General features: G+C 61.4%; 51 protein-coding genes and 1 pseudogene (2 of these 52 only partly in view). 25 read left to right on the forward strand and 27 right to left on the reverse strand.

What is annotated here, in order from left to right:
- From CAF80_RS12775 to fdhA, 3 genes are all read left to right on the forward strand, one after another.
- Positions 1 to 206, forward strand: partial view of a sarcosine oxidase subunit gamma gene (locus CAF80_RS12775; protein WP_039768018.1) — the 3' end only. It extends 427 nt beyond the left edge of the window; the window shows 206 of its 633 coding nt (coding positions 428–633); its start codon lies beyond the left edge, outside the window; its stop codon occupies positions 204 to 206.
- A gap of 13 nt (positions 207 to 219) precedes the next feature.
- Positions 220 to 1077, forward strand: a complete 858-nt coding sequence (gene purU / locus CAF80_RS12780; protein ID WP_007959808.1) for a formyltetrahydrofolate deformylase — start codon at positions 220 to 222, stop codon at positions 1075 to 1077.
- 130 nt (positions 1078 to 1207) lie between these two features.
- Entirely contained in the window at positions 1208 to 2407 is a 1200-nt protein-coding gene (fdhA, locus tag CAF80_RS12785; RefSeq protein WP_011336270.1) for a formaldehyde dehydrogenase, glutathione-independent, read from the forward strand.
- A gap of 54 nt (positions 2408 to 2461) precedes the next feature.
- Here the strand turns inward: fdhA and CAF80_RS12790 are convergent, their stop codons facing one another.
- Complete coding sequence (locus CAF80_RS12790; protein ID WP_074692150.1) at positions 2462 to 2764, reverse strand: hypothetical protein; 303 nt, start codon at positions 2762 to 2764, stop codon at positions 2462 to 2464.
- Positions 2765 to 3031: 267 nt separating this feature from the next.
- Here CAF80_RS12790 and CAF80_RS12795 point away from each other — a divergent pair, with 267 nt between their 5' ends.
- Positions 3032 to 3589, forward strand: a complete 558-nt coding sequence (locus tag CAF80_RS12795) for a DUF2780 domain-containing protein (protein WP_039768021.1) — start codon at positions 3032 to 3034, stop codon at positions 3587 to 3589.
- 1 nt (position 3590) lies between these two features.
- Here the strand turns inward: CAF80_RS12795 and CAF80_RS12800 are convergent, their stop codons facing one another.
- Positions 3591 to 4478 (reverse strand): acyltransferase, encoded by an 888-nt coding sequence (locus CAF80_RS12800; RefSeq protein WP_085667419.1) that lies wholly within the window; start codon positions 4476 to 4478, stop codon positions 3591 to 3593.
- Between the two features lie 265 nt (positions 4479 to 4743).
- On the opposite strand from CAF80_RS12800, the gene CAF80_RS12805 reads away from it, so the two are divergent.
- The 4 genes from CAF80_RS12805 to creD all read left to right on the forward strand — a co-directional run bounded on the left by CAF80_RS12805 (position 4744) and on the right by creD (position 9028).
- Complete coding sequence (locus CAF80_RS12805; protein ID WP_064599935.1) at positions 4744 to 5247, forward strand: ATP-dependent zinc protease; 504 nt, start codon at positions 4744 to 4746, stop codon at positions 5245 to 5247.
- Positions 5248 to 5479: 232 nt separating this feature from the next.
- The gene (creB, locus tag CAF80_RS12810) at positions 5480 to 6160 is read left to right on the forward strand and encodes a two-component system response regulator CreB (protein ID WP_085667420.1); all 681 of its coding nucleotides are present in this window, start codon (positions 5480 to 5482) and stop codon (positions 6158 to 6160) included.
- On the forward strand, positions 6160 to 7575 hold the full coding sequence (gene creC / locus CAF80_RS12815) for a two-component system sensor histidine kinase CreC (protein ID WP_039768024.1): 1416 nt from the start codon (positions 6160 to 6162) through the stop codon (positions 7573 to 7575). The genes creB and creC overlap by 1 nt, the downstream gene beginning before the upstream one ends.
- An 82-nt stretch (positions 7576 to 7657) precedes the next feature.
- Positions 7658 to 9028: a cell envelope integrity protein CreD gene (gene creD, locus CAF80_RS12820; protein ID WP_074692155.1), complete on the forward strand. Its 1371-nt coding sequence runs from the start codon at positions 7658 to 7660 to the stop codon at positions 9026 to 9028.
- A gap of 87 nt (positions 9029 to 9115) precedes the next feature.
- Here creD and CAF80_RS12825 read toward each other — a convergent pair whose 3' ends face one another.
- The 8 genes from CAF80_RS12825 to CAF80_RS12860 all read right to left on the reverse strand — a co-directional run bounded on the left by CAF80_RS12825 (position 9116) and on the right by CAF80_RS12860 (position 18037).
- On the reverse strand, positions 9116 to 9745 hold the full coding sequence (locus tag CAF80_RS12825; RefSeq protein WP_039768114.1) for a glutathione S-transferase: 630 nt from the start codon (positions 9743 to 9745) through the stop codon (positions 9116 to 9118).
- A 65-nt stretch (positions 9746 to 9810) separates the two neighbouring features.
- On the reverse strand, positions 9811 to 9990 hold the full coding sequence (locus tag CAF80_RS12830; RefSeq protein ID WP_039768028.1) for a hypothetical protein: 180 nt from the start codon (positions 9988 to 9990) through the stop codon (positions 9811 to 9813).
- On the reverse strand, positions 9987 to 11117 hold the full coding sequence (locus CAF80_RS12835; RefSeq protein WP_039768029.1) for a PepSY domain-containing protein: 1131 nt from the start codon (positions 11115 to 11117) through the stop codon (positions 9987 to 9989). The genes CAF80_RS12830 and CAF80_RS12835 overlap by 4 nt, the downstream gene beginning before the upstream one ends.
- Before the next feature lie 73 nt (positions 11118 to 11190).
- Positions 11191 to 13617: a TonB-dependent siderophore receptor gene (locus CAF80_RS12840; protein ID WP_039768030.1), complete on the reverse strand. Its 2427-nt coding sequence runs from the start codon at positions 13615 to 13617 to the stop codon at positions 11191 to 11193.
- 178 nt (positions 13618 to 13795) lie between these two features.
- Positions 13796 to 14767, reverse strand: a complete 972-nt coding sequence (locus tag CAF80_RS12845; RefSeq protein ID WP_074692158.1) for a FecR domain-containing protein — start codon at positions 14765 to 14767, stop codon at positions 13796 to 13798.
- Positions 14764 to 15282: an RNA polymerase sigma factor gene (locus CAF80_RS12850; RefSeq protein ID WP_039768032.1), complete on the reverse strand. Its 519-nt coding sequence runs from the start codon at positions 15280 to 15282 to the stop codon at positions 14764 to 14766. Before CAF80_RS12850 ends, CAF80_RS12845 begins: the two co-directional genes overlap by 4 nt.
- Before the next feature lie 110 nt (positions 15283 to 15392).
- A complete protein-coding gene (locus CAF80_RS12855) occupies positions 15393 to 16100 on the reverse strand; it encodes a PolC-type DNA polymerase III (protein ID WP_039768033.1) in 708 nt (235 codons plus the stop codon).
- A complete protein-coding gene (locus CAF80_RS12860) occupies positions 16097 to 18037 on the reverse strand; it encodes a putative nucleotidyltransferase substrate binding domain-containing protein (protein ID WP_074692160.1) in 1941 nt (646 codons plus the stop codon). Before CAF80_RS12860 ends, CAF80_RS12855 begins: the two co-directional genes overlap by 4 nt.
- A 253-nt stretch (positions 18038 to 18290) precedes the next feature.
- Between CAF80_RS12860 and CAF80_RS12865 the strand changes: the two genes are divergently transcribed.
- A complete protein-coding gene (locus CAF80_RS12865) occupies positions 18291 to 18737 on the forward strand; it encodes a response regulator (protein ID WP_074692163.1) in 447 nt (148 codons plus the stop codon).
- A 262-nt stretch (positions 18738 to 18999) separates the two neighbouring features.
- Here the strand turns inward: CAF80_RS12865 and CAF80_RS12870 are convergent, their stop codons facing one another.
- On the reverse strand, positions 19000 to 21177 hold the full coding sequence (locus CAF80_RS12870; protein ID WP_074692165.1) for a malate synthase G: 2178 nt from the start codon (positions 21175 to 21177) through the stop codon (positions 19000 to 19002).
- A 454-nt stretch (positions 21178 to 21631) separates the two neighbouring features.
- Here CAF80_RS12870 and CAF80_RS12875 point away from each other — a divergent pair, with 454 nt between their 5' ends.
- The gene (locus CAF80_RS12875; protein ID WP_007959830.1) at positions 21632 to 22150 is read left to right on the forward strand and encodes a glycine cleavage system protein R; all 519 of its coding nucleotides are present in this window, start codon (positions 21632 to 21634) and stop codon (positions 22148 to 22150) included.
- A 223-nt stretch (positions 22151 to 22373) separates the two neighbouring features.
- Here CAF80_RS12875 and rarD read toward each other — a convergent pair whose 3' ends face one another.
- The 5 genes from rarD to CAF80_RS12900 all read right to left on the reverse strand — a co-directional run bounded on the left by rarD (position 22374) and on the right by CAF80_RS12900 (position 27949).
- Positions 22374 to 23261: an EamA family transporter RarD gene (gene rarD / locus CAF80_RS12880; protein ID WP_039768038.1), complete on the reverse strand. Its 888-nt coding sequence runs from the start codon at positions 23259 to 23261 to the stop codon at positions 22374 to 22376.
- A gap of 66 nt (positions 23262 to 23327) precedes the next feature.
- Positions 23328 to 24302 carry a serine/threonine protein kinase gene (locus tag CAF80_RS12885; RefSeq protein WP_007959832.1) on the reverse strand — a complete coding sequence of 325 codons (975 nt, stop codon included), beginning with the start codon at positions 24300 to 24302 and terminating at the stop codon, positions 23328 to 23330.
- A gap of 116 nt (positions 24303 to 24418) precedes the next feature.
- On the reverse strand, positions 24419 to 26320 hold the full coding sequence (locus tag CAF80_RS12890; RefSeq protein WP_085667421.1) for a PhoX family phosphatase: 1902 nt from the start codon (positions 26318 to 26320) through the stop codon (positions 24419 to 24421).
- Between the two features lie 68 nt (positions 26321 to 26388).
- Positions 26389 to 27153 (reverse strand): TOBE domain-containing protein, encoded by a 765-nt coding sequence (locus CAF80_RS12895; protein ID WP_085667422.1) that lies wholly within the window; start codon positions 27151 to 27153, stop codon positions 26389 to 26391.
- Positions 27154 to 27211: 58 nt separating this feature from the next.
- Positions 27212 to 27949 carry a ComF family protein gene (locus CAF80_RS12900; protein WP_039768042.1) on the reverse strand — a complete coding sequence of 246 codons (738 nt, stop codon included), beginning with the start codon at positions 27947 to 27949 and terminating at the stop codon, positions 27212 to 27214.
- Positions 27950 to 28040: 91 nt separating this feature from the next.
- Between CAF80_RS12900 and bioB the strand changes: the two genes are divergently transcribed.
- The 6 genes from bioB to CAF80_RS12930 all read left to right on the forward strand — a co-directional run bounded on the left by bioB (position 28041) and on the right by CAF80_RS12930 (position 32946).
- Positions 28041 to 29096, forward strand: coding sequence for a biotin synthase BioB (gene bioB / locus CAF80_RS12905; protein WP_011336244.1), 1056 nt, complete (start codon positions 28041 to 28043; stop codon positions 29094 to 29096).
- A gap of 68 nt (positions 29097 to 29164) precedes the next feature.
- The gene (gene bioF, locus CAF80_RS12910) at positions 29165 to 30343 is read left to right on the forward strand and encodes an 8-amino-7-oxononanoate synthase (RefSeq protein WP_074692174.1); all 1179 of its coding nucleotides are present in this window, start codon (positions 29165 to 29167) and stop codon (positions 30341 to 30343) included.
- Positions 30336 to 31067 (forward strand): alpha/beta fold hydrolase, encoded by a 732-nt coding sequence (locus tag CAF80_RS12915; RefSeq protein ID WP_074692176.1) that lies wholly within the window; start codon positions 30336 to 30338, stop codon positions 31065 to 31067. Before bioF ends, CAF80_RS12915 begins: the two co-directional genes overlap by 8 nt.
- Positions 31060 to 31866: a malonyl-ACP O-methyltransferase BioC gene (gene bioC / locus CAF80_RS12920; RefSeq protein WP_039768045.1), complete on the forward strand. Its 807-nt coding sequence runs from the start codon at positions 31060 to 31062 to the stop codon at positions 31864 to 31866. The genes CAF80_RS12915 and bioC overlap by 8 nt, the downstream gene beginning before the upstream one ends.
- Entirely contained in the window at positions 31863 to 32543 is a 681-nt protein-coding gene (bioD, locus tag CAF80_RS12925; RefSeq protein WP_074692179.1) for a dethiobiotin synthase, read from the forward strand. Before bioC ends, bioD begins: the two co-directional genes overlap by 4 nt.
- A gap of 106 nt (positions 32544 to 32649) precedes the next feature.
- Complete coding sequence (locus CAF80_RS12930; RefSeq protein ID WP_074692182.1) at positions 32650 to 32946, forward strand: pyrroloquinoline quinone biosynthesis protein PqqE; 297 nt, start codon at positions 32650 to 32652, stop codon at positions 32944 to 32946.
- Between the two features lie 89 nt (positions 32947 to 33035).
- Here CAF80_RS12930 and CAF80_RS12935 read toward each other — a convergent pair whose 3' ends face one another.
- Positions 33036 to 34286, reverse strand: a complete 1251-nt coding sequence (locus tag CAF80_RS12935; RefSeq protein WP_085667423.1) for a hypothetical protein — start codon at positions 34284 to 34286, stop codon at positions 33036 to 33038.
- Positions 34287 to 34601: 315 nt separating this feature from the next.
- On the opposite strand from CAF80_RS12935, the gene CAF80_RS12945 reads away from it, so the two are divergent.
- From CAF80_RS12945 to CAF80_RS12965, 5 genes are all read left to right on the forward strand, one after another.
- Entirely contained in the window at positions 34602 to 36407 is a 1806-nt protein-coding gene (locus tag CAF80_RS12945) for a phenylacyl-CoA dehydrogenase (RefSeq protein ID WP_074692190.1), read from the forward strand.
- Positions 36408 to 36667: 260 nt separating this feature from the next.
- On the forward strand, positions 36668 to 38782 hold the full coding sequence (locus CAF80_RS12950; RefSeq protein ID WP_074692193.1) for a cytochrome-c peroxidase: 2115 nt from the start codon (positions 36668 to 36670) through the stop codon (positions 38780 to 38782).
- Positions 38783 to 38992: 210 nt separating this feature from the next.
- Entirely contained in the window at positions 38993 to 40282 is a 1290-nt protein-coding gene (locus CAF80_RS12955) for a GGDEF domain-containing protein (protein WP_007959861.1), read from the forward strand.
- Between the two features lie 90 nt (positions 40283 to 40372).
- A complete protein-coding gene (locus tag CAF80_RS12960) occupies positions 40373 to 42169 on the forward strand; it encodes an acyl-CoA dehydrogenase C-terminal domain-containing protein (RefSeq protein ID WP_074692195.1) in 1797 nt (598 codons plus the stop codon).
- A gap of 184 nt (positions 42170 to 42353) precedes the next feature.
- Positions 42354 to 44132 (forward strand): acyl-CoA dehydrogenase C-terminal domain-containing protein, encoded by a 1779-nt coding sequence (locus CAF80_RS12965; protein ID WP_074692198.1) that lies wholly within the window; start codon positions 42354 to 42356, stop codon positions 44130 to 44132.
- A gap of 227 nt (positions 44133 to 44359) precedes the next feature.
- Here CAF80_RS12965 and CAF80_RS12970 read toward each other — a convergent pair whose 3' ends face one another.
- Positions 44360 to 45289 carry a LysR family transcriptional regulator gene (locus CAF80_RS12970; protein ID WP_085667424.1) on the reverse strand — a complete coding sequence of 310 codons (930 nt, stop codon included), beginning with the start codon at positions 45287 to 45289 and terminating at the stop codon, positions 44360 to 44362.
- Positions 45290 to 45458: 169 nt separating this feature from the next.
- Here CAF80_RS12970 and CAF80_RS12975 point away from each other — a divergent pair, with 169 nt between their 5' ends.
- The 4 genes and pseudogenes from CAF80_RS12975 to CAF80_RS12990 all read left to right on the forward strand — a co-directional run bounded on the left by CAF80_RS12975 (position 45459) and on the right by CAF80_RS12990 (position 47788).
- Positions 45459 to 46742: an aspartate aminotransferase family protein gene (locus CAF80_RS12975; protein ID WP_085667425.1), complete on the forward strand. Its 1284-nt coding sequence runs from the start codon at positions 45459 to 45461 to the stop codon at positions 46740 to 46742.
- A 252-nt stretch (positions 46743 to 46994) separates the two neighbouring features.
- Positions 46995 to 47192 (forward strand): annotated as a pseudogene (locus CAF80_RS12980) (type II toxin-antitoxin system RelE/ParE family toxin); the annotation flags it as partial.
- A gap of 9 nt (positions 47193 to 47201) precedes the next feature.
- Entirely contained in the window at positions 47202 to 47522 is a 321-nt protein-coding gene (locus tag CAF80_RS12985) for a DNA-binding transcriptional regulator (RefSeq protein WP_085667426.1), read from the forward strand.
- Between the two features lie 107 nt (positions 47523 to 47629).
- The gene (locus tag CAF80_RS12990) at positions 47630 to 47788 is read left to right on the forward strand and encodes a YqaE/Pmp3 family membrane protein (RefSeq protein ID WP_003228885.1); all 159 of its coding nucleotides are present in this window, start codon (positions 47630 to 47632) and stop codon (positions 47786 to 47788) included.
- Positions 47789 to 47791: 3 nt separating this feature from the next.
- On the opposite strand, the gene CAF80_RS12995 is transcribed toward CAF80_RS12990, so the two are convergent.
- From CAF80_RS12995 to CAF80_RS13035, 9 genes are all read right to left on the reverse strand, one after another.
- The gene (locus CAF80_RS12995; protein ID WP_085667427.1) at positions 47792 to 49600 is read right to left on the reverse strand and encodes a S9 family peptidase; all 1809 of its coding nucleotides are present in this window, start codon (positions 49598 to 49600) and stop codon (positions 47792 to 47794) included.
- Entirely contained in the window at positions 49566 to 50738 is a 1173-nt protein-coding gene (gene pqqE, locus CAF80_RS13000) for a pyrroloquinoline quinone biosynthesis protein PqqE (RefSeq protein ID WP_074692205.1), read from the reverse strand. Before pqqE ends, CAF80_RS12995 begins: the two co-directional genes overlap by 35 nt.
- Entirely contained in the window at positions 50710 to 50985 is a 276-nt protein-coding gene (pqqD, locus tag CAF80_RS13005; RefSeq protein ID WP_007959876.1) for a pyrroloquinoline quinone biosynthesis peptide chaperone PqqD, read from the reverse strand. The genes pqqE and pqqD overlap by 29 nt, the downstream gene beginning before the upstream one ends.
- Positions 50982 to 51734, reverse strand: a complete 753-nt coding sequence (gene pqqC, locus CAF80_RS13010; protein ID WP_011336228.1) for a pyrroloquinoline-quinone synthase PqqC — start codon at positions 51732 to 51734, stop codon at positions 50982 to 50984. The genes pqqD and pqqC overlap by 4 nt, the downstream gene beginning before the upstream one ends.
- 21 nt (positions 51735 to 51755) lie before the next feature.
- Positions 51756 to 52667, reverse strand: coding sequence for a pyrroloquinoline quinone biosynthesis protein PqqB (pqqB, locus tag CAF80_RS13015; RefSeq protein ID WP_039768057.1), 912 nt, complete (start codon positions 52665 to 52667; stop codon positions 51756 to 51758).
- Between the two features lie 84 nt (positions 52668 to 52751).
- Positions 52752 to 52826 (reverse strand): pyrroloquinoline quinone precursor peptide PqqA, encoded by a 75-nt coding sequence (pqqA, locus tag CAF80_RS13020; RefSeq protein WP_003444522.1) that lies wholly within the window; start codon positions 52824 to 52826, stop codon positions 52752 to 52754.
- 159 nt (positions 52827 to 52985) lie between these two features.
- Entirely contained in the window at positions 52986 to 55412 is a 2427-nt protein-coding gene (gene pqqF, locus CAF80_RS13025) for a pyrroloquinoline quinone biosynthesis protein PqqF (protein WP_085667428.1), read from the reverse strand.
- Positions 55413 to 55450: 38 nt separating this feature from the next.
- Positions 55451 to 56245 (reverse strand): carbon-nitrogen hydrolase family protein, encoded by a 795-nt coding sequence (locus tag CAF80_RS13030; RefSeq protein ID WP_085667429.1) that lies wholly within the window; start codon positions 56243 to 56245, stop codon positions 55451 to 55453.
- A 12-nt stretch (positions 56246 to 56257) separates the two neighbouring features.
- Positions 56258 to 57202, reverse strand: the 3' portion of a protein-coding gene (locus CAF80_RS13035) for an NAD(P)/FAD-dependent oxidoreductase (protein ID WP_085667430.1). It continues 738 nt past the right edge of the window; 945 of the gene's 1683 nt are visible here — the last part of the coding sequence; the start codon falls outside the window, past its right edge; it ends in the stop codon at positions 56258 to 56260.

Genomic DNA, 57202 nt, shown 5'->3' on the forward strand with positions numbered 1-57202 from the left:
TGATGAAATCCACCAGCTACGACGTGCACCCGAACAACTTCCCGGTCGGCAAGGCTGTCGGCACGGTGTTCGCCAAGTCGCAGTTGATGATTCGCCATACCGCCGAAGACACCTGGGAACTGCTGATCCGTCGCAGCTTCTCGGATTACTGGTGGTTGTGGTTGCAGGATGCGTCCGCCGAATACGGCCTCAGCGTTCAGGCCTGATCAGGAGAAAACGATGAGCCGCGCCCCGGATACATGGATTCTGACCGCCGACTGCCCCAGCGTTCTCGGCACCGTGGACGCGGTGACGCGTTTTCTGTTCGAGCAGGGTTGCTACGTGACCGAGCACCATTCGTTCGATGACCGGCTCTCGGGCCGTTTCTTCATTCGGGTGGAGTTCCGTCAGCCCGACGGTTTTGACGAGCAATCCTTCCGCGCCGGCCTCGCCGAACGCGGTCAGGCGTTCGGCATGATCTTCGAGCTGACCGCGCCGAACTACCGGCCAAAAGTGGTGATCATGGTCTCCAAGGCCGATCACTGCCTTAACGATTTGCTCTACCGCCAGCGCATCGGCCAGTTGTCGATGGACGTGGCGGCGGTGGTGTCGAATCACCCGGACCTCAAGCCGTTGGCCGACTGGCACCAGATTCCCTACTACCATTTCCCCCTCGACCCCAACGACAAACCGGCCCAGGAGCGGCAGGTGTGGCAGGTGATCGAAGAGGCCGGCGCTGAACTGGTGATCCTCGCCCGCTACATGCAGGTGCTGTCGCCGGAGCTGTGCCGCAAGCTCGATGGCAAGGCGATCAACATTCACCACTCGCTGCTGCCGGGCTTCAAGGGCGCCAAGCCGTATCACCAGGCCTACAACAAGGGCGTGAAACTGGTGGGCGCCACCGCGCACTACATCAACAACGACCTGGACGAGGGGCCGATCATCGCCCAGGGCGTCGAGGCGGTGGATCACAGTCATTACCCCGAAGACCTTATCGCCAAGGGCCGCGACATCGAAGGCCTGACCCTGGCCCGGGCTGTTGGGTATCACATTGAAAGAAGGGTTTTTTTGAACGCCAATCGCACGGTCGTTCTCTAGGCCGCTATCGCGGGCTTGCCAGCGATGAGGCCATAACAGGCAACACAAGAATCAGCATCTGTACCCGAGCACTTAACGCGCTGCCTGCCTGGGCGGCGCGGTTCCATAAAAACAACAGCGAGGTGAAAGCATGTCTGGCAATCGTGGTGTGGTGTATCTCGGCGCTGGCAAGGTCGAAGTACAGAAAATCGACTATCCGAAAATGCAGGATCCGCGCGGCAGGAAGATCGAGCACGGTGTCATCCTGCGTGTGGTTTCAACCAACATCTGCGGCTCCGACCAGCACATGGTGCGCGGCCGTACCACCGCTCAGGTCGGTCTGGTGCTGGGACACGAGATCACCGGTGAAGTGATCGAGAAGGGCAGCGACGTCGAAAGCCTGAAAATCGGCGATCTGGTCTCCGTTCCGTTCAACGTGGCTTGCGGGCGCTGCCGTTCCTGCAAGGAGCAGCACACCGGCGTCTGCCTGACCGTCAACCCGGCCCGTGCCGGGGGTGCCTACGGTTACGTCGACATGGGCGACTGGACCGGCGGCCAGGCCGAGTATGTGCTGGTGCCGTACGCCGACTTCAACCTGCTGAAACTGCCGGACCGCGACAAGGCCATGGAGAAAATCCGTGACCTGACCTGCCTCTCCGACATTTTGCCGACCGGTTACCACGGCGCCGTTACCGCTGGCGTCGGTCCGGGCAGCACCGTTTACATTGCCGGCGCTGGCCCGGTCGGTCTGGCCGCTGCCGCCTCCGCCCGTTTGCTCGGCGCTGCGGTGGTGATCGTCGGCGACGTCAACACCATCCGCCTGGCCCACGCCAAGGCTCAGGGTTTCGAAATCGTCGACCTGTCGAAAGACACCCCGCTGCACGAACAGATCGCCGCGCTGCTGGGCGAGCCTGAAGTGGATTGCGCAGTGGACTGCGTCGGTTTCGAAGCCCGTGGTCATGGTCACGACGGCGTCAAATCCGAAGCCCCGGCCACCGTGCTCAACTCGCTGATGGGCGTGGTGCGCGTAGCTGGCAAGATCGGCATTCCGGGCCTGTACGTGACCGAAGATCCGGGTGCCGTGGACGCTGCCGCGAAAATGGGCAGCCTGAGCATTCGCTTCGGCCTCGGCTGGGCCAAATCCCACAGCTTCCACACCGGCCAGACCCCGGTGATGAAGTACAACCGCCAGCTGATGCAGGCGATCATGTGGGACCGCATCAACATCGCCGAAGTGGTGGGCGTGCAAGTCATCAGCCTCGACCAGGCGCCGGAAGGTTACGGCGAGTTCGATGCCGGCGTGCCGAAGAAGTTTGTGATTGATCCGCATAAGTTGTTCAGTGCGGCGTAAGTCGTAGCCAAAAAAAGAGCAACCGGTTCGGTTGCTCTTTTTTAAACATCTAACTCACAATTTAACCGAGCATTTGCTGGCATCACCATCGGTGACTGCACACTCAAGGTTTTTATCCCAACCCGATCCAGTAGGCGTAATTGGAGTGCTTGACTCTAAAACAGTCGTGACGCCCAGACTGCCTTTACCATCATTCTGACAAATGAGCTTGTTTCCGCTTTTAATGCGTGCAGCTGTAAATACCGGATCTTCCGCGCCTCCGGAATCGGTCACGGATACCTTTGGGCATTCCAGTGCATGAGCAGTGCTCAGCATTGCCAGGCAAGCCAGCGCACCCGCGAGAACTTTCAGTTTCATTGTTCGTACTCCGTTACGTAATTGGAGTTCATATATTCCATTTCCCCTTCCAAATTTCCAACTGTCATAAATGACAGGTTTTTAGTTCTATTTGTAATGGTAGCTGCAGAACTTAGAAGTAAGTGGACTCAGGACGAAATGTTTTCCTGTGGTTGATGCAAGAAAACACAGCTTCTGTCTGGGGGAACATGCTGCCGCCAACCCGGTCAAACCGGCAGTTTGATCGCCTGTATCCGGGCGGTCTTCACGCCACAAGAGGATGTCTGAATGAAGATTTCACGCGGTTTTGCCCTGGCATCGCTCCTGACCCTGGCGGCAGGGCCGGTGTTTGCCGGTTTCAGTTTGAATGATGTGGCCGGCGTGGTATCGGGCATGCAGGGCGGTGACAAGGCTGCGACGGCCGCGCCGACCTCGGAAACCGCTGGCTTGTTGAGTGCGCTGAGCGCACTGGACCTCACGCCACAACAAGCGGTGGGTGGCACCAGTGCCATGTTGGGCCTGGCGAAGAACCAATTGAGCAGCACCGATTATTCCGAACTGGCCAAGGAAGTACCGGGTATCGACCAGTTGTCGGGTGGCGCTGGCAGTCTGGCGGCGTTGAGCGGTCTGCTCGGCTCGTCGGGCAAGTCCGCCGGGCTGGAAAATGCGCTGGGCAACGTCAAGGACACCAATGACCTGAACAACGCCTTCGGTGCGTTGGGCATGGACAGCGGGATGGTCGGCCAGTTTGCCCCGATCCTCCTGCAATATCTCGGTCAACAGGGTGTCGGCGGTTCGCTGCTGCAAAGCCTGGGCAGCATCTGGGGCACCGGCACCAACGGTTGATTCAGCGGCGCTCGACCTTGAGTTCGGCGATGCGCTGATCCTTGAGGGTCCAGAGCTGGTTGACCCAGTTCTGGACCTTCTCGCGAAACACCGGATCATTTTCGTAATCGCCCTGCCACAGGGCCGGATCCAGCTCGCGGGTCTGGATGTCGACGATCACGCGTGGCACGTTGCCGCTGATCAGGTCCCAGAACCCCGGAATCTTCTGCTGTGGATAAACCACGGTCACATCGAGAATCGCGTCCAGCTGTTCGCCCATCGCCGCCAGCACGAACGCCACGCCGCCTGCCTTGGGCTTGAGCAGGTGGCTGAACGGTGACTGCTGCTGAGTGCTTTTGGCAGCGGTGTAACGCGTGCCTTCCAGATAATTCACCACCGTCACCGGCTGACGCTTGAACAGTTCGCACGCCGCTTTGGTGATTTCCAGATCCTTGCCGGCCAGCTCGGGGTTCTTCGCCAGGAACGCCTTGGTGTAGCGCTTCATGAACGGGTAATCCAGCGCCCACCAGGCCAGGCCCAGGAAGGGCACCCAGATCAGCTCTTTCTTGAGGAAGAACTTGAAGAACGGCGTGCGTCGGTTGAGGGTCTGGATCAGCGCCGGGATATCGACCCAGGACTGATGGTTGCTGATCACCAGGTAGGAAGTGTCGCTGCGCAGGTCTTCGCCGCCGCGAATGTCCCATTGCGTGGGGATGCACAGGCGGAAGATCAGCTTGTCGATTTCCGCCCAGGTTTCGGCGATCCACATCACCGCCCACGAGGCGTAGTCGCGAAAGCGCCCCGGCAGGATCAGCTTGAGCACGGCGAACACCATCAGCGGGCCAAACAGCACCAGGGTGTTGGACAACAGCAGCAGGGTGACGAAACAGCCGGTGAGCAGGCGGCGCATAAGCAACTCTTGGAAAACAGATGGGCGCGCCATGATAAGTGGCTTCGGCCGACAGGCCAAATCCACCGGTGACGAATGTTTCACCTGTGGCGCGTTAGTCTGATCGTTCCCACGCTCTGCGTGGGAACGCCGCCGGGGACGCTCTGCGTCCCTGTGACGCGGAGCGTCACCTGATGCATTCCCACGTGGAGCGTGGGAACGATCAAGTAAACAACGGTCTAAAATCTCGCGTCTGACGCCCCCATTTCCCAAGGAAGCCCCTTACGTGAAATCCCTCCTTGCACTGCTTTCCCTCGTCGCCCTGCCGGTGCTCGCCGCCGAACCGACCCTGTACGGTCGTTACGAATACATCGCACTGCCGGAGATCGGCGGCGAAGTGCTCAAGGCCAAGATGGACACCGGCGCGCTGACCGCCTCGCTGTCGGCCAAGGACATCGAGACCTTCACCCGTGACGGTGAAGACTGGGTGCGTTTCCGTCTGGCCACCAAGGACGCCAGCAACAAGGTGTACGAGCACAAGGTCGCGCGGATCAGCAAGATCAAGAGTCGCTCGGATGAAGAAGACGAGGGCGAAAGCACCGAAGTGGCCAAGCGCCCGGTAGTCGATCTGGAGCTGTGCCTGGGCGACGTCAAGCGTACCGTGGAAGTCAACCTGACCGACCGCAGCAACTTCAACTACCCGTTGCTGATCGGCGCCAAGGCCCTGCGCGAATTCGGCGCGGCGGTGAACCCGGCGCGACGCTTCACCGCTGACAAACCTGATTGCTGATCGAGCGTCGTGTCTCGCAAATGCTGTTCCTTTTTGACGGTGTCTGTTGCCGTCATGCTGCGTTGCCGCTCCTCGCCATAGCGGGCTATGACTCGTCGCGGCGCCTTGCCTGACGACAACAGCCACTCGTCAAAAAAGGAACGCATTTGTGAGACGCGACGCTGGTGGTCTCATTGACGTAACGCCGGGCTTGGGGCACCGTTCGCGCACTTAACCCACAGGCTCGGACGCCATGCCTCATATCCTGATTGTCGAAGACGAAGCGGCGATTGCCGACACGCTGATTTTTGCCTTGCAGGGCGAGGGCTTCACCACGACCCGGCTGAGCCTGGGCGCGGCGGCGCTGGAGCATCAGCGCCAGACCCCGGCGGATCTGATCATCCTCGACATCGGCTTGCCGGACATCAGCGGCTTCGAGACCTGCAAACAGTTGCGTCGCTTTAGCGAAGTGCCGGTGCTGTTTCTCAGCGCGCGCAATGCCGAAATCGATCGCGTGGTGGGCCTGGAAATCGGCGCCGATGATTACGTGGTCAAGCCGTTCAGCCCACGGGAAGTGGCGGCGCGGGTCCGGGCGATTCTCAAGCGCATGGCGCCACGTCCGATTATCGAAGCGTCCTCGGCGCTGTTTCGCATCGATCCCGAGCGCGTACAGATCAGCTATCGCGGCCAGCCCCTGAGCCTGACTCGCCACGAATTCCGTCTGCTGCAATGCCTGCTCGAACAACCCGAGCGCGTGTTCAGCCGCGAGCAATTGCTCGATGCGCTGGGCGTGGCGGCGGATGCCGGTTACGAGCGCAGCATCGACAGCCATATCAAAAGCGTGCGCGCCAAATTGCGTCTGGTGCGTGCCGAGGCCGAGCCGATCCAGACCCATCGCGGCCTCGGTTACAGCTACAGCCCGGGGCACAGCTGATGTCGCTGGGGCTGCGGATTTTCCTGGTGTACGTGCTGTTCATCGGCCTGACCGGGTATTTCGTGCTCAACACCGTGATGGAAGAAATCCGCCCCGGCGTGCGCCAGTCCACCGAAGAAACCCTGGTCGACACCGCCAACCTGATGGCGGAAATCCTGCGGGACGATTTCAAGGCCGGCACCCTCAACCAGAATCGCTGGCCGGAATTGCTCCGCGCCTATGGCGAACGCCAGCCGAAGGCGACGATCTGGGGCCTGGCGAAAAACCAGGTCAACCACCGCATCTACGTCACTGACGCCAAGGGCATCGTGGTGCTGGACTCCAGCGGTCTGGCCGTCGGCCAGGACTACTCGCGCTGGAACGACGTCTACCTGACCCTGCGCGGCGAATACGGCGCACGCTCCAGCCGCAGTGACCCTAATGATCCGAATTCTTCAGTGATGCACGTCGGTGCGCCGATCCGCGACAACGGCGCGATCATCGGCGTGGTCACCGTGGCCAAACCCAACAGTTCACTGCAACCCTATGTCGATCGCACCGAACGCCGCTTGCTCGGTTACGGCGCCGGATTGATCGGCCTCGGCCTGTTGCTCGGCGCCGTGCTGTCGTGGTGGCTCAGTCGCGCGCTGCACCGCTTGACCGTGTACGCCCAGGCCGTGAGCGAGGGCCGTCGGGTGGCGGTGCCGCACTATCGCGGTGGCGAGCTGGAGCAGTTGGCGACCGCCGTGGAACAGATGCGCACCCAGCTCGAAGGCAAAGCCTACGTCGAGCGCTATGTGCACACCCTGACCCACGAACTGAAAAGCCCGCTGGCCGCCATTCGCGGTGCCGCCGAGTTGTTGCAGGGCGAGATGCCGGCGGATCAGCGCCTACGTTTTGTCGGCAACATCGACAGTGAAAGTGCTCGGATGCAGCAGTTGATCGAACGCCTGCTCAATCTGGCTCAGGTCGAACAGCGGCAGGGTCTTGAGGAACGCGTCGCAGTGCCATTGGCGGCGCTGGTGGATGAGCTGTTACAGGCTCAAATGGCACGCATCGAAGGCCGGCAACTGCGGATCGAGCAAACCATCGCGCCGGATCTGGCGTTGATAGGCGAGCCGTTTCTGTTGCGTCAGGCGCTGGGCAATTTGCTGGAGAACGCACTGGATTTCACCCCGTCGCACGGTCTGCTGCGCTTCGGCGCCGAGAAAATCGGTGAGCGGGTCGAGCTTCGCCTGTTCAACGAAACTACGCCGATTCCCGACTACGCCTTGCCGCGCTTGAGCGAGCGCTTCTACTCCCTGCCACGCCCGGACAGCGGACGTAAAAGCACTGGTCTCGGGCTCAATTTTGTCGAAGAGGTGATCAAGTTGCACGGTGGTTCGATGCGCATCGGCAACGTCGAAGCCGGGGTGGAAGTCGTTCTGCAGTTGTAGTCTCCACACAAACTCCACATTCCTCCCACAAAACCCCCACATCTCCTTCGCAGACTCTGCCCACCGAAACAGGGAGAGTCCCATGAACAAAAGTCTGACGATAAAACTCGGGGCCATTGCCCTGCTGATCCTGGTGTTGCTGGTGCCGCTGTTGATGATCGACGGCATCATTGATGATCGCCAGCAACTGCGTGACGGCGTGCTGGAAGACATCGCCAGAAGCTCAAGCTACAGCCAGCAACTCAGCGGGCCGGTGATGGTTGTGCCGTATCGCAAAGTGGTGCGCACCTGGAAGACCAAAGAGAAGAGTGACGAGCGATACCAGGAAATCGGTGAGGAACGTGGACGCCTGTATTTCCTCCCGGAGCGCTTTGAACTCGACGGCCAGGTGCAGACCGAACTGCGGGCCCGGGGCATTTACGAAGCGCGGCTGTTCCATGCCGACAACCGCATCAGTGGGCATTTCTCGCTGCCGGCGCAGTTGGGGATCAAGGAGGATTTTGTCGATTACACCTTCGATGCGCCGTTCCTGGCGGTCGGCATCAGTGACATTCGCGGGATCGAAAATGCCCTGAAGCTGGAACTCGGCGCGCAACGCCTGGACTTCGTGCCCGGTACTCAGGTCGGCTGGCTGGGCGAGGGTGTGCGAGTGACGCTGCCGGCGCTGGACACCAGCAAAACCACGGAGCTGGCCTTCGGCTTCGACCTGCGCCTGCAAGGCACCGGTTCGTTGCAGGTGCTGCCGGTGGGCAAGACCAGCCGCGTGAACCTCGCCGCCAACTGGCCGCACCCAAGCTTCATCGGCAACTTCCTGCCGGCCAAACGCGAGATCAACGATCAGGGTTTCACCGCCGATTGGCAGACCTCGTTTTTCTCCACTAATTTGCAAGAAGCGATGAGCCGTTGTGTGTCGGGCAATGATTGCGAGGCGTTCAACGAGCGCAGTTTCGGCGTGAGCTTCATCGATCCGGTGGATCAATATCTGAAGAGCGACCGGGCGATCAAATATGCGCTGCTGTTCATCGTCCTGACGTTCGCCGGTTTCTTCCTGTTCGAAGTGCTGAAAAGCCTGGCGGTGCACCCGGTGCAATACGCGCTGGTGGGTGTGGCGCTGGCGTTCTTCTATCTGTTGCTGCTGTCGTTGTCGGAGCACATCGGGTTTGCCCTGGCGTATCTGTTGTCGGCCAGCGGTTGTGTGGTGTTGATCGGGTTCTACGTCTGCCACGTGCTGCGCAGCGTGCGGCATGGCTTGAGTTTTTCGGCGGGGCTGGCGGCGTTGTACGGCTTGCTCTATGGCTTGCTGAGCGCCGAGGATTACGCGCTGCTGATGGGTTCGCTGCTGCTGTTCGGTCTGCTCGGTGTGTTCATGGTGCTGACCCGCAATCTGGATTGGTACGGGATCGGGCAGAAACCGGCCAAATCGCTGGAGTTCGATATCGGAGCGGTGCAATGAGCCGGTTCGTTGGGTTGCGTGAGGAGCAGCGGGAGGCCGAGGTGTTGATGACGCTGATCTTTGCCTCGTTACCTCCCGCCCGGTGCGTCAAGCCTTCGGCATCGTCGCAATCATCGACGGCCGCTGGCTCACTTCAAAGAACCAGTTGGCCAGTTGCGGGTTGGCGTCACGCCAGCCCAGATCCGGAAAGCGCAGATCCAGATAACCCAGCGCACAGGCCACGCTGATCGAAGCGACGTCGAAGTGGCAGGTCAGTTCGGCAATCGCGTCGCGTTCCAGCAGGGCGAGGGCGCGGCGGATCTTCTCGCGCTGGGCCTCGAGCCATTCGTCCCAGTGTTTTTCCGGGGCGCGCAGCACTTGCTCGTAACGCACCATGACCGAGGCGTCCATGATCCCGTCGGCCATCGAGGCCAGGGTCAGGCGCCGCCAGCGGGCCGAGCCGTCGCGAGGGATCAGCGGATTGCCGACGTGCTGGTGGTCGAGGTAATCGAGGATCACCCGGCTGTCATGGATGACATTGCCGTCGGCCAGGCGCAGGGCCGGGATCTTGCCCAGCGGGTTGTCTTCGTTGAGGGCCGCGTCCGGGCTGACAGGGCTGAGCACGCAGTCCTGCAGCGCGACGCGATCCTGCTGGCCGGTCTCGTGCAGCAGCACCATGACTTTGCGCACGAACGGGGACAGGGTGTTGTGGAACAGGGTCATGCTGGGAGCGGACATCGGCAGGGTCTCGGTCAGGGGCAATGACGGGCAGCATAGCGCGTTGCCCGTCAGGCTCAAGCCGTTCAGCGATGTTGCAGCAATCCGCGCAGGGCAAGGGCTGCCGGAATGCCCAGACCAATCCAGCTCAAACCATCCCAGATCCCGTCGCCCAGCAACGCCGCGAACAGGCCCGCCGCACTCAGCAGCGCGATCACCAGCGGCGTGCTGAAGACTTTCCAGAAATTCGACTGACGCGGTTTCATGCAGAGGCCTCCGCCGGTTCCTGCACCGGTTTCGCGGCCTTGCGCCGTACCACCCACAGGTACACGCCGCTGGCGAGGACGATGATGGTCAGCACGTCCAGCGTGGCCCAGAGGATTTTCATCGGCATGCCGCCGTAGTCACCAAAGTGCAGCGGCTGCGACATGCCCATGGCGTCCATGTACCACGGTCGCTCTGCCACCGCCGTGACTTGCAGGGTGCTGGCGTCGATCAGCACCGGGGTCAGCAGGTGCGAGGTCAGGTGGGTGCCGCCCTTCATGAATACCGAGTAGTGGTGCTCGCTGGAGAACCGGGTGCCGGGGAAGGCGATGAAGTCCGGTTTCATCCCCGGTGTGACGTCACTGGCAATCTCCAGCACACGGGTGGCCGGGGCCAGTTGCGTCAGGGGCGGGGCATCGCGGTAGGGCGCGATCAGGGTCGTCAGGGCTTCGGCCCGCCACGCGGCGATCAGCAGATCGGCGCAGGCGCTGATGACACCGGTCACGCCGACCACCAGCGCCCAGGTCAGGGTCACCACGCCGATCAGGTTATGCAGGTCGAGCCAGCGCAGGCGGGTGGATTTGTCCTGGCGCACCGTGCCGAACTTCAAGCGGCGCATGAACGGCAGGTACAACACCGTGCCGGACACGATCGCGACCACGAACAGCAAACCCATGAACGCCAGCAGCAGCTTGCCCGGCAGCCCGGCGAACATGTCGACGTGCAGGCGCAGGATAAACAGCATCAGCCCGCCGTTGGCCGACGGCATTTCCAGGGCTTCGCCGGTGCGCGCGTCGAGCATGAAGGTGTGCGAGGAGTTGGGCTCGGTGCCGGCGGTCCTGGCCATGATTGTCAGCACGGCATTCGGCTCGTCGTCTTCGAAGCCGAAATATTGCACGACTTCGCCGGGCCGATGCTTTTCCGCCGCTTCGACCAGTTGCGCCAGGTTCAGATGCGGCGTGTCCGCCGGCATCACCCGCAACTGGGGCGCATCGCCCAGCAGGTGGTCGATCTCGTGATGGAAAATCAGCGGCAGGCCGGTCAGGGCCAGCAGCAGCAAAAACACGGTGCAGATCAGGCTGGTCCAGGTGTGGACGAAGGACCAGCGGCGAATGGTTTTACTTTTCATTTCATGACCTTCAAAAACACCCAAGCCGTCCACGAGGGACGGCCTGGTTGCAGGGCCTGTTCAGCTCAGGCGCTTACCACTTGTAAGTGGCGCTGGCGACGACGCTGCGCTGGTCGCCGTAGTAGCAGTAGAAGCTGTCGCAGGTGGAAATGTAATCCTTGTCCAGCAGGTTGGTGGCGTTGAGTGCCAGCGACGCGCCTTTGAGGCTGTTGTCCAGACGACCGAGGTCGTAATGCACGGCGGCGTCGAACACGGTGTAGGCGTCCGCCTTGCCCAGCCAGGTGTTGGCTTTGTCGCCGTAGGTGTTGCCGGTGTAGCGCGCGCCGGCACCGATGCCGAAGCCGTCGAGCACACCGCTGTGCCAGGTGTAATCGGCCCACAGCGACGCTTGCTGATTCGGCATCAGTTGCAGGCGGTTGCCCTTGTCGGCGCCGTTCTGCACTTCGGACTTGGCCAGGGTGTACGCGGCGATGACCTTCAGGTTGTCGGTGACGTCGGAGACGGCTTCCAGCTCAAGGCCTTTGACCTTCACTTCGCCGGTCTGACTGGTGATTGATACGCCGTTGACGAACGAGCTGACCGAGACGTTTTTCTGGGTCAGGTCATACACGGCCGCAGTCAGCAGGGTCTTGCTGCCCGGTGGCTGGTACTTGATGCCCAGTTCCCACTGCTTGCCTTCGGTGGGTTTGAGTGATTCGGTCGACGAGGCGTCGGCGCCAGTAGTCGGCTGGAACGATTCGGCGTAGGACAGGTACGGCACGAAACCGGAGTCGAAGACATAACTGATCGCCGCGTTACCGCTGAACGCCTTGTCACGCTGGGTGTTGGTGGCGTCACCCTTGTTGATGAATTGAGTGCTGGTATGCACCCAGTCTTCACGACCGCCCAGGGTCAGGCGCCATTGGTCCAGGGCCATCTGGTCCTGAACGTAGAGGCCGGTCTGGTAGGTCTTCTGGTTGTAGTCATAGAACGCGGTGGAGCGCGCCGGACGCACGATCGGCTGACCATGGATCGGGTTGTTCACGTTGATCTCCGGCGCACTGCCGAAGATCGAGGTGTAGTTGGTGTTGCTGCGCTGGTGATCCAGACCCAGCAGCAGGGTGTGGCGGATGTCACCGGTGGCGAAGTCGGCCTGGAAGTTGTTGTCCACGGCGAACTGGCTGATGTCTTCGTCGACGATGGTCGTGGTACGGCCGACGTTGCCGTCATTGTCCACTTGAGTGAACGGATACGAGCCGACGGTGATGCCCTGGAACGACAGATCCGACTTGGTGTAGCGCAGGTTCTGCTTGAACTGCCACACATCGTTCAGGCGATGTTCGAAGGCATAGCCCAGCGCGTAGTAGGTGCGGTCGTAATATTCCCAGTCCGGATCGCCCAGATTCTTGTGGTGGGAAACCTTGCCGAACGGCATGTCGATCTTGGTGCCCTGCACCGGCAGGAACTGGCTGGTGATGCCGGTATCGTCGCGGGTGAACTGGGTCAGCAGGGTGAATTTGGTGTCGTCGTCGATGTTCCAGGTCAGGCTCGGCGCGATGTTGTAGCGCTTGTTGTCGACGTGGTCGATCTGCGTGCCGCTGTCACGTACCACACCGCTGAGGCCGTAGAGAAACTGGCCGGCGTCGTCGATCTTGCCAGTGCTGGCGAAGTTGATCTGGCGGTGGTTGTCGCTGCCGTATTGCAGCTGGATTTCGCTGCTCTGCACATCGCTCGGACGACGGCTGACCATGTCCAGCAGGCCGCCCGGCGGGGTCTGGCCGTAGACGGAAGAGGCCGGGCCGCGCAGCAGGGCGAGACGGTCGAGGTTCCAGGTTTCCTGTTTCGGGTTGGCGTACACGCCTTTTGGCAGGGGCAGGCCGTCGAGGAACTGGGTCGGTTCGAAGCCGCGCACGCGCAGCCAGTCGGCGCGGGTGTCGCTGCCGTAGCTGCTGGCGGTGATGCCCGGCATGTAGCGCACGGCGTCATCGAGGCTGTGCACGCCGCGGTCTTCCATTTGCTGGCGCGTGGCGACCGAAATCGAACGCGGCGCTTCGACCAGTGCGGTGTCGGTCTTGGTGCCGGCGGCGGTGCGGGTGGCGGTGTAGCCTTCGACCGGGCCCCAGGCGCTTTCGAAGTTTTCCACGCCGATCACCGAGGTTTCCGGCAGAGCCATCGCGCCCTCCGGCACGGCGACCAGGGTGTAGGTGCCAGCGCCGCTCTGTTCCAGTTGCAGACCGGTGCCACGCAGCGCCGCGCGCAGGGCGCCGGCCGCGTCATATTGGCCGTTGACCGGCGCCGAGGTCTTGCCCGCCGCCAGCGACGGGTTCAGCGACAGCGTCAGGCCGCCCTGGCTGGCGATCTGGTTCAGGGTGGTCGACAACGGAGCCGCCGGCAGGTTGTAGGCGCGCACGCTCGATGCCTGTTCAGCGGCGATCAGTTGGCTGCTGGCCAGCGGAGTGCAGAGGGCAATGGCGACCGCCAGCAAACTGGGGCGCAACAAGGTGTCTAGCGAACGGGACATACGGCGGCTCCTGAATGGAAATATTTCTCAATTGCCTGTGTGCCGGACGAGATTCGAAAAGTGATAGGGCTGGATGAAAATAATTTCGATTAACGAACGACATCGCTGCGCAAGTCAGCAGAAAGTCCGTTTTCAGGGGGGTGGCAGGCGGCCTGTCGTGGGCAGGCAGTGCTGAATGTCAGGGCTTCGGATCCGCCTTGGCCACGGTCACCCACCATGGCGTGTGCTGTTCGATCTGCACCGGCAGGGTCGGCAGCAGGGCGTTCAGCGCCTTGTCGGTGTCGTGCAGCGGGAAACTGCCGGTGATGCGCAGGTCGGCGACTTCCGGCGCAATGCCCAGATGGCCGCGACGATAGCGGCCAAGTTCACGCACCAGGTCTTCCAGGCGCGCGTTGTCCACCACCAGCATGCCGCGGGTCCAGGCATCGGCGCCGGGGTTGAGCGCCACCACCGAATCCAGACCGTTGTGGCGGATCAGCACTTGCTGGCCTTCGCGCAGGATCTGTTCCTGCGGATCGGATTGCGGATGCGCCGCCACCGCCGACTGCAACACGCTCAGACGCGTGCCGGCGTCTTCGCGCTTGACCAGGAACCGCGTGCCCAAGGCGCGCATGCTGCCCTCGGCGGTTTCGACGATGAATGGCCGCGCATCGCCGTGACCGGTTTCGACAAGAATTTCGCCTTCCTGCAACACGATCAGGCGTTGTTTTTCATCGAAACGGACATCCACCGCGCTGTGGGTATTGAGGTTGAGCACGGTGCCATCGGCCAGACGCACCGTACGCTGTTCGCCGGTGGCGGTGCGTTGATCGGCGAGCCAGTAATCCAGCGGCAGATAACGTTCGCCGGCAAACAACGCCAGACCGACCACCGCCACGACACTGGCCAGCCCGCTGCCCAGCTTGCGCACCCGGCGGCGGATGCCTTCGCGCGATTGCAGCAACGCGCTGCGTGCCGGGCCCTTGGCCACGCTGAAACGCTGGTCGAGCATGCCCAACTGGCGCCAGGCGCGGGCGTGTTCTTCGTTGGCCGCGTGCCACTTGGCGAACTCTTCGCGCTCCAGTGGGGTGCTGGAATCGAGGGTCAATTGCCAGGCAATCGCCGCATCCAGCACATGGGCCGGGACCGGTCGGGAACTGGCCGGGCTCATGTTGGCTCACCGTACAGCGCGATGTAGCACTGTCGAATACCCTGGGCCAGATACTGGCGTACGCGCGGGACCGACACGCCGAGTTTGTCGGCGATCTCGGCGTGGGTCAGGCCATCGAGGCGGTTATAGAGGAAAGCGGCGCGGGCCTTGGTCGACAGCTTGCCGAGCATGCGGTCGATGGCCTTGAGGTCTTCGAGGATCAGTTGCTGTTCTTCGACCGAGGGTTGTTCGCCCTCGGGGATCAGCATCAGTTCGGTCAGATACGCCTGTTCCAGCGCGGCCCGGCGGAAGTAGTCGAACAACAAGCCTTTGGCGATGGCCACCAGAAACGCCCGGGGTTCGCGGGGCGTCAGCAGTTCGTCGCGGCCGAGCAGGCGGACGAAGGTGTCCTGGCTCAGGTCTTCGGCGCGTTGCGGGCAAGCCACGTTGCGCCGCAGCCAGGCCAGCAGCCAGCCGCGGTGGTCGCGATACAACGCACCGACGAGCTCACTATGAGGGCTTTGGGCTGAAGACACGACGACACCGACTGGGAAGTGTTAACTAACGAGAATTGTTCGCGATTGTGGCAGAGGTGGGAATGGTTAGCAATTGGCCACCGGTCGGGTTGTCGGGCGGCAACCCGGATTCAGAACGAATGCGTCTGCTGGCGGCGTTTCCACTGACTCAAGCGTTGCTGCAGATTCAGCGGACTGTGGATCTGCTGCTGGCGTGCCCGGCTGAACAGGATCAGCGCCAGTTCCGCGGTAGCCAGAGCATCGGCGCTCGCATGGTGACGTTCGAACACTTCAAGCTTGAACCAGTCGATCCACTCGTCCAGCCCCGCCTCGCGAATGTGTGCCTGCGGGCAAACCAGCGGGGCGATCTGCGCCACATCGAGGAACACCGTCTGCAACTTGTGCCCCAGATGTTCTTTCAGCGCGCGGCCGAGCATGTGCTGGTCGAACGAGGCGTGAAACGCCAGCACCGGACTGTCGCCGATAAACTCCAGCAGCTCGACCAGGGCTTCGGTGGGCTCGCTGCCGGCGGCAATCGCGCTCGGTGCCAGACCGTGAATCAACACGCTCGGGCCGAGTTTCAGCTCGCGGCATTGCAGGGTGCGTTCGAATTGCTGGCTGAAGTCGATCGCACCGTCCTCGATCACCACCGCGCCGATCGACAGCACCCGATCCTTGTTCAGGTTCAGCCCGGTGGTTTCCAGATCCAGCACCACCCAGCGTTGTTCGCGCAGACTGCACTCGCGCAGCTCGCCGATGGCCGGCAGTGTCGTCAGGCGCTGTTGCAGGTCGTCCGGCACAACGGGGCTGGCCGGACGCAGCCACGAAAACAGGCTCATAGCTGATACCGCAGGGTCAGGCTGCTTTGCAGGCGCTGGGCCTGGCGCAGGGATTCACGCAGGATGCGCCGGTCCAGATGATTGAGGCTGTCGGGATCGACCCGGTTCGAGTACGGCTGGTTTTCCCGGGTCTGCAGTTGATGCTGCTGCATGCGCGTCTGCTGGATGAAGTGGTAGGCCTCTTCGTACGCGGCGCCATCCAGCCGGTCGATGACTTCTTTATCCACCAGTTGGCGAAAGCGTTCGAGGGTGTTGTTGGCGTCGATGCCATGGGCCAGTGCGAGCAAACGTGCGCCGTCGACAAAGGGTGTCAGGCCCTGGATTTTCAGGTCCAGCGTGGCTTTCTCGCCGTTCTTGCGGGTCAGCACGAACTCACGGAATCGCCCAACCGGCGGACGGTTGCGCAAGGCGTTCTCGGCCATCATTCGCTGGAACAGACGGTTGTCGCCGACCTGATCGAGAATCCCCCGGCGCAATTGCTCGCAGCCCTGTTCATCACCCCAGACCACGCGCAGGTCGAAATAAATGCTGGAGCCCAACAGGTTCTCCGGCGTCGCCTCGCGAATAAACGCGGCAAAGCGTCGGGCCCATTCGGCGCGGGACAGGCACAACTGCGGATTGCCGGCCATGACGTTGCCCTTGCACAGGGTGAAACCGCATTGCGCCAGGCTGGTATTGATCTGCTGGGCGATGGGCAGCAGCTTGCCGCGAATCTCCGCCGCATGGGCCGCATCCCGCGCGTCGAACAGAATGCCGTTGTCCTGATCGGTGTGCAGCGTCTGCTCGCGCCGGCCTTCGCTGCCGAAGCACAGCCAGCTGAATGGCACACCGGGGTCGCCTTTTTCGGCGAGGGTCAGTTCGATCACCCGGCACACGGTGTGATCGTTGAGCAGAGTGATGATGTGGGTGATCTGGGTCGACGAGGCACCGTGAGCCAGCATGCGCTCCACCAGTTGGCCGATCTCGCCGCGCAGGGTCACCAGTTGTTCGACCCGCTGGGCACTGCGGATGGTCCGCGCCAGGTGCACCAGATCGACCCGTTGCAGCGAGAACAGATCCCGTTCTGAAACCACGCCGCACAGGCGTCGATCCTTGACCAGACACACGTGGGCGATGTGCCGTTCTGTCATGGCAATCGCCGCGTCGAAGGCGCTGTGATCCGGCGAAAGATAGAACGGCGAGTGCGTCATGTGCCGTTCGATCGGCTCGCTGAAATCGCCAGCCCCTTCAGCCACGACATGCCGCAGGTCGCGCAGGGTGAAAATCCCCAGCGGGGCCTTGTGTTCGTCCACCGCGACGATGCTGCCGACCTGTTGTTCGTGCATCAACTTCACCGCTTCGCGCAGTGGGGTGGAGGGGTTGCAGGTCACCGGATGGCGCATGGCCAATTCGCCGAGACGGGTGTTCAGCGAGTACTGGGTGCCGAGGGTTTCCACGGCTTTCTGCTGGACTTGCTGATTGACCTGATCCAGTAGGCTGCTGACTCCGCGCAGGGCGAAGTCGCGGAAGGTGTTGGAGAGGGCGAACAGCTTGATGAACGCCAGTTTGTTCAGTTGCAGGCAGAAGGTGTCTTCGCCGGCCAGGTGTTCGGTGCGAGTCGCCCGTTCGCCGAGCAGCGCGGCGAGGGGAAAACACTCGCCGGTTGTGATTTCAAATGTGGTTTCGGTGCCGCCCTTGGCCGTGTGCGGCCGCTCGCCGACCACCCGGCCCTGCTTGACGATGTAGAAGTGTTCGACCGGCCCGTCGGCGGGTTTGATGATGCTTTCGCCCTGACCGTAGAAGCGCAGCTGGCATTGCTCCACCAGGTAGGCCAGGTGGGCGTGTTCCATTTGATTGAAAGGGGGGAAGCGCTGGAGGAATTGCAAAGTGCCCTGAATGTTCTGCAACACCGCGGTTTTCCCTGCCTGGGTGAAGGCGTCCGCTTTACTCATAACCATTACCGCAGTCTTTTTCGAATTGTTGTTGTCGGATCGTTGCAGCCATGGTCGACCCCATCGCGCGGGGTGCCCATTGGACGTAAGTCTAGGTTGGGCATGCCGTTGGGGAATTTTCGGATATGCCCTACAAAATCAGTCGGAAATTCTTCGGTTCGCCCCTTGGAAAAAAATCCGACGAAGTGCACATTGAAGCTCTGCCCAGCGATGTCTGACCACTGTGCCAGGGGATCGAATTGAAAACGTAGAGAACGCCATGTCCGACCACGATATTTTGAGCGACGCCGAGCGCGAAGCGCTCAGCGCTGTAATGCTCGAACCCGATCTGCCACCGCAGCGCGTATTGATCGTCGATGACGACAGGGACGCCCGGGAACTGTTGTCGGAGATTCTCGGGTTGGACGGTATTCGTTGCATGACCGCGGCCAGCGGTGAGTCTGCGCTGAAGATGCTCGAGGAAAGGCCCTCCATCGGCCTGGTGATCACCGATCTGCGGATGGGCAATGTCGATGGCCTGGACCTGATTCGTCAGGTGCGTGAATCGGTACGGGCGGCGATGCCGATCATCATTGTTTCGGGCGATGCCGACGTGAAGGACGCGATTGCGGCTATGCATCTGAGCGTGGTGGATTTCCTGCTCAAACCGATCGATACCGCCAAGTTGCTCGGTCTCGTCAGACATGAGCTGGGCATTGAGCCTTAAGCCAAAGCCCCCTCACCCTAACCCTCTCCCGGAGGGAGAGAGGACTGACCGAGGTGAATGTTCGAGATACACCGACCTGAAATATTGAGTCGAACTCAGGTTCTGAAAAGTCCCCTATCTGCTCCCTTTCCCCCTCTACCCCTTGGGGAGAGGGTTGGGGTGAGGGGGCGATCCAAAGCCCTTCACCAATCTCAAATTCACGAGCACAAAAAAAGCCCTGATCGAAAGATCAGGGCTTTTTCATGTCCGGCATCCGCGCAGGTTACAGGCCGTTGGCAGCCTTGAACTCGCGACGACGACGGTGCAGGACCGGCTCGGTATAGCCGTTCGGCTGTTTGGTGCCTTCGATCACCAGTTCGACTGCCGCCTGGAAGGCGATGTTGCTGTCGAAGTTCGGGGCCAGCGGACGGTACAGCGGGTCGTTGGCGTTCTGACGGTCCACCACCGGCGCCATGCGCTTGAGGCTTTCCATCACTTGCGCTTCGGTGACCACGCCGTGACGCAGCCAGTTGGCGATGTGCTGGCTGGAGATACGCAGCGTTGCACGGTCTTCCATCAGGCCGACGTCGTTGATGTCCGGCACTTTCGAGCAGCCCACGCCCTGATCGATCCAGCGCACCACGTAACCGAGAATGCCCTGGGCGTTGTTGTCCAGTTCGTTCTTGATCTGCTCCGGGGTCCAGTTCGGGTTGACCGCCAGCGGGATGGTCAGGATGTCATCGACCGAAGCGCGCGCGCGTTTGGCCAGCTCGGCCTGACGGGCGAACACGTCGACCTTGTGGTAGTGCAGCGCGTGCAGCGCAGCGGCGGTCGGCGACGGAACCCAGGCAGTGTTGGCGCCGGCCAGCGGGTGAGCGATTTTCTGTTCGAGCATCGCCGCCATCAGGTCGGGCATCGCCCACATGCCTTTACCGATTTGCGCACGACCTTGCAGGCCAGTGCTCAGACCGATATCGACGTTCCAGTTTTCGTAGGCGCCGATCCACTTCTCGGCCTTCATGTCAGCCTTGCGAACCACCGGGCCGGCTTCCATGGAGGTGTGGATTTCGTCGCCGGTGCGGTCGAGGAAACCGGTGTTGATGAACACCACGCGCTCGCTGGCCGCCTGGATGCAGGCCTTGAGGTTGACCGTGGTGCGGCGTTCCTCGTCCATGATCCCGACTTTCAGGGTGTTGCGCTTGAGGCCCAGCACGTCTTCGATGCGACCGAACAGCTCGTTGGTGAACGCCGCTTCTTCCGGGCCGTGCATCTTCGGTTTGACGATGTAGACGGAACCGGTGCGGGTGTTCTTGCGCGAAGTGTTGCCGTTCAGGTTGTGCATCGCCGCGAGGCAAGTCACCAGACCGTCGAGGATGCCTTCCGGCACTTCGTTGCCGTGCTTGTCGAGGATCGCGTCGATGGTCATCAGGTGACCAACGTTACGCACGAACAACAGCGAGCGGCCGTGCAGGGTCAGTTCGCTGCCGTCGACCTTGGTGTAGGTGCGATCCGGGTTCATGGTGCGGGTGAAGGTCTGGCCGCCCTTGGACACGGATTCCGCCAGGTCGCCCTTCATCAGGCCGAGCCAGTTGCGGTAGATCACTACCTTGTCGTCGGCATCGACGGCAGCCACGGAGTCTTCGCAATCCATGATGGTGGTCAGCGCTGCTTCCATCAGGATGTCTTTGACGCCGGCCGCATCGGTCTGGCCGACCGGGGTGCTGGCGTCGATCTGGATTTCGAAATGCAGACCGTTGTTTTTCAGCAGAATCGCGATCGGCGCATTGGCGTCACCCTGGAAACCGATCAGCTGTGCGTCGTTGCGCAGGCCGCTGGTGCTGCCGCCCTTGAGGGTGACGACCAGTTTGCCGTCAGCGATCTTGTAGCCGGTGGAATCGACGTGGGAGCCGGTCGCCAGTGGCGCGGCTTCGTCGAGAAACGCACGGGCGAAGGCGATGACTTTGTCGCCACGCACCTTGTTGTAGCCTTTGCCTTTTTCCGCGCCGCCGGCTTCGCTGATGGCGTCGGTGCCATACAGGGCGTCGTACAGCGAACCCCAGCGGGCGTTCGAGGCGTTGAGGGCGAAGCGGGCGTTCATCACCGGCACCACGAGTTGCGGGCCGGCGGTACGGGCGATTTCGTCATCGACGTTTTGCGTCGTTGCCTGGAAATCAGCCGCTTCTGGCAGCAGATAACCGATCTCTTGCAGGAAGGCTTTATAGGCCACGGCGTCGTGCGGCTGACCGGCACGGCTCTGGTGCCAGCCATCGATACGAGCCTGGAAGTCATCGCGTTTGGCGAGTAGGGCTTTGTTCTTCGGCGCCAGGTCGTGAATGACCTTGTCGGCACCTTCCCAGAATTTGTCGGCGGTGAGGCCGGTACCGGGAATGGCTTCGTTGTTCACGAAGTCGAACAGGACTTTGGCGACCTGCAGGCCACCGACTTGAACGTGTTCAGTCATTGCTTGCCTCACTCTGCTCAGCTATTTCGCTTTTCAGCTCGTCAATTTAACAATGAAGCCTCTGGCCATTTAAACCACAAACCCTTCGACCAGTACATGCCATCGCTGGCGGCTGGGTTGGGACCAATCAACGGCTTGGGGGCCTTGCTGACGGGGCTTTCAGGGTTGCGAACATGCCTTGGGCAGACATCGATCCAGCGTTATGTAGTGCGCGCTGCGGCATACTACATGATGAGTTGCGGTTGTGAAAATCAGACTAATTACGTCGTTCTGCGACCCCATGACGCATTGCGGTCACGGCGCGGAACGGGATGTTCTCAAAAAACCAATGGATTGTTCCAGTTAAATATAAAAAGTTGTACACGATTTGTGACTTCGAGCGTCTGAGGCGTCTGTGGAACGCTTGCCTATACTTGCTCTTCTATAACAAAAGTCATGACAAGAGGGCTGCGCCATGGATCACCTCGTACTCACCGTCTTCGCACCGGACAAGCCCGGGCAGGTCGAGCGCATCGCCCAATGCATCGCCGAACACGGCGGCAACTGGCTGGAAAGCCGCATGTCGCGCATGGCCGGGCAGTTCGCCGGGATCCTGCGGGTCGGTGTGCCGGCGGAGGCTTACGACGAATTAGTCGATGCCTTACAAGCACTGTCGGCACAGGGCATTCGCGTGCTGGTGGCCGAAAGCGGTATCGAGCAGGCCTGCACCTGGAAACCGATCGCCATGGAACTGGTGGGCAATGATCGTCCCGGTATCGTGCGCGACATTACTCGGTTGCTGAGCGAGCAGGGCGTCAACCTCGAACGGCTGGTGACCGAAGTGCGCCCGGCGCCGATGAGCAGCGAACCGCTGTTCCACGCCGAGGCGATCCTGGCAGTGCCGCTGACCCTGTCGCTGGACGTGCTGCAATCGCGCCTGGAAACCCTGGCCGATGACTTGATGGTGGAACTGGTGTTGCGCACTGATCCATGAGAGCGGAATGGGTTATCCAGTTTTAGCGTGCACCTGCCTGTGGATAACCTGTAGAGACTGAGCGCCAGGCTACGTCCGCTGTGGCTTGGCGAAGATTGATCAAAAAACCGCCAGCATTCAGTGACTTGCGCACAAACGGCGGGGATCACGCTGTGGATAACCTTGGGAAGGAACGATACAGGCCACGAGAACCGTGGCCTGTGGAGGTTTGTGCGTTTTTTGATCAGCTGCGCCGGCGCAAGCTCATCCATGCATCGACGCTGTACACCGCCAGACCGGCCCAGATAAACATGAAGGCGATCAGCGTGCTGGACGACAAGTGCTCGCCGAACAGCAGCACGGCTTGCAGCAGTACCAACGTCGGCGCCAGGTATTGCAGGAAACCGAGGGTGGTGTAGGGCAGATGCCGTGCCGCCGCGTTGAAGCACACCAGCGGCACCAGCGTCACCGGGCCGGCCGCCACCAGCCACCAGGCTTCGGAGGTGGTCCAGAACTCGGCCTGGGCGCTGGTGGCGGTCGGATTGAACAGCAGCCACGCGAGGGCGATCGGCACCAGCATCCAGGTTTCCACCACCAGCCCCGGCAACGCCTTGACCGGCGCCTGCTTGCGGATCAGCCCGTAGAAACCGAAGGTCAGCGCCAGCACCAGCGATACCCACGGCAGACTGCCGACCTGCCACACCTGCTGCGCAACACCGACCGCCGCCAGACCAACCGCCAGCCACTGCATGCGCCGCAAGCGTTCGCCGAGGATCAGCATGCCCAGCAGCACGTTCACCAGTGGGTTGATGTAGTAACCGAGGCTCGCCTCCAGCATCCGGCCGTTGTTCACCGACCAGACGTAGGTCAGCCAGTTGGCCGCGATCAAGGTGCCGCTGAGCGCAAGAATCGCCAGGCGTTTCGGGTTGTCGCGCAGTTCCTGCCACCAGCCGGGATGCTTCCACACCATCAACAGCAGCGCGCCGAACAGCGCCGACCACAGCACCCGGTGAATGATGATTTCCACCGCCGGCACTTCGGCGATGGCTTTGAAGTAGAGCGGGAACAGTCCCCAGATGATGTAGGCGCTCAGGCCCAGAATGTACCCGCGACGCGGGTTGGCGGCTTGCATGCAGAATCCTTGCTTAGGCAGCTAACAAAGCAGCGATTGTACGGGCAGTTGTATAGACGTGTCGTGTCAGAAAAGCTTCAACGGCTCTTCGTTCAGCGCCGCCAGTTGCTCGCGCAGCGCCAGCACCTGATCGCCCCAATACCGCTCGCTGCCGAACCATGGAAAGCTGCGGGGGAACGCCGGATCGTCCCAGCGCCGGGCCAGCCAGGCGCTGTAATGCATCAGGCGCAGGGCGCGCAGCGGTTCGATCAGCGCCAGTTCGCGCGGGTCGAAGTCATGGAATTCGTTGTAGCCGTCCATCAATTCCGATAGCTGCCCCAGACAATCCTGACGGTCGCCGGCGAGCATCATCCAGATGTCCTGCACCGCCGGGCCCATGCGGCAGTCGTCGAGGTCGACGATGTGGAACATCTCGTCGCGGCACATCATGTTGCCGGGGTGGCAGTCGCCGTGCATGCGGATGTTCTGGTGCGGCGTGTTGGCGTAGACGTCTTCCACACGCTTGAGCAGGTCGCGGGCGACGGACTCGTAGGCCGGCAGCAGGCTCTTGGGAATGAAGTTGCCTTCCAGCAGGGTGGTCAGCGAGTCATGGCCGAAGTTCTTCACCGCCAGCGCTTCGCGGTGCTCGAACGGTTTGGTGCCGCCGACCGCGTGCATGCGCCCGAGCAACTGGCCGAGGCGATACAGCTGATCGAGATTGCCCGGCTCCGGCGCCCGGCCACCACGACGGGGAAACAGGGTGAAACGAAAACCGGCGTGTTCGTGCAGGGTTTCGCCGTTGTGGATCAGTGGCGCCACCACCGGGATCTCGACGTCGGCCAGTTCGAAGGTGAACTGGTGCTCTTCCAGGATCGCTTCGTTGGTCCAGCGCTGCGGGCGATAGAACTTGGCGATCAGCGGTTCCGAGTCTTCGATGCCGACCTGATAGACGCGGTTTTCATAACTGTTGAGCGCCAGAATGCGCGCGTCGCTCAGGAAGCCGATGCTTTCGACGGCATCGAGCACGAGGTCTGGGGTGAGGGTTTCAAACGGGTGGGCCATGCTGACTCCTGCGCGCAGCAGGCTGCCGCGTCCGGCTCAGCATGGTAGCGCAGACGGGCTGTCTTGAGTGGGATCGTTCCCGTGCAGTGCACGGAAACGATCAGAGCTTCGCCCGATCAGGCGCCAACGATCCCGCCATCCTCACGGGTAATCGCCATCACCGATGACCGCGGCTTGCCGTTCGGCAGGTGCTCGGGGAAGGTCGAACCGCCGTTCTCGCCCGGGTGCTGAATCCCGACGAACAGGGTTTTCTGATCCGGCGAGAAGCTGATCCCGGTGACTTCACAGCCGATCGGCCCGACCATGAACCGGCGAATTTCCCCGGTTGCAGGATCGGCGCAGAGCATCTGGTTGTTGCCCATCCCGGCGAAATCACCGGCGTTGCTCGAGTCGCCGTCGGTGAGAATCCACAACCGTCCGGCCTTGTCGAAACCGAGGCCATCGGGGCTGTTGAACATGTTCTGCGGGGTGATATTCGACGAACCGCCCTTCGGTGTACCGGCATGGACGCCCGGGTTGCCGGCCACCACGAACAGGTCCCAGGCGAAAGTTTTCGCCGCGTGATCGTCGCGGTCGGTGCGCCAGCGCAGGATCTGCCCATAGACGTTCTTCTCGCGCGGGTTCGGTCCGCCCACCGGTTGGCCGTCTTCGCCGCGTTTGGCGTTGTTGGTCAGGGTGCAATAGACCTGACCGTCTTTCGGGCTGACCACGATCCACTCCGGACGGTCCATGCGCGTGGCGCCAACCACGCTGGCGGCGAGTCGCGCATGAATCAGCACTTCGGCCTGATCGGCGAAACCGCTGCTGGCGTCGATGCCGTTCTTGCCGTGGGTCAGTTCGATCCACTGGCCCTGGCCTTTGGGGTGATCCGGATTGCCGTCGCCCGCATCGAACTTGGCCACGTACAGCGTGCCGTGGTCGAGGATGTCGTGGTTGGCTTTGGCGTTGCGGTGGTTGATCTTGTCGCGGCTGACGAATTTGTAGATGAACTCGCCGCGTTCGTCGTCGCCCATGTACACCACAGCGCGACCGTCATCGGTCTCGGCCAGTGCGGCGTTTTCATGCTTGAAGCGGCCCAGCGCGGTGCGTTTGACCGGGGTCGATTGCGGGTCGAACGGGTCGATCTCCACGACCCAGCCGTGGCGGTTGAGTTCGTTGGGGTTCTTCGCCATGTCGAAGCGCGGATCGAACGGATGCCAGTTGATCTCACGGCTGGCGGCCGATACGCCGTAGCGCTTTTGCGCCGGGTCGAACTGTTGCTGGGCGTTGCTGCTGCCGAAGCAGTCGGTGAAGTTCTCTTCGCAGGTCAGATAAGTGCCCCACGGTGTCTTGCCGTTGGCGCAGTTCTGGAAAGTGCCGAGGACTTTTTTGCCGTGCTTGTCGGCGCTGGTTTTCAGCAGTTCGTGGCCGGCGGCCGGGCCGCTGAGGCGGATCGGGGTGTTGCCGTGGATGCGTCGGTTGTAGCGCGAACCCTGAACGAACTGCCACTGGCCGTTCTTGCGCTGCACTTCGATCACCGACACGCCTTCACAGGCCAGAGCCTTGCGCACGTCTTCGGCCGACTGCGGCATACCGCCGTGCGGATAGAGGTAGCGGTAGTTGGTGTATTCGTTGTTGATCGCCATCAACGCGCGGTTTTTCTCGCCCGGGAATTCGAACAGGCTCATGCCGTCGTTGTTGTCGCCGAATTGCACTTCCTGTGCAGCCGCGGTGCCATTGCCGCTCGGGTCGAAGGCCGGGCCGTTCTTGTGCAGCGGTTGACCCCAGCTGATCAGCACCGACGACTTGTAGCCTTTGGGCAGGCTGATGGTGTCGGTGGTGGCCGCCGGAATGCTGTCGAAGCCGAGCAGACGGCTGTTGCCGGCGCTGACACTGGCGGCCAGCACGCTGCGGCTCAGCAGGTTGCCGCCGAGGAACATCGCCGCGCCGCACAGCGCGCCGGCGCTGATGAAACCGCGACGGCTCAGGCCGACCATTTTTTCCAGGTCTGTGGATTGGTTTTCTTCTAATAGGCTCACATCAGGCTCCCTGCATGGTTTTGGCAGCCACCTTAATGCGGGTCGATGACGCTTTCGTTGCAGTGCGCTCAGAGCGGTGTTCCGAGCAGCACATTGGACGGGGAAAACTGCACCTGCACCGGTTGATCGACCTTCAGACCACGGCTGCGCAAGTCCAGCGGTTCGGCCAGCGCGCACAGGGTCTGGCCGTTGGGCAGCGCGATGCGCACTTCGCTCGGGCCGTCTGCGGCGTCGAGAATCGCCTCGATCCGACCGTTCAACAGGTTGTGGCCGACGGCAGGCGTGGCCTCTGGCGCGAGCAGTTCGAGCCAGCCGGCCTTGATCAGCGCCACCACTTCGGTGCCCGGTTGCAGCTCAAGATGCACGGTGCTGTCGTGGGTGATCTGCGCCTCGATCGACAGGCCTTCAGCCAGTTCGAGGCGGATCAGGTCGTTGCGGCCCTGACCTTCGATCAGCACGATTTTGCCGTGCAGCTGGTTGCGTGCGCTGGTCCTGAGCATCAGCCGACCGAGCAGATCCAGATCGCTGGCATCCTCGGCCGCCTCCAGTACCTGTGCCTGCAAGGCTTGCAGCTTTTGATAGAGGCGCAGCACTCGCTCGCCCTCGCTCGACAGTTTGGCTCCGCCACCGCCCTTGCCGCCTATCGCTCGCTCAACCAGCGGTTTCTGCGCGAGGTTGTTCAGCTCATCGATGGCATCCCACGCCGCCTTGTAACTCAGGCCGGCGCTCTTCGCGGCACGGGTGATCGAACCCTGTTCGGCGATGTGTTGCAGCAAGGCGATGCGCTGCGGACGGCGGACGATGTGCTGGGACAACAGACTGGGCAGGGACATGGCGGACGCTTTGTACTGAAGGGTTGAGGGAGGACGTTGGCGGCTCGAGGCGTATCCGTCAAGCCGCGTCGCCGGGTTTTGGCGTGCGGGCCAGGCAGTACACATCCACCCGCGCGGCACCGGCGTCCATCAGCAACCGGGCCAGCGCCTGGGCGGTGGCACCGGTGGTCAGCACGTCGTCGACCAGGGCCAGGTGCCGGCCTTTCACCTGGGCATCGGGACTGAGGGCGAAGGCGTTTCGCAGATTGCGTTTACGCGCTTTGGCGTTGAGGGCCTGCTGGGCGTCGGTATCCTGCACGCGCAACAGGCTGTGTTCCTCGCAAGGCAGGTCGAGTGCCTTGCCCAGCCACCGCGCCAGCATCGCCGCTTGATTGAAACCGCGCTGGCGCAGGCGTTTCGGTGCAAGCGGCACCGGTAGCAGAGCGTCCGGACGAGGCAGGTCTTCTTCGAAGCGATGTTGCAGGAACTCGCCGAGAACGTCGGCAAGCAAGTGGCCAAGCGGCCATTTGGCGTTGTGCTTGAAACGGGTGATCAGCGTGTCCACCGGAAAGCCATAAATCCAGGGCACAGCCACCTGTTCGAAGGCCGGTGGCTCCTGCAGGCAGCCACCACAAGTCAGGCCGGCTGCGAGGGGCAGGGCGCAGGTCAGGCATTGATCGCCCAGCCACGGCAAATCGGTTTCGCAGGCGGTGCAGATCGGGATTTGCGCGTCTGCCGGTTCGTCGCACAATAAGCAGTTATGTTTGTTTTTTAACCAGATGTAAACCGGCCTTTCGTAGTGTGGTTGACAGCGCATGACTCTTCCTTAAATATGCCGAACATCCGTGTCGTGCCTGTGGGTATTCCGTTTCCCCAGGCGCCAGCCAAGCATAACCAAGGAAACGCCCATGAGCGCCAGCACCACTGCCACCCTGCGTCACGACTGGACTTTGGCCGAAGTCAAAGCACTCTTCGTTCAGCCATTCAACGACTTGCTGTTCCAGGCGCAGACGGTGCACCGCGCGCATTTCGACGCCAACCGCGTCCAGGTTTCCACTCTGCTGTCGATCAAGACCGGCGCCTGCCCGGAAGATTGCAAATATTGTCCGCAGTCCGGTCACTACAACACCGGGCTGGAAAAAGAAAAGCTGATGGAAGTGCAGAAGGTCCTCGAAGAGGCTGCCCGCGCCAAGGCCATCGGTTCGACCCGTTTCTGCATGGGCGCGGCGTGGAAACACCCGTCGGCCAAGGACATGCCTTACGTGCTGAAGATGGTCGAAGGCGTGAAGGCCATGGGCCTGGAAACCTGCATGACCCTCGGTCGTCTCGATCAGGACCAGACCGAAGCGCTGGCCAAGGCCGGGCTCGACTACTACAACCACAACCTCGACACCTCGCCGGAGTTCTACGGCAGCATCATCACTACCCGCACCTATGCCGAGCGTCTGCAGACCCTGGCCTATGTGCGCGATGCGGGGATGAAAATCTGCTCCGGCGGCATTCTCGGCATGGGCGAGTCCCTCGATGACCGCGCCAACCTGCTGATCCAGCTGGCCAACCTGCCGGAGCATCCGGAATCGGTGCCGATCAACATGCTGGTGAAAGTTGCCGGCACGCCGCTGGAAAACGCCGACGACGTCGATCCGTTCGATTTCATCCGCATGCTCGCCGTGGCGCGCATCCTCATGCCGCAATCCCACGTACGCCTGTCCGCCGGCCGCGAAGCGATGAACGAGCAGATGCAGGCCCTGGCGTTCTTCGCCGGCGCCAACTCGATCTTCTACGGCGACAAACTGCTGACCACCGCCAACCCGCAGGCCGACAAGGACATGCAACTGTTCGCGCGCCTGGGCATTCAGCCGGAAGCCCGCGAAGAGCATGCCGACGAGGTCCATCAGGCCGCTATCGAGCAGGCGCTGGTGGAGCAGAAGAGCAGCGAGCAGTTCTACAACGCGGCGGTCTGATCGCCCGTTCTTCTCAGGCGCTGCCTCGGGCGGCGCCTGCTGATTCATTTGCCACCCGTGAGGCTTGCATGTCTTTCGATCTCGCCGCACGCCTTGCTGCCCGTCGTGCCGAAAATCTCTACCGCCAGCGCCCGCTGCTTGAAAGCCCGCAAGGGCCGCAAGTGGTGGTCGACGGTCAGCCGTTGCTGGCGTTCTGCAACAACGATTACCTGGGCCTGGCCAACCATCCGCAAGTGATCGAAGCCTGGCGCGCCGGTGCCTCGAAGTGGGGCGTCGGCGGCGGCGCCTCGCATCTGGTGATCGGTCACAGTGGCCCGCATCACGCACTCGAAGAAGCTTTGGCTGATCTCACCGGACGGCCGCGTGCGCTGTTGTTCACCACCGGTTACATGGCCAACCTCGGCGCGGTCACGGCGCTGGTCGGGCAGGGCGATACGGTGCTGGAAGACCGGCTCAACCATGCCTCGTTGCTGGACGCCGGGTTGTTGTCCGGTGCGCGCTTCAGTCGCTATCTGCACAACGACGCCGACAGCCTCGCCAAGCGCCTGGAAAAAGCCACCGGCAATACGCTGGTGGTCACTGACGGCGTATTCAGCATGGACGGCGACCTTGCCGATCTGCCGACGCTGGCCCGGGAAGCCAAGGCCAAAGGCGCCTGGCTGATGGTCGATGACGCTCACGGTTTCGGCCCGCTGGGGGCGAACGGTGGCGGCATCGTCGAACATTTCGGTTTGAGCCAGGAGGATGTGCCGGTGCTGGTCGGCACACTCGGCAAAGCGTTCGGCACGGCTGGCGCCTTTGTGGCCGGCAGTGAAGAGCTGATCGAAAGTTTGATTCAGTTCGCCCGCCCGTACATCTACACCACCAGCCAACCGCCGGCGCTGGCCTGCGCAACCTTGAAAAGTCTGGAACTGCTGCGCAGCGAACACTGGCGTCGCGAGCATTTGCAGACGCTGATCCGCCAGTTCCGCCACGGCGCCGAACAGATCGGCCTGGAACTGATGGACAGCTTCACGCCGATTCAGCCGATCCTGATTGGCGATGCCGGTCGCGCCGTGCGTCTGTCGCAGATGCTGCGTGAGCGTGGGCTGATGGTCACCGCAATCCGCCCGCCGACCGTGCCTGCCGGCAGTGCGCGGTTGCGGGTCACACTGACCGCCGCCCACAGCGAGGCACAGGTGCAGCTATTGTTAGAAGGACTGGCCGATTGCTTTGCTCAACTTACGTCGGAGCCGAGCCATGCGTGATCGCCTGATTCTGTTACCGGGTTGGGGGCTCGGCGTTTCGCCGCTGGAGCCGCTGGCCGCTGCATTGCGCGGACTCGATGAACACCTGCAGGTCGACATTGAGCCGTTGCCGGAGCTGGACTCCAGCGATCTGAACGACTGGCTCGACGAGCTCGATGAGCGCATCCCCGAAGATGCCTGGCTCGGCGGCTGGTCGCTGGGTGGCATGCTCGCTTCCGAGCTGGCGGCGCGGCGTGGCGAACATTGCTGCGGCTTGCTGACCCTGGCGAGCAATCCTTCGTTTGTCGCCCATGAACAATGGCCGAGCGCGATGCCCGGCGAGACCTTGGATGCGTTTCTGGCCGGCTGCAGCGCCGATCCGCGCACGACCCTCAAGCGATTCTCGCTGCTGTGCGCCCAGGGCGCGCAAGACGCGCGCGGCTTGTCGCGGCTGTTGCTCGGCGGCGCGCCGAACACTTCGTCGGCCGCTTTGATGGCCGGTCTGGAATTGTTGGCGCAGATCGATACACGCGAAGCCTTGCAGGCATTTCGCGGCCCGCAACTGCATTTGTTTGGCGGGCTGGACGGGCTGGTGCCGGCGGAGGCCGCGGGCGAGTTGTTCGCGTTGCTGGCGGATGTCGAGGTCGGTCTGATCGAGCAGGCCAGCCATGCGTTTCTTCTGGAAGACCCCCACGGTGTGGCGGGTGCGATCCAGGCGTTTTTGAGTGAGTGCGGTGATGACTGATTTGTCTGTTGCGGCGTTGCCCGGCGGCTTGCCTGACAAGCGCCAGGTCGCAGCTTCTTTTTCTCGCGCAGCGGCCAGCTATGACAGCGTCGCCGAGTTGCAGCGCGATGTCGGTACGCAGTTGATGAATCGCTTGCCGGTGGATTTTCTGCCGTCACGCTGGCTGGATCTCGGCTGCGGCACCGGGTATTTCACCCGGGCGCTGGCCGAGCGATTTGGTGAGGGGCTGGCGCTGGATATCGCCGAGGGCATGCTCAATCACGCGCGGCCGTTGGGTGGGGCCATGCACTTTATTGCTGGCGATGCCGAACGTTTGCCGTTACAGGATTCGACCTGCGATCTGATCTTCTCCAGCCTCGCCGTGCAGTGGTGCGCGGACTTCGAAGCGGTGCTCGGCGAAGCGTTTCGGGTGCTGAAACCGGGGGGGATTTTCGCGTTTGCTAGTCTTTGTGTAGGGACGCTGTACGAATTGCGAGACAGCTGGCGTCAGGTCGATGGTCTGGTGCACGTCAACCGCTTCCGCGAATTCGCCCGCTATGAGCAATTGTGCGCGGCCAGTGGTTTGCGCAGTGTTTGTCTGGAGAACCGGCCGCATGTGCTGCATTACCCGGATGTGCGCAGCCTGACCCACGAACTCAAGGCACTGGGCGCGCATAACCTGAACCCTGGCCGGCCGGGTGGATTGACCGGGCGGGCGCGGATTCTGGGGCTGGTCGAGGCTTACGAGCAGTTCCGTCAGCCTCAAGGGCTGCCAGCGACCTATCAGGTGGTCTACGCCGTGTTGGAGAAACCCTTATGAGCGCAGCCTATTTCATCACCGGAACCGACACTGACGTCGGCAAGACCACCGTCGCCGCCGGGTTGCTGCACGCTGCGCGCTCGGCGGGGCTGAGTACCGCGGCGGGCAAACCGGTGGCGTCCGGTTGTGTGGTAACGCCCAGAGGTTTACGCAATTCCGATGCGCTGGCGTTGCAGGCCGAATGCTCGTTGCCGCTCACGTATCAACAGGTCAATCCGGTGGCGTTCGAGCCGGCGATCGCGCCGCATCTGGCAGCGCGCGAAGCGGGCGTGGCAGTGACCGTGCAATCGTTGCTGGCGCCGATGCGCGAGATTCTGGCCATGAATGCCGACTTCACGTTGATCGAAGGCGCGGGCGGCTGGCGGGTGCCGTTGGCGGATCAGGACAATCTGTCGGATCTGGCCATTGCGCTGAAGCTGCCGGTGATTCTGGTGGTCGGCGTGCGTCTGGGTTGCATCAGCCATGCGTTGCTGACGGCCGAGGCGATTGCCCGGGACGGGCTGCAACTGGCGGGGTGGGTGGCGAACATCATTGATCCGAAGACGTCGCGGCTGGAGGAAAACCTGGCGACACTTGCCGAGCGGATTCCGGCGCCGTGCCTGGGGCGGGTGCCGAAGCTCAAGGCGGTCAGCGCCGAAGCGGTCGCCGATCACTTGCAACTGGATCTGCTCGACTGATTTTGGCTATGACAAGGCACTGTGCCATTAGTGTTTTTGACGGGTGTTTTTCTGACGCCTCTGGTTCAATGGCACCCATTGATCCTTCCCAAGGATGAGAGCTCCCATGGAAATCTCCGGAAACACAGCTTTTTATGCAGGTCTGAGTACCATTCAGACCGGGCAGAACCGCGTCGATCAGGCCGCCAGCCAGATCGCCAGCAATACCATCGAGCGTTCGGTCACCAGCCAGTCTTCGGAAGTACAGGTCGATCGTCTGCGTTCCGTGGATCGCGCCCAGCAATCGGACCTGGCGAGCAACATGGTCGAAATGGCCCAAGGCAAGTTTCAGGCGGAACTGGGCGTGAAAGTCGCCAAGGCTTCCGATGAAATGCTCGGTACGATCATCGATACGTTTGCCTGATCGTTTGACTTGGCGACATATCGATATCCCTTCATGCTTAAGTTCAATAGCTGCGCCCATTGAGCGTACGAGCGTGGCAGAAAAAGGTATCAGGCGCCCAAGCGGCCCCATATTCTTGGAAAGCGAGTGCTGTGATTATTCCCGGAACTCCCTGAAATGATAACTCGCCCTCCCGGTTGGATCGTCACATCAGTACAGGTACCGATACTGTATCCGCTCCAGAAATTCTCTCTTACTCCGTTTTTGCTAATCCGCTCGTAAACTTCCATTAACGTGCCTGCGAGGTTACCGCTGCCCACGGCCACGATTTTGCCATTCGGATCTATCCCGATCGAGTAAAAGTCCATGGCATCCATTGAGCCAGAAATTAGCAGAGGTACCCCCTTATTGAAGTTTTCATCAATGCTGCCGTCTTTTTCGAGTCTGGCAAGTAGACCCCTGTTGTTCCCGTCAGAGCCCTTCGCATAGCCGGCGATGATGATTTTGTCATCATCCTGGATAGCAACCCGAGAGACGATATCGGCCCAGACAAGCTCCTGAATCTGCGATTCGGTTCCTCGTTCGCCGGCCACTACGACATCGGTATAGCCTGCCTGGCCAAAGGTATAGTCCAGAATGCCCTCATCCGTGTAACGAGCCACGGTGCGTGTCCTCTGTTGTTGATCGACGTATCTCCAGCTACCTGCCACGATAATGCTGCCATTGCCTTGGATCTGGACATTGTTGGCATAACTGTCGAGTCCGTGGAGCCTGATATCGATGAATCCGCTGCCACCGCCAAAACTCTTGTCAGTCTCGCCATCAGCTTGCAGACAAAAAAGCCTGCTCAAAGGGCCTGACGGAAGTGTGTAGGTCGCTGCAATAAGTATCTTCTGACCTTTTTGCAGGCAGCCATCTGCAAACTTGTAGGGTGACCGTGAAGGGGTTGCACCTTCTGGACCAGTAGTAATGACTCTGCGGTCGAACACCAGATCGGGACTACCGCTGGGGTTGAAACGGGTGACAGCGGGTCTCACGGCGTCGGCTTTCAGCGACTCCCCGATGACCAGAATTTTTCCATCTTCCTGCAGCAATACACGCTGCGGCGTGGATTGGTCGCCATCTTCGAAGTTCCAGGTCCTCTCCTCGAATGAGTCATCTTTAGTGCCGTCGACGAGGTAACGCGACAGGCGAAACCGGTCGCTGATATGTGAGACAACAACCAGTTTGCCGTCTTTATCGGAGATGGTTGAGTTTGCTGTACCTCTTTCGTCGATCTCGATGCGGCCTTCGGTTCCGAAGGTAGGGTCGAGATTACCGGGAGCGCGAGTGTGATTGTTATCACCAGCCTTGATTTCCATTTTGTTCTCCTACTGAAAGATTTCCTCAGGCCACCATGTCTAGAGAGGTGTCCGCGATAGTCAGTACACAGGTTTTGGAACGATTTTTATCCTGTAAAAACTGACAGTCCGACATTCTTTCGGAGCCAATAAATATGCTTTTGAGGCCGATGGCGGGTAGTTTCATCCGGACGAAGGCTTTACGCCTGACGAACGGCAAAAGGGCGACGCTTGACAAGATTTCGGCGTAAACGTATGTTTCAAACAACTGTTTGACCGTCACAACAAATCAACGCGGTCGTTCATTCCCGGTTACATCAGCAGAGGTTTATCGCTATGCCTGACTACAAGGCCCCCTTGCGTGATATTCGCTTCGTTCGTGACGAACTGCTCGGCTACGAAGCGCACTATCAGAGCCTTCCAGCGTGCGCAGAAGCAACGCCGGACATGGTTGACGCCATTCTCGAAGAGGGCGCCAAGTTTTGTGAGCAGGTGCTGGCACCGCTGAACCGCGTGGGTGACACCGAAGGCTGCACCTGGAGCGAGTCCGGCGTGAAAACCCCGACCGGCTTCAAAGAGGCCTACAAGCAATTCGTGGAAGGCGGCTGGCCGAGCCTGGCCCATGACGTCGAGCACGGCGGTCAGGGCCTGCCTGAGTCGCTGGGTCTGGCAGTCAGCGAGATGGTCGGCGAAGCCAACTGGTCGTGGGGCATGTACCCGGGCCTGTCGCACGGCGCGATGAACACCATCTCCGAGCACGGTACTCCAGAGCAGCAGGAAGCCTATCTGACCAAACTGGTTTCCGGTGAATGGACCGGCACCATGTGCCTGACCGAACCGCACTGCGGCACCGACCTGGGCATGCTGCGCACCAAGGCCGAACCTCAGGCCGACGGTTCCTACAAAGTTTCCGGCACCAAGATCTTCATCTCGGCCGGTGAACACGACATGGCCGACAACATCGTCCACATCGTACTGGCTCGCCTGCCGGACGCACCGGCCGGCACCAAGGGCATCTCGCTGTTCATCGTTCCCAAGTTCCTGCCGAACGCCGACGGCACCGTCGGTGCACGCAACGCGGTGACCTGCGGTTCGATCGAACACAAGATGGGTATCCACGGCAACGCGACCTGCGTGATGAACTTCGACGGCGCGACCGGTTTCCTGATCGGCCCGGCGAACAAAGGCCTGAACTGCATGTTCACCTTCATGAACACCGCACGTCTGGGTACCGCGCTGCAAGGTCTGGCTCACGCCGAAATCGGCTTCCAGGGCGGCCTGAAGTACGCTCGCGATCGCCTGCAAATGCGTTCCCTGACTGGCCCGAAAGCACCGGACAAGGCCGCTGACCCGATCATCGTTCACCCAGACGTACGCCGCATGCTGTTGACCATGAAGGCATTCGCCGAAGGCAACCGTGCGATGGTGTACTTCACCGCCAAACAGGTCGACATCGTCAAATACGGCGTGGACGAAGAAGAGAAGAAGAAAGCCGACGCACTGCTGGCCTTCATGACTCCGATCGCCAAAGCGTTCATGACCGAAGTCGGTTTTGAATCCGCCAACCACGGCGTGCAGATCTACGGCGGCCACGGCTTCATCGCCGAGTGGGGCATGGAGCAGAACGTTCGCGACAGCCGCATCTCGATGCTGTACGAAGGCACCACCGGCATCCAGGCACTCGACCTGCTGGGCCGTAAAGTGCTGATGACTCAAGGCGAGGCTCTCAAAGGCTTCACCAAGATCGTCCACAAGTTCTGCCAGAACAACGAAGGCAACGAAGCCGTCAAAGAATTCGTCGCACCGCTGGCTGCACTGAACAAAGAGTGGGGCGAGCTGACCATGAAGGTCGGTATGGCCGCCATGAAAGATCGCGAAGAAGTCGGCGCGGCCTCCGTGGACTACCTGATGTACTCCGGTTACGCCTGCCTGGCCTACTTCTGGGCTGACATGGCGCGTCTGGCTGCCGAAAAACTGGCTGCCGGCACCACCGACGAGGCGTTCTACACCGCCAAGCTGCAAACCGCGCGGTTCTACTTCCAGCGCATCCTGCCGCGTACCCGTACGCACGTGGCCACCATGCTGTCGGGCGCCAACAACCTGATGGACATGAAAGAAGAAGACTTCGCACTGGGCTACTAAGCCTTAACGCAGTCCTTCAAAAAACCGCTGCTCCTTCGGGGGCAGCGGTTTTTTTGTGCCCGGATTTCCCCAATCCCGGGGCTGATTCCCCAGCATTGATGAAGCCACTCCTTAGCCGAACCCCTGCGCTTATTGATTCAAAATGTTTCCAGAAGAGTGGCCAATTAATTGCACTGCCCGATTTACCGGTGCTAACCAGAACTGCCTGCTCAAAGAAGCAAGACGCCCGGCACTTAACAACAACAGTCAGGGTGAAGCCTATGAACATCAGTCGACTCGCTCGTTTGACCTTCTGGTTACCCGTTGCGCTGGCAGTCCACAGCGCATGGGCTGCCGACCCCGCCGTGGTCGATCCTCCCGTGCCGGAGGTGCCTTCGTTGCAATCGTTGCGCGGGATGGTGCCCCCCGATCCGTCCGGGACCGAAGGCGGACGCAAGGTCGACCTTATGACCGACTACGTGCTCAACCGTCAGGCTGCGATCCTGCTGGGCAAGGCGTTGTTCTGGGACATGGAGATCGGCAGTGATGGCTCCACGGCCTGCGCGTCCTGCCACTACCACGCCGGCGTCGACCACCGCATCACCAACCAGCTCAACCCCGGCCAGGCGCACACCAACGCCAACGTCGCGTCGATCTTCAACAAGCCGTTTGTGGCGTCGGACATTCGCGGTGACGTGGCGTCCTACGCGACGTTGTCCGGCGGCAAGGGCGGCCCGAACTACACGCTGAAGAAAACCGACTTCCCGACCCACGTGCTGAGCAATCCTCTGGAGCGCAACTCGCCCATCGTGTACTCGACGGACGACGTGGTCGGCTCGCAAGGCGTGTTCGACGCCAACTTCGTCAAACCCAATCAGGCGCGTTTCGACAAATGTACTCAGCAGCCGGACGGTATTTTCCAGGTCGGTGGCATCAACGTACGTCGCAGCACCGGACGCAACGCGCCGTCGGTAATCAACGCCGCGTTCAACGTGCGCAACTTCTGGGACGGTCGGGCCAACAACGTGTTCAACGGCTTCTCGCCGTTCGGCAATCGCGACCCGGATGCCGGGATCTACGTGACCAGCGAACGCAGCACGGTCGCCACCAAAGTGCGGCTGGCGCTCAATGACGCGTCAGCTGCCTCGCAAGCCGTCGGTCCGCCCGGCAGTCCGGTGGAAATGTCCTGCGGTGGCCGTACGTTTGCCGACATTGGCCGCAGGATGCTCGACACGTTGATGCTCAAGCAGCAGCGGATCTCGTCCACGGATTCGGTACTGGCTCCGGTGTCTGGCGCACGGCGACCGACCTATCGCGAGCTGATCAAGAACGCCTTCCAGCCCCGGCTGTGGAATGCCACGCAAAACGTTCTGGTGGGCGGTGCGCCGTACACCCAGATGGAGGCCAACTTCCCGCTGTTCTTCGGCCTGGCGATCCAGATGTATGAGGCCACGCTGGTGTCCGATCAGGCGCCGATCGACGCCTACCTGCAAGGCGACCATACGGCGATGAATGCGCAACAGGTCGAGGGCATGAACCTGTTTCTCGGCAAGGGCAAATGCGTCAATTGCCACGGCGGTCCGGAGCTGACCAACGCCGCCAGCCGCCTGCTGATGCATCCGCGTGAACGCATCGAGCGGATGGTGATGGCCGACAACCTGACCACTCTTTACGACAACGGCTTCTACAACACCGGTGTGCGCCCGACCTCGGAAGACCTGGCCCTCGGCGGCGCGGATGCCTGGGGCAATCCATGGTCGTTCACCCGGCAGTACAACAGTGTGTTGCAGGGCGGCCGCTCGGTTGATCCGCTGGACGTCGATGTCTGCACATTCGAGGCGCCGTTGAGTGCGGCGATTCCATGCGATGCCACGCTCAAGCCGAACGTCGGTTTCCGCGATTCGGTCGATGGCGCGTTCAAGACCCCGACCCTGCGCAACATCGCCCTCACCGGGCCGTACTTCCACAACGGCAGCCGCTCGACGCTCAAACAGGTGATGGAGTTCTACAACCGTGGCGGTGACCGGCGCGGCGAAGACGCCAACAACACCAGCGGCTTCGAGCATCCGGCGGTGAACCAGCACAACACCTCCAACCTCGACCCGGACATGACGGCGCTGAACCTGACGCCCGATGAAATCGACGCGCTGGTGAAATTCATGGAGGTCGGCCTGACCGATCCGCGCGTGGCCTGGGAGCGCGCACCGTTCGATCATCCGTCGCTGGTGATTCCGCAGGGCCACATCGGCGATGAAAATGCCGTGACCCAGCGTCCGGCCAGTCCGAAAGTCACGACCCGTCAGGCGATGGACGCATCGCTCTATCTCAAGCCTTACGGTGCTGAAGGCCGGCCGGCGGCAGAGGGGCCATTGCAGCCGTTCTACAACGATCTCTGAGCAGAAAAACACACCATGGCCATCAAGAATGATGGCCATGGTGGCCGTCTAGCGGCCGTTGCGCAAAAAACCTTACTGAATCCCTCAGCAACCGCCGATTTCGGCCGTTAAAGAGACAGCCTGTGATCTGGATCACATTATGTGTGCTTAACTGGCCACATTGCAGGCACAATGCCATCTCTTTGCCATGACGGGTCGGAGCTTTTACCCTTGCCGCGTTCTTCCGCTGTACGTTTCAGTCATTTCCTGCCTTCACTGCTGTTGTTGCTCGCGGGGTTGGCGGCTGCGTACGTCAAAGATCTCAACGTGTTCTTCACCTCGCTGTTTAACGTATTGCCAACCTTGGTGCTGCTGTTGGGCGGTTCGTACTGTGCGGTTTACCGACGCCAGCGCGAGCTGTTTCTGATGGTCACGGTGTACATCGCCTACTTCCTGCTCGATACCCAGACCGACTATTACCGCGACAACGGCAAGGTGCGCGAAGACGCGGCCGTGGTGTTCCACCTGGTCTGTCTGCTATTGCCGCTGTTGTTCGGACTATTCGCCGCATGGCAGGAACGCACGCATCTGTTTCAGGACATGGTCGCGCGCTTTGCCGTGTTGCTGGCCTTTGGCAGCGTGGCGCTGGGGCTTGAGCAAAGCTACCCGCAGGCCTTGCTGATGTGGCTTTCCGAGATCCGCTGGCCGGCGCTGCATGGCGCATGGATGAGCCTGATTCAGTTGTCGTATCCGGTGTTCATCTCGGCGTTTCTGCTGCTGGCCTGGCAATACTGGCGCAACCCGCGGCCGCTGCACGCGGCGCAACTGGTGGGGTTGCTCGGGGTGTTCTGGATGCTGCCGAAAACCTTCATCCTGCCGTTCACCCTGAACATCATGTGCAGCCAGGTCATGCTGATGATTGCGGCGGCGGTGGCGCACGAGGCTTATCAAATGGCCTTCCGCGACGAGCTCACCGGCCTGCCCGGCCGCCGCGCACTCAACGAGCGCATGCAGCGTCTGGGGCGCAACTATGTGCTGGCGATGAGCGACGTCGATCACTTCAAGAAATTCAACGACACCCACGGTCACGACGTGGGGGATCAGGTCTTGCGCCTGGTCGCCAGCAAACTGTCCAAAATCAGCGGCGGCGGTAGGGCGTATCGCTACGGCGGTGAGGAATTCGCCCTGGTGTTTGCGGGCAAAACCCTTGAAGAGTGCATGCCGCATCTGGAAGTCATCCGCGAGTCGATTGCGTCTTACAACATTCAGCTGCGCAATCAGGAAAGTCGCCCGCAGGATGATCAGCAGGGCCGCCAGCGGCGTTCGGGTTCGGGCGCGTCCAGTGTGTCGGTCACGGTCAGCATCGGCGTGGCCGAACGTCTGGAACAGCGCACCCCGGAAGAAGTGTTGAAATCCGCCGACCAGGCGCTCTACAGCGCCAAGGGCGCGGGGCGAAACTGCGTGATGGCGTTCGGTCAGAACCGCCGTGGCGCGGTGCGCATGGACAATGCCGCAGGTTGAGTGATGACGGCGCATTCAGCGTCTGGACAGTGATTGTGGGGCAGGGTGGCCGGCAGTAGGTTGAAGCAATCTGCTGAAGGAGAAGCCACCATGCCCGAATACAAAGCTCCCCTGCGCGACATGCGCTTTCTGATCGACCACGTCTTTGACTTCCACACTCAGTACGCGGCCCTCGGCGCCCACGACGCCAGCCCGGACATGATCAACGCGATCCTCGACGAGGGCGCGAAGTTCTGTGAGAACGTTCTGGCACCGCTCAATCGCAGCGGCGACGAAGAGGGCTGCCATTTCGACAATGGTGTAGTGACAACGCCTACAGGCTTCAAGCAAGCCTTCGCACAATACGTGGAAGGTGGCTGGCACGGTCTGGCGGCAGATCCGACCTACGGTGGCCAGGGCCTGCCAAGTTCGCTGGGACTGGTGATCAGCGAAATGGTCGCCTCCAGCAATACCTCATGGGGCATGTACCCGGGCCTGACTCATGGCGCCATGTCGGCGATTCACGCCCACGGTACCGAAGAACAGAAAAACACCTATCTGCGCAAACTCACCGCCGGCCAGTGGACCGGCACCATGTGCCTGACCGAAGCCCATTGCGGCACCGATCTGGGCATCATCAAGACCCGCGCGGTGCCTCAGGCCGACGGCAGTTATGCAGTGACCGGCAGCAAGATTTTCATCTCCGCCGGCGAGCACGACATGAGCGACAACATCATTCATCTGGTGCTGGCCAAACTGCCGGACGCACCGGCCGGGACCAAGGGGATTTCGCTGTTCATCGTGCCGAAATTTCTCCCGGACGCATCCGGTGAGGCGGGCGAGCGCAACGGTGTTTCCTGTGGCTCGATCGAGCACAAGATGGGCATCAAGGCCTCGGCCACCTGCGTGTTGAACTTCGACGACGCCAAAGGCTTCCTGATCGGCGAGCCGAACAAAGGCCTGAATTGCATGTTCACCATGATGAACCATGCACGTCTGGGCACCGGAATGCAGGGCCTGTGTCTGGGCGAAGCGAGTTTTCAGGGCGCAATCAAATACGCCAACGACCGCTTGCAGATGCGTGCCTTGACCGGCGCCAAAGCTCCGGACAAACCGGCCGACCCGATCATCGTCCACCCGGACGTGCGACGCATGCTGCTGACCATGAAAGCCTTCAACGAAGGCAACCGCGCGCTGACCTATTTCACCGCGCAAATGCTCGATGTCGCGCACCTGAGCGCGGACGCCGAGGCGCGTCAGCAGGCCGAAGACTTGTTGGCGTTCCTGACCCCGATCTGCAAGGCGTTCATGACCGACACCGGCCTGGAAGTGACCAACCACGGCATGCAGGTGTTCGGCGGCCACGGATTTATCCGCGAGTGGGGCATGGAGCAACTGGTTCGTGATTGCCGCATCGCGCCGATCTACGAAGGCACCAACGGCATTCAGGCGCTGGATCTGCTCGGGCGCAAGGTGCTGGGCAGCCAGGGAAAGCTGCTGCGCAACTTCACCAAAATCGTCCACAAGTTCTGCGCCGCCAACGCCGGGAATGCGCAGTTGGGCGGGTTTGTCGCGCAGCTTGATGGTCTCAATCAGCAGTGGGGCGAGCTGACCATGAAGGTCGGTATGGCCGCGATGAAAAATCCGGATGAAGTCGGCGCCGCGTCGGTGGATTACCTGATGTACAGCGGTTACATCGTTCTCGGCTACCTGTGGCTGCGCATGGCTCTGGTTGCCCAGGCGCAGCTGGAGTCGGGCGAGGGGGATGGCGATTTCTGCCAGGGCAAACTGGCGACGTGCGAGTTTTACTTCAAGCGGTTGCTGCCGCGCACCGCTGCGCATCGTGCGGCGATCGAGGCGGGTAGCGATTGCCTGATGAAACTGCCGGCGCAGTTGTTCTCGCTGTAACACGCCACTGTTAAACAAATGAGCCCGCTGATTGCGGGCTTCTTTATGATTGATTGCTGGTGACTAAAAATAACAAATCAGTCACCGCCTGACCCTATGTGTCGCAAAAGTTGTTGGGTTACACTCCAGCTCAACGAAAACACCCTTCCACGAATCACCTGTTTAGATCTTTGCGAGGTTTGCCATGGCTGACTACAAAGCGCCGCTGCGCGATATGCGCTTCGTCCTCAATGAAGTGTTCGAAGTCGCCAAACTCTGGGCCGAACTGCCGGCCCTGGCCGAGACCGTGGACGCGGAAACCGTTGAAGCCATTCTCGAAGAGGCCGGCAAGGTCACCAGCAAAAGCATTGCGCCCCTGAGCCGTGCCGCCGACGAAGAAGGCTGCCACTGGGCCGACGGTGCCGTCACCACGCCGGCCGGTTTCCCACAGGCCTACCAGACTTATGCCGAAGGCGGCTGGGTCGGTGTTGGCGGTGATCCGGCCTACGGCGGCATGGGCATGCCAAAAGCCGTATCGGCCCAGGTCGAAGAAATGGTCAACTCCGCCAGCCTGGCCTTCGGTCTGTATCCGATGCTGACCGCCGGCGCCTGCCTGTCGATCAACGCCCACGCCAGCGAAGAACTGAAAGCCGCTTACCTGCCGAACATGTACGCCGGTGTCTGGGCCGGTTCCATGTGCCTGACCGAGCCGCACGCCGGCACCGACCTGGGCATCATTCGCACCAAGGCCGAACCTCAGGCCGACGGTTCCTACAAGGTCAGCGGCACCAAGATCTTCATCACCGGCGGTGAGCATGACCTGACCGAAAACATCATTCACCTGGTGCTGGCCAAACTGCCGGACGCACCGGCGGGGCCGAAAGGCATTTCGCTGTTCCTGGTGCCGAAGTTCATGGTCAATGCCGATGGCAGCCTGGGCGCGCGCAACCCGGCGAACTGCGGTTCGATCGAACACAAGATGGGCATCCAGGCCTCTGCCACCTGCGTGATGAACTTCGACGAAGCCGTGGGTTACCTGGTCGGCGAGCCGAACAAGGGCCTGGCCGCGATGTTCACCATGATGAACTACGAGCGTCTGGGCGTCGGCATCCAGGGCCTGGCTACCGGCGAGCGCTCGTACCAGAACGCCATCGAATACGCCCGCGACCGCCTGCAAAGCCGTTCGCCGACCGGCGCGCAGAACAAGGACAAGGTGGCCGACCCGATCATCGTCCATCCGGACGTGCGTCGCATGCTGCTGACCATGAAAGCCTCGAACGAAGGCGGCCGTGCGTTCTCCACCTACGTGGCGATGCAACTCGATACTGCCAAGTTCAGCGAAGACGCTGCCACCCGCAAACGTGCGGAAGATCTGGTGGCCTTGCTGACGCCAGTGGCCAAGGCGTTCCTGACCGATCTGGGTCTGGAAACCACTGTCCACGGCCAGCAGATCTTCGGCGGCCACGGCTACATCCGCGAGTGGGGCCAGGAGCAACTGGTGCGGGATGTGCGCATCACCCAGATCTACGAAGGCACCAACGGCATTCAGGCGCTGGACCTGGTGGGTCGCAAGATCGTCGGCAGCGGCGGCGCGTTCTACAAACTGTTCGCCGACGAGATCCGCCATTTCACTGCAACCGCCAATGCCGATCTGGGCGAGTTCACCAAGCCGCTGAATGACGCTGTCGACACCCTCGACGAGCTGACCTCGTGGCTGCTGGACCGGGCGAAAACCAACCCGAACGAAATCGGTGCGGCATCAGTCGAGTATCTGCAAGCGTTCGGCTACACCGCTTACGCGTACATGTGGGCGCTGATGGCCAAGGCATCGCTGGGCAAAGAAGCGCAGGACGATTTCTACGCGAGCAAACTCGGCACGGCACGGTTCTATTTCGCCCGTCTGCTGCCGCGGATTCACTCGCTGAGCGCGTCGGTCAAGGCTGGCAGCGAGTCGCTGTTCCTGCTGGACGCTGCGCAGTTCTGATGATGTAACGTCATGTAAGCGATCGCTTACATGACGTGCTGCTGTTCTCCCATAGGCGTGGATTGGATCCAGAGCTAATCTACTTTCCATGGACGTCGCGCAGGAAGCGCAAAGCAACAACACGGACACGTAGGATTCTGCCAGGGTGGCGGAGTGAAATGGATGTCAGGGAAACAGTCTGCAAAGCCCCGCTTCGGCGGGGTTTTCTTATGCCCGCAGAAAAGTTTTCAGCTCAGCGCGTCCAGCGGCGGCGCACCTTTCAGCGGTTTGTCCTCACGCTGCATCACCTCTTCCAGCAACGTTCGCAGCAAGGCCAATGGCGCTTGCTGGCGCTGCACATCGCGACACGCCAGCCCGACCTTCAACGGTACACGTGGCTCACTTAACGGTTTCCACAGCAGATCCTGATCGTCGTATTCCTTTTGCGAGCGGCCGGGCAGCACCGTCGCCAGGCGGGTATGCGGCAAGCTGTCGAGAATCCCCACCATGTTGTTCAGCTCGGCCTGCACTTGCGGGCGACGTCCGAGGCTGGCCAGTTGGGCCTGCCAGATCTGACGGATCTGAAATTCTTCGCCTAATAGCAGCATCGGCAATTCGGCGGCCTGGCTCATCGAGACTTTCTTGAATTCCCGCAGCGGATGATCCGCCGGGATGACCAGCGTCAGCTCATCTTCGTACAGCATCACGCCGTGCAGCCCCGGCTGGCGTGGCGGCAGATAGCTGATGCCGATGTCCAGCGAGCCGTTGAGCAGGCGCCGCTCGATCTCAAGCCCGGTCAATTCATAAATCTGTACCACCAGATGCGGCTGGGCTTTGCGCACTCGCTCCAGCATTTGCGGGACCAGGCTGGTGTGCACGGTTTGCAGCACGCCGATCGCCAGCGTGCGCAGCGCCTGACCCTTGAAGTTGCCCAGCGCCTCACGCGCCCGCTGCATGCCGTCGAGCAGCGGCAGGGCGTGGTTGTACAAGGTGTGGGCGGCGAGGGTCGGCAGCAGGCGTTTGCTGCTGCGCTCGAACAGGGTGACGTCGAGGTTTTGTTCCAAGTGGCGAATCTGCTGGGACAGCGCGGGCTGAGAGATCGACAGGCGCTCGGCGGCGCGTCCGACATGCCCTTCTTCGTAGACCGCGACGAAATAACGCAGTTGTTTGAAATCCATAAGTAACACTTATCGAAAATGCTGAGAAATCGAAATGGCTCGACGCCGTGAACCGGCCTAGTCTAACCGCATTCACAAGGCTTACAGGGCCGGAAAGCGCCATGACCAGCGTTTGTTTCGAAAGTCTTTACATAGGCAGTTCAAAAAACCTCGATCGAGGTTTTTTTCAATGAATCTGTTCAGTTTGCGGCGCCAGACGCCGAGCCTCGATGACCTGGCTTTTGAAACCCAAGAATCGAACGTCGCTGATGGCCTGAATGCCGAGCGCCTGATGGCCAGCGTCGAGCGCCCGAAACAAGTGTTTGTTCGCGGTCAGGGCTCCTGGCTTTGGGACAGCTATGACCGCGCCTACCTGGACTTTTCCCAGGCCGGCGGCGCCAACAGCCTCGGCCACAGCCCTTCGGTGCTGGTCAAGGCTATCGCCAGCCAGGCCCAGGCCCTGATCAATCCCGGTTTCAATCTGCACAACCGCGGCATGCTCAGCCTTGCCGAGCGCCTGTGTGCCAGCACTGCCAGCGATCAGGCGCACCTGCTCAACAGCGGCAGTGAGGCCTGTGAAGCGGCGATCAAACTGGCGCGCAAATGGGGTCAACTGCATCGCGGTGGCGCTTCGCGGATCATTGTCGCCAGACAAGGCTGTCACGGACGTAGTCTGGCGACGATTTCGGCGTCGGACAGTTGCAACCTGCACAACCGCTTCGCGCCGCTGCTGCCGGGTTTCGATCTGGTGCCATTCAATGACCTGCCTACATTGCATGCGGCGGTGGATGCGCAGACCGTGGCGATCATGCTTGAACCGATCCAGAGCGATGCCGGAGTAATCCCGGCGACCGAGCATTACCTCAAGGGTGTCGAACGTCTGTGCCGGGAGCTGGGGATTCTGCTGATTCTCGACGAGGTGCAGACCGGTATCGGCCGCTGCGGCACCTTGCTCGCCGAACAGTCCTACGGGGTGCGCGCCGATATCGTCGTGCTCGGCAAAGGCCTCGGCGGTGGCGTGCCGTTGGCCGCGTTGCTGGCGCGAGGCAAGGCCTGCTGTTTCGAACCCGGCGAATTGGGCGGTACGCATCACGGCAACGCGCTGATGACCGCCGCTGGCCTGGTGGTGCTCGACAGCGTGCAGGACCGCGCCTTCCTCGAACAGATCCGGGACAACGGCCAGCATCTGCGCGAAGGGCTCGCCCGTCTGGCCCATCGTTATGAACATGGCGAGTTGCGCGGGCAAGGGCTGTTCTGGGGACTGACCCTGTCGGAAGACTCCGCCGAGGCCGTCGTCAAAGCAGCGCTTCACGAAGGCTTGCTGCTCAACGCCCCGCAAGCCGACTGCCTGCGCTTCACCCCGGCGCTCAACGTCAGCAAGGCCAACATCGACGAAATGCTCCTGCGTCTGGCCCGCGCCTTCTCCCGGGTCCGCACCGCGCAGCTGCAATGCCGCAAAGGGATTGCCGTCTGAGCTGAAGTTTCCCACCCGAATTCAAGAACCGTCTCGCGGTATAACGCACGCCCCACGCCTGATTCTTTTGGCGTGGGGCGTTTTTTTGTGGCCGGATTTTTCCATTGCGGTTTATTGCTTGAGGGACCGCCGCTGCAGTGTTTATTTAGCCGGCTTCGGCAAGGATTGCCGAAGCCGGCAGAACACCCTCGTCGAAAGACAGGCTTTGTAATCTATACCACTGAGTGGTATGTTTTTTTGGAAGGGATACCGATGTCGTTCAGGTTGTTCAAGACAAAAGGTTTTGCGATACAGGCCAGCAAAGCATGGATCACCGACGACGAGCTTCGCGAGGCTTTTGCCGAGATGCTTGATGGGCAGGCGGACAATCTGGGAGGCGGAGTCTGGAAGAAGCGCCTGAAAGAAAATCGCTACCGTTCGATCGTTCTGGCCAAAGGCGGGCGTTCGTGGAGATAACTCATGAGTAAAAAATTCAAGAGTGACGTATTTGAATCAGTGCACGAGTCGGCCAGTGCTCTGCATGCAGTCGGTGCTATCAGCAAGGCAACGATGCGTGAGTTTGATGAGTCGTGCCTTGCAGCGGTCCCGGAAGCGATTCCTGCGGAGCAGATCAAGGCGTTGCGTGAGCGCAACAATGTCAGCCAGCCAGTGTTCGCACGTTATTTGAACACCAGCGCATCGACCGTCAAACAATGGGAATCAGGGGATAAGCATCCAAGCGGAATGGCTTTGAAGCTGCTCAGCATTGTGCAGAAACACGGTCTGCAAATACTGGCTTGAGTGGTCTTGCGCACTCTGTCTGGCGATAGCACTGAACCCTGACAAACGGCACAGGTCGATTAGCTTGTATGGCTCAGGTGAGCCAACCCCCAATCAGGAGCTTCCCCATGGACTTTATCCGCATCATCATCGCCATTCTGTTGCCGCCACTGGGTGTGTTTCTGCAGGTCGGGTTCGGCGGCGCGTTCTGGCTGAACATTCTGCTGACGTTGTGCGGTTACATCCCGGGGATCGTGCACGCGGTGTACATCATCGCCAAGCGCTGAGTCTCAATCCGTCAGGCCCATCACTCGCTGGTAGAACCGCCATTCCTGCTCCAGCGCATGGGCCTGATTGGCGGCCCGGCGGAAGCCGTGACGTTCATCGGCGTAGTAATGCGCTTCGACCTCAATGCCGTTTTGCTCCAGGGCCGCGACCATGTCGCGGGTCTGTTGCGGCACGACCACGGCGTCCAGCTCACCTTGGAAGAAGATCACCGGTACGCGAATGTTGCCTGCGTGCAGCAACGGCGTGCGGGCGGTGTAGCGTTCGGCATCTTTCTCGGGATCGCCGATCAGCCAGTCCAGGTAATCGCCTTCGAACTTGTGTGTCGCCCGGGCGAGGGCTACCGGGTCGCTGACGCCGTACAGACTGGCGCCGGCGCGGAATACCTGATGGAACGCCAATGCACAAAGCGTCGTGTAACCACCGGCGCTGCCGCCACGGATGAATGCACGATCACCGTCGATCATGTCGCGATCATTAAGGTAGGCCACGACCGCACACGCGTCCTCGACATCCACCGCGCCCCAACTCAGATGCAGGGCCTGTCGATACTCTCGGCCATAACCGCTGCTGCCTCGGTAGTTGAGATCGGCGACGGCGAACCCGCGTTGTGTCCAGTACTGAATGCGCGGGTCGAGCATCGGGTAGCAGGCCGACGTCGGGCCACCGTGGATGAACACCACCAGCGGCGGCTTCACATCACCATTCGTGGCCGGGTAAAAGAAGCCGTGTGCTTCACCCGAACCGCTGGGGTAGCGCAGGGTTTGCGGGCGGCTGATGCGCTCGGCTGGCAGCGGTGCGACACCGCCAGCCAGGACATTCACCTCATGAGATTCGCGATCAATGGCGATCACCGCTGAAGGGCTGACCGGTGAGGCGGCAATGCAGTAAACAAATTGATCATCGACAGCCAGATGACGGAAGCGGCTGTAATCACCGGTGAAGTCTTCGCCGTTGAGCGCCAGACGACCGAAACCGCCTTCGCTCCAGCTCGCCAGAAAGCTTTCGCCGGCGGGCAGCCAGGTGCAGCCGCCAAGTTGCCATGGGGCTGGAGCGTGATCGGCTTCGGCGCTGGCTAACGGTTGCAAGCCGTTTGCCGACTCGACCCACGGTTGCCAATAACCAGCACGATCGGTCAGGCAGCCCAGTCGGCCATTGGCATCAAAACGCGGTTGCTGGATCGACTCTTCAAGGGTTTGACCCGCCACGCAACGCGGGGCGGAAAATCCATTGGACGAGCGCTCGGCGAGCATCAGTCGTGTGGATGTCCACGGCTGATGCGGACGGCTCCACTCGATCCACGCCAGGCGCTGACCGTCCGGACTGATGATCGGCGACGCATAAAAATCCGCGCCTTCAACCAGCATTTGGCGGTCGCCATTCGCCAGATCGATAGCCACCAGCCGATGGCGATCACCGTTCTCTTCAACGGCCAGCACCTGCCCGTCGGCGTAGTTCAGATCGCCATAACGACACTCGCCAGACGTCAATGCCACGGGCTGGCCATCCAGCGTCTGGCGATACAGCTGCTGATCCGCCTCGTTGACGAAAACCACCCCGTCAGGCGTCAGACAAAACGCCCCACCGCCATATTCGTACACCCGGCTGCGCACGCTGAAACCCGCGGGCGTCAGACATTTCGCCACGCCATCGCACCAATGCCAGATCCGGCACGCGGCGTCTGTCGGGCGATATTCATTCCAGAACAAACCCTGGGCGCCGAGCTGCAATTCGGCGAAGTCCACGCCGGCGGCAACCGCGGCGGTGGCGCTGAAAGGCTCAGCCTTTGGCGATGAGGCGCGAGTTTCGTTCATTGCGAAAGGCCAGTTGTTCGATGGTCTGGGTGGCGTGCTCGGCTTCTTCGCGGGCCTTGAGGATCACACCGTGATGTTCGGACTTGCTGCACACCGGGTCGGCATTGCTGGCATCGCCGGTGAGCATGAAAGCCTGGCAGCGGCAGCCGCCGAAGTCCTGCTCTTTCTCGTCGCAGGAGCGGCACGGCTCGGGCATCCAGTCATAGCCGCGAAAGCGGTTGAAGCCGAACGAGTCGTACCAGATGTGCTGCATGCTGTGGTCGCGCACATTGGGAAATTGTACCGGCAGCTGTCGGGCGCCATGACAGGGCAGGGCGGTGCCGTCCGGTGTGACTGTCAGAAACAGACTGCCCCAGCCGTTCATGCAGGCTTTCGGGCGCTCCTCGTAGTAGTCCGGGGTGACGAAAATCAGCTTGCACGGATGCCCTTCGGCTTCCAGCTTGGCGCGGTATTCGTTGGTGATGCGTTCGGCGCGGATCAGTTGTTCCCTGGTCGGCAACAGGCCAACACGATTGAGCTGCGCCCAACCGTAGAACTGGCAGGTGGCGAGTTCGACGAAGTCGGCCTCCAGCGCAATGCACAGCTCGATGATGCGGTCGATCTTGTCGATGTTGTGCCGATGGGTGACGAAGTTCAGCACCATCGGATAGCCGTGGGCCTTTACGGCACGGGCCATTTCCAGTTTCTGCGCGAAGGCTTTTTTCGAGCCGGCGAGCAGGTTGTTCACTTGCTCGTCGCTGGCCTGGAAACTGATCTGGATGTGATCGAGTCCGGCCTTCTTGAAGTCGCTGATCTTCTGTTCGGTCAGGCCGATGCCGGAGGTGATCAGGTTGGTGTAGAAACCCAGCTGACGCGCTTCACGGATCAGCTCGGCGAGGTCCTGGCGCACCAGCGGTTCGCCGCCGGAAAAGCCCAGTTGCGCCGCGCCCATCTCCCGCGCCTCGCGAAACACCTTGATCCACTGCTCGGTGCTCAGCTCTTTGCCCTGCTCGGCGAAGTCCAGCGGATTGGAGCAGTACGGGCATTGTAGCGGGCAGCGGTAAGTCAGCTCGGCGAGCAGCCACAGCGGCAGGCCAACTTCCGGTTTGGCCGGGACTTGCACCGATGACTCAGGCAAGTTCGATCCAGTGCTGCGCACGGGCAACCTCCATGAATTGCTCGATGTCGTCACCGAGCTCGGGCACGCCGGGGAACTGTCTGTCGAGTTCGGCGATGATTGCCGCGACATCCCGTTCACCGTCGATCAGACCGCCGATCAGCGCGGCACTTTCGTTGAGCTTGATCATGCCTTCCGGGTACAGCAGCACGTGGCCTTTCTGGGCCGGTTCGTACTGGAAACGGTAGCCGGGACGCCAGGTCGGGGTCTTGCTGCGGTCGAAACTCATAAGGCGATTCCTTTATGCCAGACCCGTTGATCGGTGACGCTGTGATACGGCGGGCGGTTCAGTTCGTAGGCCATGCTCATGGCATCGAGCATGCTCCAAAGGATGTCCAGTTTGAACTGGAGAATTTCCAGCATGCGCTCCTGACCTTCGCGGGTCTTATAGTGCTCCAGCGTAATCGCCAGACCATGCTCGACATCGCGCCGGGCCTGACCGAGACGGGTGCGGAAATACTCGTAGCCGGCCGGGTCGATCCACGGGTAATGCTGTGGCCAGCTGTCGAGACGCGACTGGTGGATCTGCGGCGCGAACAGCTCGGTCAGCGAGCTGCTGGCAGCCTCCTGCCAACTGGCGCGGCGGGCGAAGTTGACGTAGGCATCGACGGCGAAACGCACGCCGGGCAGCACCAGTTCCTGGGAACGCAATTGATCCGGATCGAGACCGACGGCCTGGCCCAGACGCAGCCAGGCTTCGATGCCGCCGTCTTCGCCGGGGGCGCCGTCGTGGTCGAGCAGGCGCTGAATCCATTCGCGGCGGATCTCGCGATCCGGGCAGTTGGCGAGGATCGCTGCGTCTTTCAGGGGAATGTTCACCTGATAGTAGAAGCGGTTGGCGACCCAGCCCTGGATCTGCTCGCGGGTGGCCCGGCCTTCATACATCGCCACGTGATACGGGTGATGAATGTGGTAATAGGCGCCCTTGGCGCGCAGGGCCGCTTCGAATTCGGCGGGGGACAGCGGGGTGTCGGTCATTGCGGTTCTCCGGGCCATTCGTTACAGGACGATGCTCATGCCGTCATACGCCACTTCAACATTGCGCCGCACCAGTTCCGCGCGCTCCGGAGAGTCTTCGTCGAGAATCGGGTTGGTGTTGTTGATGTGGATAAGCACCTTGCGCTGCTCGGGAAGCTGTTCCAGCACTTCGAGCATGCCGCCAGGGCCGTTCTGCGCCAGGTGGCCCATTTCGCGGCCGGTGCGGGTGCCGACGCCACGGCGCTGCATTTCATCGTCATCCCACATCGTCCCGTCCACCAGCACGCAGTCGCTGCCGGCCATGATTTCCAGCAATGGCGCGTCGACTTTGCCCAGGCCCGGCGCGTAGAACAATTTGCCGCCAGTGCCGAGGTCTTCGACGATCAGGCCGATGTTGTCGCCCGGATGCGGGTCGAAGCGGTGTGGCGAGTAGGGCGGTGCGGCGCTGCGCAACGGCAGCGGGGTGAAGCGCAGGTTCGGGCAGGCGGCGACGGTGAAGCTCTGGTCGAGTTCGATGCGGTTCCAGTCCAGCCCGCCGTTCCAGTGCTTGAGCATGGTGAACAGCGGAAAACCGGTGCTCAGGTCTTCGTGGACCATGTCCGTGCACCAGACCTGATGCGGGCAACCTTCGCGCAGGCTGAGCAGACCGGTGGTGTGGTCGATCTGGCTGTCCATCAGGATGATCGCGCTGATGCCGGTGTCTCGCAGGGCGCGGCCCGGCTGCATCGGGGCGAAGCTCTGAAGCTGCGCGCGGATGTCCGGCGAGGCATTGCACAGCACCCAGTTCACGCCGTCATCGGAAATCGCGATGGACGATTGGGTACGGGCCTGGGCATTCAGGCTGCCATCGCGAAAACCGGCGCAATTGACGCAGTTGCAGTTCCACTGCGGAAAACCGCCACCGGCGGCCGAACCCAGAATCTGGACGAACATGAACGCTCCATCATTTCAACGCTGAAAATAAAACGCCCCGGCGAGCCGAGGCGTTGCACTGCAGTGTTCTGCTTGAGGCAGGACTCAGCGGCTGGCGAAGTACATGGTGACTTCGAAGCCGATGCGCAGGTCGGTGTAAGCAGGTTTGGTCCAGGCCATCGGGTGACTCCTTTTTCAGGTGGGTGGGATAGCGCTATCCATAGGTATAGTCCACGGCAGCGCAGGGATGTTCCAAATAGTTAGGTGGCTATGTTACTCAAAATTTCAGGGGGTTTGCCCGTGAATCTTTGAGAAAGCTCCTTGCAGCCCCGGTAATGATCAATTTGCCGCTTGCCACGGTGCGCCCGGCGAAGGGCTGTTGGCCAGGACGTGCCAGCCGCCTTCGACGCGGATTAAACAGTCTGCGGCGGCCAGCAATGCCTCGCGGTCAAGCTGACTTATGGCATTGCTCAGCTGAATCAGGTAATCCGACGAGTGGCCGGCAAGTTTTGCCTGCCACAGAAGTTCGGCAGCCTCCTTGCCGGGCAGAATGCCGGCATCCAGGTGTACGGCAAGGATCTGGCGCTGCTCGACGAGGAAGGCATCATCAATGTTTTCGATCAGCGCGGGGATGCCTTCGATGAACTGTTGAACGTGATCGAGCAGTTGCGCGGGAGTGGCGGTCGGCGATTGCACGCCGAACTGCCATCCACCCTGGCCGTGTACCTGTCTGAAAGCACTGAACACCGCGTATCCCAGTTGCAATTCACCTCGTAGCCGCTGATAGAACGGCGTGTGGCACAGGTGCGCAAGGAAGCGCCACGCGGCTTCGCTGGGAATGTCCGGTCTGGCGGTCGGGCAGAACAGCAGTAATGCGTGTTCGCTGGAGTCGGTGTCGAACTGATCCCAGCGAAGTTGTGCGTGGAATGCCGGCAGGGTCGGTAATTCATTGGATGGCTTACCGGGAATGCGGCTCAGGGCCAGTCCCATGGCCGATTGGGTGTGGGCATCGAGACCCAGCGCCAGACCATCCCAACGGGAAGTTGTCCACAGCTGCTTGGCATCATCGGATTGCGCAACTACGGGCAGGCAACGCTCCGGCCATGCCTTGAGCAATTGACGGATCAGCATCGACGGCACTGGCGGCTCACCGCTTGGCGAGTCGGCATCGACCTGCGTCAGATATTTCAGCGCATGTTCCAGCACAACCGGCAGTGTGTCCTGCAGGCCGGTCAATTTCAGCAGCCACTGATTACCCGTAGCGCTGAAGGACAACTCCACCCCGGCCTGACGCGTGTCGTCAGACACCTCCCGCAGGCTGCGTTGCAGTTTCGCTTGCAGCTCGGCCGTGGCCGCCGCTTCCGTCTGCCAGCGCACATACACCGCGCCTTCGTCGCCGTTATCCGGCAGCGCCTGGCTGAATTGCATCGGCGAGCGTTCGCGGCGGCTGCGCGAGCGATCCTGAGCGAATGTGCGCAGGCCTCGGTGGGCGCTGGTCTGGCCGCGGATCAGACCGGCGTTGGCCAGCGGCTCGGCTGTGCGCAGAAGCGGGTTGGCAGCGGGCAGATGCCAGTGACTGCTGAAGTTATCCACAGTGCCGATTTTGCCGAGAATTACTTTGAGCGCCGTAACGGCCGCGTCGGACAGGCCGCTCTCGAGTTGTTCGCTGTCGAGTCGCGCCCGTTGCAGCGCGCCGCTGACCTGCTGCTGACGCTGAAACTGTGCCGAATATTCCTCCCGCAAAGTCGGCCAGCCCTGCTGGGCTGCGAAGAAGCTCAACCAGTCGAGAAGCTGCGCGCGGATGGCGTCGAGTGGACCGGATGGCGTCATGAATTGAAGGTGCAGCAAAGCCTGCTCAGCAAATTGGTAGGGCACACAGGCCTGTAAACCTTCCGCCAGACCCTGCTGCTGCAAATGGGCGAGCAAGCCACCGGGTTTGGCGCTGTTCAACCAGTGGCAGAGAAACGCCAGCGCTTCGGCTGACGACTCCGGTAACTCCTCCAACGCAAACAGCAGATTGCCGCGATGCTCGCCGGCCTGTTGATAACTTTCCTGCGCGTTACCCATCAAGCGTACGGGGGCTGCCTGTGCAGTTTTATCCCCAGGCGTCAGCGTGGCGGCAAACTGTTCGGCCAGCGTGCGCAGCTCTTCAACACTCTGCGGCCCGACCAGGCTCAGGGTCATCTGCCCGGTGCGGTAGAACTGCTGGTGGAAGTCTTTCAATGCCTGTTGAAAGTCCGCTTGCTCCACCGGCAGGCTGTCGCGGTTTCCGGCGTGGAAACCGCGCAACGGATGTTCCGCTGACAACCCTTCGAACAGCGCTTCTTTCTGCTGAGCCGCAGCATCCTGCGTCCACGCGACAAACTCCGCCTGCAACACTTCCCGTTCCCGCAACTGATCGTCCGGATTTATACGCGGATGGGCGAGCATGTCTGACAGACGCTCCAGCCCGGCGCTGAAGGACGCTGGCGGCAATTCAAAGAAGAAATCGGTGGTGCGCTCGCGGGTGCTGGCATTCACCTGGCCGCCGTGACCTTGCACGTAGGCCATCAGCCCTTGCTGTGCAGGAAATCGCTCGGTGCCGAGAAACAGCAGATGCTCAAGGAAGTGCGCCAGCCCCGGCCATGCCAACGGCACGTCATGACTGCCGGCCGCCACTCGCAACGCAGCGGCGCTGCGTTTCAGGCCGGGCACGTGACGCAGGGTCACGCGCAAGCCGTTGGCCAGGGTTTCGGTGTGGGGGCGGGGGTGAGTCGGCGCAGGCATGGGCACTTCCAGAACAGTGAAGTGCCAATGCTAGCGGATTAGCGCTTGTTGAGCGCGTCGTAAAGTTCGGGACGGCGGTCGTTGAAGTAACGGTTGGCGCTACGGGAGTCGACCATCAACTGGCGATCCAGCTCACCGACGATCAGTGCTTCATCCAATCCTGCCTGGGCGATGCGGCTGCCATCCGGCGCGGCGATGCTGCTTTGCCCGCAGTAATGGATGTCGCCCTCGTGGCCGCAATAGTTGGCGTACGCCACGTAGCACTGGTTTTCGAAAGCCCGGGAGCGCACGGAGACGTCGGCAATGAAATCGAAAGGAATCATGTTGGCTGTCGGCACCAGAATCAGTTCGGCACCTTCAAGGGCCAGGCGCCGGGCGTTTTCCGGGAACTCCAGGTCGTAGCAGATCAGGAACCCGAGCTTCCAGCCGTTGAGCTCGACGATGGGAAACTCGCCATCGCCGGCGCTGAACATCGAACGATCCAGATCGCCGAACAGATGCGTCTTGCGGTAATTGCACAGGCGCTCGCCGTTTGAGTCGATCAACTGCACGGCATTGTAGATCTGTCCTTCGGCGGTGCGCTCAGGGTAACCGTAAAGAATCGCCAGACCGGCAGCCTTGGCGATCCGTCCGACTTGCTGCGCCCACTCACCGTTGTAGACCTCGGCCAATGTCAAGACCGCCTCCTTGCCGATGTTGTAGCCGGTGAGAAACATCTCCGGCACCACCAGCAGATCGGCGCCTTTGGCCTCCATCGCCAGTTGATGCAGGCGCTGAAGGTTGGCGGCGGGTTCCAGTGGCAGTGGTGGACATTGGTAAAGGGCTACGCGCATCGGGGATTCCTCTTACTCGGGCAGGGCGATCGGGCCGATGTCGTTGAACACATCGCCCGGGCCGGGGTTCTCTTTATGTGTGGACCCGCCGAAGTGCTTCATGATTCCCCACACCGCGTTGAGCGACGTTTGCACCGCGCCTTCAACCCAGGCCGGCGTCCACGACACGTCGTCACCGGCGATGAAAATCCCGCGCTGCTCCGGCGGCATGTCGTCCTGCATGAAGTGCGCGTACATGCGCTGGTTGTAGCGATAGTGGCCGGGCAGGGCGCCCTTGAACGCGCCGAGGAAGTGCGGGTCGGCTTCCCAGGACACGGTGATCGGATCGCCGATGATCCGCGCGGCGATGTCGACCTTCGGGTAGATCTTCTTCAGCGCATCCAGCGCCAGTTTCACGCGTTTTTCCACCGGGTGCGGGAGCATCTTCAACGCGTCGCTCATCCACGAGTACGACAGGCAGATCACGCCGGGTTTGTCGTCGCCGTTGTCGAACAGGTAAGTACCACGGGTCAGGCGATCAGTGAGGGTCATGCTCATCAGGTCGCGGCCGGTTTCCGGGTCCTTGTCCTTCCAGAACGGGCGGTCGACCATCACGAAGGTCTTCGACGATTGCATGTAGCGCGTGCGGTCCAGTGCCATCCACATCTTTTGCGAGAACAGGCTTTCGTCGCATTCGATCTGGGTGGTCAGCAGCCAGCTCTGGCAGGTGGTGAGCACGGCGGCATATTCGCGGGTGTCGCCGTTGTTGTCGGTGACTGCGAAACGTCCGTCAGGCGCGTGGGCGATTTTCTTCACCCCGGAGCGCGGGGCGCCGTGGTGCAGCGATTTCAGGCTGGTGCCTTGCGGCCAGTGTACGCAGCGTTCCGGCGCATGACGCCAGATGCCTTGCGGCACTTGTTCCACACCGCCGACCACCAGGTGCTGGTGATCGTCGCAGTTGGTCATCACCACACGGAA

The sequence above is a fragment of the Pseudomonas sp. B34(2017) genome, assembly GCF_002112915.1.
GTDB lineage: Bacteria > Pseudomonadota > Gammaproteobacteria > Pseudomonadales > Pseudomonadaceae > Aquipseudomonas > Aquipseudomonas pharyngis.

Excerpts from the sequence above, each read along its gene's own strand:
- purU (WP_007959808.1), top strand. The coding sequence starts at position 220 with ATGAGCCGCGCCCCGGATACATGGATTCTGACCGCCGACTGCCCCAGC.
- fdhA (WP_011336270.1), top strand. The coding sequence starts at position 1,208 with ATGTCTGGCAATCGTGGTGTGGTGTATCTCGGCGCTGGCAAGGTCGAA.
- CAF80_RS12790 (WP_074692150.1), bottom strand. The coding sequence starts at position 2,764 with ATGAAACTGAAAGTTCTCGCGGGTGCGCTGGCTTGCCTGGCAATGCTG.
- CAF80_RS12795 (WP_039768021.1), top strand. The coding sequence starts at position 3,032 with ATGAAGATTTCACGCGGTTTTGCCCTGGCATCGCTCCTGACCCTGGCG.
- CAF80_RS12800 (WP_085667419.1), bottom strand. The coding sequence starts at position 4,478 with ATGCGCCGCCTGCTCACCGGCTGTTTCGTCACCCTGCTGCTGTTGTCC.
- creB (WP_085667420.1), top strand. The coding sequence starts at position 5,480 with ATGCCTCATATCCTGATTGTCGAAGACGAAGCGGCGATTGCCGACACG.
- creC (WP_039768024.1), top strand. The coding sequence starts at position 6,160 with ATGTCGCTGGGGCTGCGGATTTTCCTGGTGTACGTGCTGTTCATCGGC.
- creD (WP_074692155.1), top strand. The coding sequence starts at position 7,658 with ATGAACAAAAGTCTGACGATAAAACTCGGGGCCATTGCCCTGCTGATC.
- CAF80_RS12825 (WP_039768114.1), bottom strand. The coding sequence starts at position 9,745 with ATGTCCGCTCCCAGCATGACCCTGTTCCACAACACCCTGTCCCCGTTC.
- CAF80_RS12830 (WP_039768028.1), bottom strand. The coding sequence starts at position 9,990 with ATGAAACCGCGTCAGTCGAATTTCTGGAAAGTCTTCAGCACGCCGCTG.
- CAF80_RS12835 (WP_039768029.1), bottom strand. The coding sequence starts at position 11,117 with ATGAAAAGTAAAACCATTCGCCGCTGGTCCTTCGTCCACACCTGGACC.
- CAF80_RS12840 (WP_039768030.1), bottom strand. The coding sequence starts at position 13,617 with ATGTCCCGTTCGCTAGACACCTTGTTGCGCCCCAGTTTGCTGGCGGTC.
- CAF80_RS12845 (WP_074692158.1), bottom strand. The coding sequence starts at position 14,767 with ATGAGCCCGGCCAGTTCCCGACCGGTCCCGGCCCATGTGCTGGATGCG.
- CAF80_RS12855 (WP_039768033.1), bottom strand. The coding sequence starts at position 16,100 with ATGAGCCTGTTTTCGTGGCTGCGTCCGGCCAGCCCCGTTGTGCCGGAC.
- CAF80_RS12860 (WP_074692160.1), bottom strand. The coding sequence starts at position 18,037 with ATGGTTATGAGTAAAGCGGACGCCTTCACCCAGGCAGGGAAAACCGCG.
- CAF80_RS12865 (WP_074692163.1), top strand. The coding sequence starts at position 18,291 with ATGTCCGACCACGATATTTTGAGCGACGCCGAGCGCGAAGCGCTCAGC.
- CAF80_RS12870 (WP_074692165.1), bottom strand. The coding sequence starts at position 21,177 with ATGACTGAACACGTTCAAGTCGGTGGCCTGCAGGTCGCCAAAGTCCTG.
- CAF80_RS12875 (WP_007959830.1), top strand. The coding sequence starts at position 21,632 with ATGGATCACCTCGTACTCACCGTCTTCGCACCGGACAAGCCCGGGCAG.
- rarD (WP_039768038.1), bottom strand. The coding sequence starts at position 23,261 with ATGCAAGCCGCCAACCCGCGTCGCGGGTACATTCTGGGCCTGAGCGCC.
- CAF80_RS12885 (WP_007959832.1), bottom strand. The coding sequence starts at position 24,302 with ATGGCCCACCCGTTTGAAACCCTCACCCCAGACCTCGTGCTCGATGCC.
- CAF80_RS12895 (WP_085667422.1), bottom strand. The coding sequence starts at position 27,153 with ATGTCCCTGCCCAGTCTGTTGTCCCAGCACATCGTCCGCCGTCCGCAG.
- CAF80_RS12900 (WP_039768042.1), bottom strand. The coding sequence starts at position 27,949 with ATGCGCTGTCAACCACACTACGAAAGGCCGGTTTACATCTGGTTAAAA.
- bioB (WP_011336244.1), top strand. The coding sequence starts at position 28,041 with ATGAGCGCCAGCACCACTGCCACCCTGCGTCACGACTGGACTTTGGCC.
- bioF (WP_074692174.1), top strand. The coding sequence starts at position 29,165 with ATGTCTTTCGATCTCGCCGCACGCCTTGCTGCCCGTCGTGCCGAAAAT.
- CAF80_RS12915 (WP_074692176.1), top strand. The coding sequence starts at position 30,336 with ATGCGTGATCGCCTGATTCTGTTACCGGGTTGGGGGCTCGGCGTTTCG.
- bioC (WP_039768045.1), top strand. The coding sequence starts at position 31,060 with ATGACTGATTTGTCTGTTGCGGCGTTGCCCGGCGGCTTGCCTGACAAG.
- bioD (WP_074692179.1), top strand. The coding sequence starts at position 31,863 with ATGAGCGCAGCCTATTTCATCACCGGAACCGACACTGACGTCGGCAAG.
- CAF80_RS12930 (WP_074692182.1), top strand. The coding sequence starts at position 32,650 with ATGGAAATCTCCGGAAACACAGCTTTTTATGCAGGTCTGAGTACCATT.
- CAF80_RS12935 (WP_085667423.1), bottom strand. The coding sequence starts at position 34,286 with ATGGAAATCAAGGCTGGTGATAACAATCACACTCGCGCTCCCGGTAAT.
- CAF80_RS12945 (WP_074692190.1), top strand. The coding sequence starts at position 34,602 with ATGCCTGACTACAAGGCCCCCTTGCGTGATATTCGCTTCGTTCGTGAC.
- CAF80_RS12950 (WP_074692193.1), top strand. The coding sequence starts at position 36,668 with ATGAACATCAGTCGACTCGCTCGTTTGACCTTCTGGTTACCCGTTGCG.
- CAF80_RS12960 (WP_074692195.1), top strand. The coding sequence starts at position 40,373 with ATGCCCGAATACAAAGCTCCCCTGCGCGACATGCGCTTTCTGATCGAC.
- CAF80_RS12965 (WP_074692198.1), top strand. The coding sequence starts at position 42,354 with ATGGCTGACTACAAAGCGCCGCTGCGCGATATGCGCTTCGTCCTCAAT.
- CAF80_RS12970 (WP_085667424.1), bottom strand. The coding sequence starts at position 45,289 with ATGGATTTCAAACAACTGCGTTATTTCGTCGCGGTCTACGAAGAAGGG.
- CAF80_RS12975 (WP_085667425.1), top strand. The coding sequence starts at position 45,459 with ATGAATCTGTTCAGTTTGCGGCGCCAGACGCCGAGCCTCGATGACCTG.
- CAF80_RS12985 (WP_085667426.1), top strand. The coding sequence starts at position 47,202 with ATGAGTAAAAAATTCAAGAGTGACGTATTTGAATCAGTGCACGAGTCG.
- CAF80_RS12990 (WP_003228885.1), top strand. The coding sequence starts at position 47,630 with ATGGACTTTATCCGCATCATCATCGCCATTCTGTTGCCGCCACTGGGT.
- CAF80_RS12995 (WP_085667427.1), bottom strand. The coding sequence starts at position 49,600 with ATGAACGAAACTCGCGCCTCATCGCCAAAGGCTGAGCCTTTCAGCGCC.
- pqqD (WP_007959876.1), bottom strand. The coding sequence starts at position 50,985 with ATGAGTTTCGACCGCAGCAAGACCCCGACCTGGCGTCCCGGCTACCGT.
- pqqC (WP_011336228.1), bottom strand. The coding sequence starts at position 51,734 with ATGACCGACACCCCGCTGTCCCCCGCCGAATTCGAAGCGGCCCTGCGC.
- pqqB (WP_039768057.1), bottom strand. The coding sequence starts at position 52,667 with ATGTTCGTCCAGATTCTGGGTTCGGCCGCCGGTGGCGGTTTTCCGCAG.
- pqqF (WP_085667428.1), bottom strand. The coding sequence starts at position 55,412 with ATGCCTGCGCCGACTCACCCCCGCCCCCACACCGAAACCCTGGCCAAC.
- CAF80_RS13030 (WP_085667429.1), bottom strand. The coding sequence starts at position 56,245 with ATGCGCGTAGCCCTTTACCAATGTCCACCACTGCCACTGGAACCCGCC.